Source organism: Paenibacillus macerans (assembly GCF_050565405.1).
Classification (GTDB): Bacteria; Bacillota; Bacilli; order Paenibacillales; family Paenibacillaceae; genus Fontibacillus; species Fontibacillus macerans_B.
In genome coordinates this window covers 1-43,813 of record NZ_JBNYYG010000044.1, presented here as the reverse complement: position 1 = coordinate 43,813, position 43,813 = coordinate 1, and the positions used below count along the sequence as shown (strand labels likewise).

At 56.3% G+C, this 43,813-nt stretch carries 38 protein-coding genes; 12 read left to right on the top strand and 26 right to left on the bottom strand.

The annotated features are described in order from the left end of the window. The 4 genes from ACQ4N8_RS20870 to ACQ4N8_RS20855 all read right to left on the bottom strand — a co-directional run. A partial coding sequence (locus ACQ4N8_RS20870) for an amino acid ABC transporter ATP-binding/permease protein (protein ID WP_430706277.1) occupies nt 1–1,051 on the bottom strand: 1,051 nt, incomplete at its 3' end. Then, nucleotides 1,048–2,784, bottom strand: coding sequence for a thiol reductant ABC exporter subunit CydD (cydD, locus tag ACQ4N8_RS20865; RefSeq protein ID WP_430706276.1), 1,737 nt, complete (start codon nt 2,782–2,784; stop codon nt 1,048–1,050). The genes ACQ4N8_RS20870 and cydD, both read right to left, overlap by 4 nt. Further along, the gene (gene cydB, locus ACQ4N8_RS20860) at nt 2,784–3,800 is read right to left on the bottom strand and encodes a cytochrome d ubiquinol oxidase subunit II (RefSeq protein WP_430706275.1); all 1,017 of its coding nucleotides are present in this window, start codon (nt 3,798–3,800) and stop codon (nt 2,784–2,786) included. Before cydB ends, cydD begins: the two co-directional genes overlap by 1 nt. Continuing rightward, entirely contained in the window at nt 3,787–5,196 is a 1,410-nt protein-coding gene (locus ACQ4N8_RS20855; RefSeq protein WP_430706274.1) for a cytochrome ubiquinol oxidase subunit I, read from the bottom strand. Before ACQ4N8_RS20855 ends, cydB begins: the two co-directional genes overlap by 14 nt. A 306-nt stretch (nt 5,197–5,502) precedes the next feature. On the opposite strand from ACQ4N8_RS20855, the gene ACQ4N8_RS20850 reads away from it, so the two are divergent. After that, entirely contained in the window at nt 5,503–6,525 is a 1,023-nt protein-coding gene (locus ACQ4N8_RS20850; protein ID WP_430706273.1) for an ABC transporter substrate-binding protein, read from the top strand. 24 nt (nt 6,526–6,549) lie between these two features. Here ACQ4N8_RS20850 and ACQ4N8_RS20845 read toward each other — a convergent pair whose 3' ends face one another. The 4 genes from ACQ4N8_RS20845 to ACQ4N8_RS20830 all read right to left on the bottom strand — a co-directional run bounded on the left by ACQ4N8_RS20845 (nt 6,550) and on the right by ACQ4N8_RS20830 (nt 11,000). Then, nucleotides 6,550–6,960, bottom strand: coding sequence for a nitrous oxide-stimulated promoter family protein (locus ACQ4N8_RS20845; RefSeq protein WP_430706272.1), 411 nt, complete (start codon nt 6,958–6,960; stop codon nt 6,550–6,552). Nucleotides 6,961–6,971: 11 nt separating this feature from the next. Continuing rightward, complete coding sequence (locus ACQ4N8_RS20840) at nt 6,972–8,612, bottom strand: hypothetical protein (protein WP_430706271.1); 1,641 nt, start codon at nt 8,610–8,612, stop codon at nt 6,972–6,974. Between the two features lie 2 nt (nt 8,613–8,614). Then, nucleotides 8,615–9,403, bottom strand: coding sequence for an ABC transporter ATP-binding protein (locus tag ACQ4N8_RS20835; protein ID WP_430706278.1), 789 nt, complete (start codon nt 9,401–9,403; stop codon nt 8,615–8,617). Between the two features lie 133 nt (nt 9,404–9,536). After that, nucleotides 9,537–11,000 carry a catalase gene (locus tag ACQ4N8_RS20830; protein WP_430706270.1) on the bottom strand — a complete coding sequence of 488 codons (1,464 nt, stop codon included), beginning with the start codon at nt 10,998–11,000 and terminating at the stop codon, nt 9,537–9,539. Between the two features lie 328 nt (nt 11,001–11,328). On the opposite strand from ACQ4N8_RS20830, the gene ACQ4N8_RS20825 reads away from it, so the two are divergent. Continuing rightward, entirely contained in the window at nt 11,329–12,102 is a 774-nt protein-coding gene (locus ACQ4N8_RS20825; protein WP_430706269.1) for an IclR family transcriptional regulator, read from the top strand. Nucleotides 12,103–12,146: 44 nt separating this feature from the next. Further along, the gene (locus ACQ4N8_RS20820; RefSeq protein ID WP_430706268.1) at nt 12,147–12,971 is read left to right on the top strand and encodes an aldo/keto reductase; all 825 of its coding nucleotides are present in this window, start codon (nt 12,147–12,149) and stop codon (nt 12,969–12,971) included. 974 nt (nt 12,972–13,945) lie between these two features. On the opposite strand, the gene ACQ4N8_RS20815 is transcribed toward ACQ4N8_RS20820, so the two are convergent. Next, nucleotides 13,946–14,953 carry a Gfo/Idh/MocA family protein gene (locus ACQ4N8_RS20815; RefSeq protein ID WP_430706267.1) on the bottom strand — a complete coding sequence of 336 codons (1,008 nt, stop codon included), beginning with the start codon at nt 14,951–14,953 and terminating at the stop codon, nt 13,946–13,948. Between the two features lie 153 nt (nt 14,954–15,106). On the opposite strand from ACQ4N8_RS20815, the gene ACQ4N8_RS20810 reads away from it, so the two are divergent. Further along, entirely contained in the window at nt 15,107–15,235 is a 129-nt protein-coding gene (locus tag ACQ4N8_RS20810; RefSeq protein ID WP_430706266.1) for a DUF4023 family protein, read from the top strand. Between the two features lie 63 nt (nt 15,236–15,298). On the opposite strand, the gene ACQ4N8_RS20805 is transcribed toward ACQ4N8_RS20810, so the two are convergent. Continuing rightward, nucleotides 15,299–15,484, bottom strand: a complete 186-nt coding sequence (locus ACQ4N8_RS20805; protein WP_430706265.1) for a hypothetical protein — start codon at nt 15,482–15,484, stop codon at nt 15,299–15,301. A 210-nt stretch (nt 15,485–15,694) separates the two neighbouring features. Here ACQ4N8_RS20805 and ACQ4N8_RS20800 point away from each other — a divergent pair, with 210 nt between their 5' ends. From ACQ4N8_RS20800 to ACQ4N8_RS20785, 4 genes are all read left to right on the top strand, one after another. Further along, nucleotides 15,695–16,204 carry a hypothetical protein gene (locus tag ACQ4N8_RS20800; protein ID WP_430706264.1) on the top strand — a complete coding sequence of 170 codons (510 nt, stop codon included), beginning with the start codon at nt 15,695–15,697 and terminating at the stop codon, nt 16,202–16,204. Between the two features lie 167 nt (nt 16,205–16,371). Further along, the gene (locus ACQ4N8_RS20795) at nt 16,372–16,905 is read left to right on the top strand and encodes a helix-turn-helix transcriptional regulator (protein WP_430706263.1); all 534 of its coding nucleotides are present in this window, start codon (nt 16,372–16,374) and stop codon (nt 16,903–16,905) included. Between the two features lie 180 nt (nt 16,906–17,085). Continuing rightward, on the top strand, nt 17,086–17,784 hold the full coding sequence (locus ACQ4N8_RS20790) for an ABC transporter ATP-binding protein (RefSeq protein WP_430706262.1): 699 nt from the start codon (nt 17,086–17,088) through the stop codon (nt 17,782–17,784). Between the two features lie 31 nt (nt 17,785–17,815). Next, nucleotides 17,816–18,496 carry an ABC transporter permease gene (locus ACQ4N8_RS20785; RefSeq protein WP_430706261.1) on the top strand — a complete coding sequence of 227 codons (681 nt, stop codon included), beginning with the start codon at nt 17,816–17,818 and terminating at the stop codon, nt 18,494–18,496. Between the two features lie 114 nt (nt 18,497–18,610). On the opposite strand, the gene ACQ4N8_RS20780 is transcribed toward ACQ4N8_RS20785, so the two are convergent. Both ACQ4N8_RS20780 and ACQ4N8_RS20775 read right to left on the bottom strand, forming a co-directional pair. Then, nucleotides 18,611–19,699 carry a Gfo/Idh/MocA family protein gene (locus ACQ4N8_RS20780; protein ID WP_430706260.1) on the bottom strand — a complete coding sequence of 363 codons (1,089 nt, stop codon included), beginning with the start codon at nt 19,697–19,699 and terminating at the stop codon, nt 18,611–18,613. A gap of 77 nt (nt 19,700–19,776) precedes the next feature. Then, entirely contained in the window at nt 19,777–20,724 is a 948-nt protein-coding gene (locus ACQ4N8_RS20775; RefSeq protein ID WP_430706259.1) for a 1,4-dihydroxy-2-naphthoate polyprenyltransferase, read from the bottom strand. A gap of 298 nt (nt 20,725–21,022) precedes the next feature. On the opposite strand from ACQ4N8_RS20775, the gene ACQ4N8_RS20770 reads away from it, so the two are divergent. Both ACQ4N8_RS20770 and ACQ4N8_RS20765 read left to right on the top strand, forming a co-directional pair. Next, the gene (locus ACQ4N8_RS20770) at nt 21,023–23,281 is read left to right on the top strand and encodes a putative bifunctional diguanylate cyclase/phosphodiesterase (protein ID WP_430706258.1); all 2,259 of its coding nucleotides are present in this window, start codon (nt 21,023–21,025) and stop codon (nt 23,279–23,281) included. 87 nt (nt 23,282–23,368) lie between these two features. Beyond that, the gene (locus ACQ4N8_RS20765; protein ID WP_430706257.1) at nt 23,369–23,668 is read left to right on the top strand and encodes a hypothetical protein; all 300 of its coding nucleotides are present in this window, start codon (nt 23,369–23,371) and stop codon (nt 23,666–23,668) included. Nucleotide 23,669: 1 nt separating this feature from the next. Here the strand turns inward: ACQ4N8_RS20765 and ACQ4N8_RS20760 are convergent, their stop codons facing one another. The 14 genes from ACQ4N8_RS20760 to ACQ4N8_RS20695 all read right to left on the bottom strand — a co-directional run bounded on the left by ACQ4N8_RS20760 (nt 23,670) and on the right by ACQ4N8_RS20695 (nt 41,530). Next, complete coding sequence (locus ACQ4N8_RS20760) at nt 23,670–25,067, bottom strand: diguanylate cyclase (protein ID WP_430706256.1); 1,398 nt, start codon at nt 25,065–25,067, stop codon at nt 23,670–23,672. Between the two features lie 213 nt (nt 25,068–25,280). Beyond that, on the bottom strand, nt 25,281–25,835 hold the full coding sequence (locus ACQ4N8_RS20755) for a hypothetical protein (RefSeq protein WP_430706255.1): 555 nt from the start codon (nt 25,833–25,835) through the stop codon (nt 25,281–25,283). A 135-nt stretch (nt 25,836–25,970) separates the two neighbouring features. Next, nucleotides 25,971–27,260: an NCS2 family permease gene (locus ACQ4N8_RS20750; protein ID WP_430706254.1), complete on the bottom strand. Its 1,290-nt coding sequence runs from the start codon at nt 27,258–27,260 to the stop codon at nt 25,971–25,973. A 117-nt stretch (nt 27,261–27,377) separates the two neighbouring features. Then, nucleotides 27,378–28,400 (bottom strand): ferrochelatase, encoded by a 1,023-nt coding sequence (hemH, locus tag ACQ4N8_RS20745; RefSeq protein ID WP_430706253.1) that lies wholly within the window; start codon nt 28,398–28,400, stop codon nt 27,378–27,380. Between the two features lie 215 nt (nt 28,401–28,615). Next, nucleotides 28,616–30,121 carry an MDR family MFS transporter gene (locus ACQ4N8_RS20740; protein ID WP_430706252.1) on the bottom strand — a complete coding sequence of 502 codons (1,506 nt, stop codon included), beginning with the start codon at nt 30,119–30,121 and terminating at the stop codon, nt 28,616–28,618. 242 nt (nt 30,122–30,363) lie between these two features. Next, the gene (locus ACQ4N8_RS20735) at nt 30,364–30,933 is read right to left on the bottom strand and encodes a TetR/AcrR family transcriptional regulator (RefSeq protein ID WP_430706251.1); all 570 of its coding nucleotides are present in this window, start codon (nt 30,931–30,933) and stop codon (nt 30,364–30,366) included. A gap of 86 nt (nt 30,934–31,019) precedes the next feature. After that, nucleotides 31,020–31,877, bottom strand: a complete 858-nt coding sequence (locus ACQ4N8_RS20730; protein WP_430706250.1) for a GNAT family N-acetyltransferase — start codon at nt 31,875–31,877, stop codon at nt 31,020–31,022. A gap of 107 nt (nt 31,878–31,984) precedes the next feature. Beyond that, the gene (locus ACQ4N8_RS20725; RefSeq protein ID WP_430706249.1) at nt 31,985–32,962 is read right to left on the bottom strand and encodes an aldo/keto reductase; all 978 of its coding nucleotides are present in this window, start codon (nt 32,960–32,962) and stop codon (nt 31,985–31,987) included. Between the two features lie 350 nt (nt 32,963–33,312). After that, the gene (locus ACQ4N8_RS20720) at nt 33,313–33,708 is read right to left on the bottom strand and encodes an ArsR/SmtB family transcription factor (protein WP_430706248.1); all 396 of its coding nucleotides are present in this window, start codon (nt 33,706–33,708) and stop codon (nt 33,313–33,315) included. 3 nt (nt 33,709–33,711) lie between these two features. Continuing rightward, entirely contained in the window at nt 33,712–34,140 is a 429-nt protein-coding gene (locus ACQ4N8_RS20715; protein WP_430706247.1) for an SRPBCC family protein, read from the bottom strand. Between the two features lie 251 nt (nt 34,141–34,391). After that, nucleotides 34,392–36,497: a glycoside hydrolase family 36 protein gene (locus ACQ4N8_RS20710; RefSeq protein ID WP_430706246.1), complete on the bottom strand. Its 2,106-nt coding sequence runs from the start codon at nt 36,495–36,497 to the stop codon at nt 34,392–34,394. Between the two features lie 93 nt (nt 36,498–36,590). Then, complete coding sequence (locus tag ACQ4N8_RS20705; protein ID WP_430706245.1) at nt 36,591–37,913, bottom strand: ABC transporter substrate-binding protein; 1,323 nt, start codon at nt 37,911–37,913, stop codon at nt 36,591–36,593. 148 nt (nt 37,914–38,061) lie between these two features. Next, the gene (locus tag ACQ4N8_RS20700) at nt 38,062–39,708 is read right to left on the bottom strand and encodes a response regulator transcription factor (protein ID WP_430706244.1); all 1,647 of its coding nucleotides are present in this window, start codon (nt 39,706–39,708) and stop codon (nt 38,062–38,064) included. Then, nucleotides 39,701–41,530: a cache domain-containing sensor histidine kinase gene (locus tag ACQ4N8_RS20695; RefSeq protein ID WP_430706243.1), complete on the bottom strand. Its 1,830-nt coding sequence runs from the start codon at nt 41,528–41,530 to the stop codon at nt 39,701–39,703. The genes ACQ4N8_RS20700 and ACQ4N8_RS20695 overlap by 8 nt, the downstream gene beginning before the upstream one ends. Nucleotides 41,531–41,714: 184 nt before the next feature. Between ACQ4N8_RS20695 and ACQ4N8_RS20690 the strand changes: the two genes are divergently transcribed. Further along, nucleotides 41,715–42,602 (top strand): carbohydrate ABC transporter permease, encoded by an 888-nt coding sequence (locus ACQ4N8_RS20690; RefSeq protein WP_430706242.1) that lies wholly within the window; start codon nt 41,715–41,717, stop codon nt 42,600–42,602. Then, nucleotides 42,602–43,432, top strand: a complete 831-nt coding sequence (locus tag ACQ4N8_RS20685; RefSeq protein ID WP_430706241.1) for a carbohydrate ABC transporter permease — start codon at nt 42,602–42,604, stop codon at nt 43,430–43,432. Before ACQ4N8_RS20690 ends, ACQ4N8_RS20685 begins: the two co-directional genes overlap by 1 nt. Nucleotides 43,433–43,813: the final 381 nt, after the last annotated feature.

Genomic DNA, 43,813 nt, shown 5'->3' with positions numbered 1-43,813 from the left:
CGCGATTTCCGCCCGGACATTCGCCACCTCCAGCAGCAATCGGCGAATGCTGACGAACCCGTACAGGCGGCCTTCGCGCATCACCCGGCGCCCCCGCCTCGCCGCCCGAGATCCGGGCGAGCCGGTCCAGCGACACGCGGTACTGCGGCGTGCGCTCCACCGCCTCGGACATGGGCAAGAACGCGTCCGACAGCGGGAACACGATCAGCACGAACGCCGCGATCAGCGTAGCGTCGATCCGCCCTGCCGCCGCTTCCCCGCCGGCCCAATACACCATCGAAACCACGACGAGGCCGACGACGAGATGGCCGATGAAGCTCCGCCATCGCGCCCAGGACCGCAGCTTGCGGTCTTTGCGGGCGACGGCGGCCTCATCCTGCTCGTACGCCGCCAGGAATTCCGCCGACCGGCCGCTGATCACCCAATCTCCGATACCCATCACGGCATCGGTCAGCGTCTGGTACAAGCCGTTCCGCTCGCGCTTTACGGCTTCGTTCGTCCGCCGGGTCAGCCGCAGCGAAAGATACGGAAGCACCGCTACCAGCACGAAGATGTACGCCGCCAGCAGCAATGCGAACGTCACTTCGAACATGCCCATGGCGATGACCGCCGCCGCATACAAGATCAACGCAACCACGCTGGGGAATACCGTACGGATATACACGTTCTGCAACTGCTCGATGTCGTCCGCCAGCGCCCCGAGAATGTCGCCCGTCCGATAACGGGAACGGATAACCAGCGCTTGCGGCTCCAGGACGCGATAAAGGCGGACACGCATTTTGGACAGGATCCGCAGAACCGTATCATGGCCGACCAGCCGTTCGACATAGTGAATGACCGCCCGGCTGATCCCGAACGTGCGCACGCCGACGATCGGCACGTATACGAGCAGAATGTTATAAGGCTGCAGCGCCGATTTGGAAATCAGGAAACCGGACGTAAACATCAGCATGCCGGCGGACAGCAGCGTCAGCGTACCCAGGATCAAATAAAGCGCAAACCGGCCGCTGTATAATCGAAAATAAGGTCGAACCCATGGCTCCCGCTTCATACGATCTCCTCCCGCTGCGCCGCTGCCATCCGATAGTAAGTCCCCCGCTTTGCCATCAGCTCAGTGTGGGTGCCCGTCTCCGCCACGCGGCCCTGCTCCATCACGATGATGCGGTCCATCTGCCGCATCCAATGCAGCCGGTGGGTCGCCAAAATCACCAGCTTGCCTTCGAACAAAGGCAGCATCGTCGATTTTAGCTCATATTCCGTCTCGATGTCCAAATGCGCCGTCGGCTCGTCGAGCAAAATGACCGGCCGCTTGCTGAGCAACGCTCTGGCCAACGCCACGCGCTGCTCCTGTCCGCCGCTCAGGGGCCGGCCGCCGCCGCCGATCGGCTCATCGAGCCCGCCCGGCAGGCTACGGACCAGCCCGTCCAGCCCCGCCGCTGCGGCGGCCCGCTCGATTTCCGCCCGCGTTGCCCCCGGCGCGTTAAAGCGGATATTTTCCGCCAAAGTATTGCTGAAAATATAGGGCGATTGCGGGATGTACGTAATCTGCTCCCGCCAGCCCGCCGCAGTCAAATCGCCAAGCTCCGTGCCGTTCAGCTTGAAGCGGCCCGAGGTCGGCCGCAGGAAGCCGCCGACCACGTCGATCAGCGTCGATTTGCCGGCCCCGCTTTCGCCGATGATGCCGATTTTCGCCATTCCGCCCAACGTCAAATTCACGTCCGCCAGCGACGGATTGGCCTCGGCCCCGTGGGTTACGCCAACGTCACCCAAAACCAACGTACTCGATGACGTCCACGCAAACGACGCTCCCGCCGGCACCGGCGCGGCTTTCGCCGCCTCCTCGTCCGCCGCGGCAATGATCTCGTTCATCGCCTCGCCCGCTGCCTTGCCGTCCTGCGTGGCGTGAAAATCCGCGCCGACCATCCGCACGGGCAGGAAATATTCCGGCGCCAAAATCAGCACGATCAATGCCGGGAGCAGCACCATTTCGCCGTTGACCAGCCGCAGCCCCAAACTGACCGCTACTGACGCGACGGACAGCATCGTAAAGAAGTCGAGCGCAAACGAAGACAGGAAAGCTACCCGCAGCGTCCGCATCGTCGCGGACCGGTAGGAGTCGCTGACCCGTTCGATCGAAGCTGCATGCGATTTGCTGCGGCCAAGAAATTTCAGCGTTTCGAGACCACGCAGCGAATCGACGAAATGATTGGATAATGTACGGTACGATTTCAGTTGCCGTTCCGTTTGCTTGCGTGCCGCCAAACCGACCAGGATCATGAAGGCAATCAGGATTGGCATCGTCAGCGTCAGGATGATCCCGGAGGCCAAGTCCAGCTTAAAAACGTAGGCCAAAATCAAGACCGGCGTCAGCCCGGTCGCCAGCATCCGCGGCAGGAACAGCTCCAAATAGTTGCGGTATTTGGTCACGCCCTCCAGCACCAGCGTCACCAGATTCCCGGTGCCCTCGGTGCCGATAAAACGCGGTCCCAGAGCGAACAGCTTCTCCATAACCCGCCCCCGCAGGTCCCGCCCCGTCTCCTCGGCGAACGCGTACGCCGTCTTCTGCTGCGCCATCGCGCATCCTTGCCGCACGATAAAAGCAAGCAGGAACAACCCGGCACCCCCGGCTTGTTCCTGCAGCTTGGCGCCGGCAAACAGGGCGGAGACGACCTCCGCCAGCCATTTTGCCTGCCATATGATTGCAAAGCTCTGAATCAGGGTCAGCAAGGCCATGATCGCCATGACCGGACGGACCCCTTGAATTTTCATTAAGCCGCGTCCCATTAATATTCCAGATGCTCCTTCTCGTGTACGCGTTTATGGAAAACGAAGTAACTCCAAATTTGATACCCAAGCACGAACGGCAGCAGAGTTAACGCCACGATCGTCATCACCTTCAGCGAATAATGGCCGGAGGCCGCGTTGTGGATCGTCAAGGAGAAGGCTTCGCTGATCGAGCTGACCATGACGCGCGGGAAGAGCCCGATGAAGACGCCGGAGATCGAAAGGGCGATTATCGTGCCCGTCATGCCAAACGCCCAGCCGTCTCTTTTCTTGGAAATGAACAGGCCTGCCAGAACGAAAGCAGCCACGCCCAACACGGCCACCAGGCCGATCAGCACGCCGCGCACCTCGAATACGTCGGTTTCGAAAAACGTCAGCGCGCCGAAAATTACGAACAGGGCGGCCAGCGGGATCAGCAGCTTATGGGCCAGCTTGCGGGCCCGCTCCTGCAAGTCGCCGGTCGTCCGCAAGCTCGCGAACAGCAGACCATGCACAAGGCACAACATCACGACGGTAATGCCGCCGACCAAGGTGTAGATATTGACCATATCGAACAGCCCGGCTTTCATTTCCATGTCCTCGCCGATCGGCAGGCCTTTCAGCAAGCCGGAGAACACGACGCCGAGCAGGAACGGCGGTAGCAGGCTGCCGATGAAAATCGCAACGTCCCACGTGCCTTTCCATTTTTCGTTGCCTACCTTGCCGCGAAATTCGAAGGCGACGCCCCGTCCGATCAAAGCGAGCAGCAGCACCACAAGCGGTGTATAATACCCGCTGAACAACGTGGCGTACCAGTTCGGGAAAGCGGCGAACATTGCGCCGCCCGCCGTCAGCAGCCATACTTCGTTCGCGTCCCAGAACGGGCCGATCGAATTGATCAGCACCCGGCGTTCCGTATCATTCTTGGCCAAAAAACGAGTGCTCATTCCAATCCCGAAATCGAAGCCTTCCAAAAAGAAGAAGCCGATAAACAGCACCGCGACCAGGATAAACCATAGCTCATTAAGAGACAGCATGATACCCCTCCTTACCGAATGGATCCGCCGAATGATCGGCACCGCTGCCTTCTTCGTCATTCGGTCCTTTCTTGATCACTTTCACGAACAGGTAGGCCATAACTGCGCCAAGCGCCGCATAGATAGCCGTAAAGGCGATCAGCGAGAACAGGATTTGCCCGCCGGTCACGCTTGGCGATACGCTTTCCTGCGTCTGCATCAGCCCGAAGACCGTCCACGGCTGGCGACCGATTTCCGTCATGATCCAGCCGGAAGTATTGGCGATGAAAGGCAGCGAAATCGACCAGAGCATCGCGCGGAAGAACCATTTGTTCGGTTGGTCGAGTTTCTTGCGCCAAGCCAGGTACGTGCCGTACAAACCGAGCACGATCATCAAGCAGCCGGCGACGATCATGATCCGGAAGCTCCAGAAGGTCGTCCGTACCGGCGGAATGTAGTCCCCGGGGCCATACGTTTGCTCATATTCGGCCTGAAGCTCGTGCATGCCTTTGACCTCGCCGGAGAACTTGCTATAGGACAAGAAGCTTAACAGGTAAGGGATTTTGATTTCGAAATTATTGTTCCCGTCGTCCGAATCGATGTGCGCATAAAGCGTCCATGGCGCGGGATCGCCCGACTTGCCCCAGAGACCTTCGGAAGCGGCCATTTTCATCGGCTGCGTTTTGACCAGATATTGCGCTTGCTGGTGGCCGAACAACGCCGTAGCGAACGAAGCGATCAAGGCGACGATGATGCCGATCGTAAACGATTTTTTGAAGAACGCCGCATCCTGGCGTTTCAGCATTTTATAAGCGCTGATCCCGGCGATCAGAAATGCGCCCGTAGCAAAAGCGCCAAGCACAGTGTGCGGGAATTCCACCCATAGTTGCCCGTTGCCGATCAAGGCGAAAAAGTCGTTCATCTCGGCGCGTCCGTTGTTGATTTCGAAGCCGACCGGACGCTGCATGAAGGAGTTGGCGGCCAGAATCCAGAAAGCCGATACCGTCGTCCCCAAGGCGACCAGCCAAATGCACAGCAGATGCACTTTCTTGGACAACCGGTCCCAACCGAAGATCCACAATCCGATAAACGTCGATTCCATAAAGAAGGCAAACAGCGCCTCCACCGCCAGCGGCGCGCCGAAGACGTCGCCGACGAAGCGCGAGTAATCCGACCAGTTCATGCCGAACTGGAATTCCTGGAGGATCCCCGTCACGACCCCTACCGCGAAATTGATAAGGAACAGTTTTCCCCAGAACTTGGCCATCCGTTTGTATTCTTCTTTCCCCTTCACGACGTACATCGTTTCCATGATCGCGATAAGCAGCACCAGGCCGATGGACAAGGGAACGAAGAAGAAATGGAAAATCGTTGTGACTGCAAACTGAAGGCGTGCAAGCAGAATCGGATCCAGCATTTCTTTTCCCTACTTTCTAATAATTATTATCTAATGTGAATTCTATCACCGGATCATGAAAACGAACGGGGTAAAAATAATAATTTTGTGACAGAAATCACATGAGAAATGTCACATTAGCGAACGAGAGCCGAAAGCCCGCGTCAGATCAACGTTTTTTTGATTTTACCCAATTTTGACATTACTGTGACTAAAGTGATTGGATAGCCATAATGCTAAAATTTGCAAATGAGGGTTGCACCCACGACGGTTTTAAATGATAATAATAATCATTATCAAATTATCCTATCGTGGAGGGAATCGCAAATGTACAGAAACAAAAAATCTTCTTTCACCGCGGTCCTGCTGCTTGGCTTGACCTTGATGTTAGCGGCCTGCGGAGGCGAACAAGGTTCGGCGCCGAACAACGGGGATTCGCAAACTTCGGCCAACAACGCTGCCGAACAACAGAATTCGGGCAATTCTGGCGGGGAGCAGCAGCCTGCCGAACGTCTTCTCACGGACGCCGCAGGCCATGAAGTGACGGTCCCCGCAAATCCGCAACGCATCATCGCATCCTATTTGGAGGATCATTTGGCCGCGCTTGGCGTCAAACCGGTCGCCCAATGGTCCGCGAAAGGCGGCAAATCCGTGCAGGGTTATTTGCAAGACGCTTTAAAGGGCGTTCCCACGATTCCTTCCGAGCTTCCTTATGAAGCCGTGATGAGCTTTCAGCCCGATCTGATCATCCTGGACAGCGCAGAGTTAGCCAGCGGCGACAAATACGCGCAATATGCCAAAATCGCCCCGACCTATGTCGTAGGAACGGCGCAAAACAACGATTGGCGCGAGGAATTGCTTGCCGTAGGCGATGTTCTGAATAAATCGGAAGAAGCGCGCAAGGTGCTGGATGAATACGAAACCAAAGTGAACGAAGCAAAAACAAAAATCCGGCAGGAGATCGGCGAGGCATCGGCGGCCGTACTTTGGGTCACCGCCAAAAGCACCTATGTAGTTCATGAAAAGCTGTCCAGCGGCGACGTGCTTTACCGCGATCTCGGTCTCAATGTGCCTGATCAGGTGAAGGAAATCTCCGCCACCGCCGCCGCCAACTGGAATCCGATCTCCAAGGAGAAACTGGCCGAACTGAACGCGGATTATCTGTTTATCATTAAAAGCACCGCCATCACCAAGGAAGAAATGCAAGCCGATCCGATTTGGTCCGGAATTCCGGCCGTAAAGAACGGTCACGTATACGAATTCGGGGCCGATTCCAGTTGGCTGTATACCGGGATTGTCGCTAACGGAAAAATCATCGATGATGTCTTGGGCAGCATTTTCCCGCAATAGCCAAATCATTCGAATAGCTGGCGCCTAGCCTTTTGCGGCTCGCCTCCCATCCAGCAAGTGCAAAACGGTCAGCAGCGGATGCCGCAGGAGCATGCGGGGTCCGGCGAAAGCCATGACCTTGCGGATATGCTCCCGGGGTTCGGGCGCGTAGCAGTGTACCGGACAAGCCATGCACGTGGACTTGCCTTCGCCAAACCGGCAGCGGTCCAGCCGCTGCCGGGCATAACCCAGCAGCTCGGCGCATTCCGCGCATAAATCCGCTTTCTCCCCGTCCCCCGGCATGCACCGGTTTACCCGCAGCCTGTCCCCATGCCGCTTGCGGCAGTACAGCCTGATCATCAGGGCCACGGTCCGTTGTTCCCGGCGAATCCGCGGTCCTGCCTCTTCTCTCTTCCCGTTCGCCAATGCCGGTTTGTTCGTACCGCCTTTACTCAATGCATCCCCTCCTACAACCGCCCCGCATAGTGAAACGCCTTCCGCCAACCGAGCCATGTCGCAGCGATCATCAGCGCCCCGTAGATCAAACTGCCGAACGGAATTAGCGTCAGCGCCGCCCAGTGCAGCAGCCCAAGCACGCCAAGCAGCAGCATGAGCGGAAGCATCCGCCATCCTTCGCTTTGCTGAGCCGCCTCAAACGGTTCGGAGAAGGGCAGCGCCTTGTGCAAAGAAGCAAAGCAGATAATAGCGTAAAATTGCAGCGCGATCCCGGCTACGATCAGATCCGGAATGGCCGCGGGACCGAACAGCACGGCGAAGATCAGGCCCTCCAGCAGGAACAGGGGCAGGATTAACCGGACCAGGGCGGCCAGCAAGGTCCCCTTGTGGACCTGCACCGGATCGGGAATCGGCAACGTTCGGTAAATCCAGGCGGCTTTGTATTGGCCCGAATACCGCAGCATCATGACGACCGTAGGAATCAGTATGCCGCAGAAATACACGAACAAATAACTCCGGGAACCGGACAAGCCCTCCAGCCCCCGATCCATCCCGCCCGAAAACAAAAAGATAAACGGAAAGATGATCGAAAAGCCCAACGAAGGATAGACCTTCAGCTTGAATTCCCGTTCCGTACCCATCATCGTCCAGGCAAAGCGGAAAAAGACGTTTTCCTGCGGCGTGGAACAGAGCAGGTTGGCGAAACGCCGGACGATCCTCCCCTTGCCTTGGCCGCTTTGGGCGCTGGGTTCGGCCAGCTTTTGCAAATTCCGTTCCAACGCCGGCATCAGCCTCAGGTACAGCAGGAAGGCTGCCAACGGAACGGCGACGGACAAGGCCGCGAGTCCGGCAAAAGACGCCCCGCCCGGCTGCAGCAGCGTTTGAAACGCCGCGCCGGCCCAAACCGGCGGAACCAGATACTGCCACCAGGCAGGCTTGAATACGATATCCATCGCCGTGATATCAAACAGCCGGATCAGCACCTGATAACCGATCGTAATCGTAATCGTCATACCGATCTGCACGTAATTGATCATGTCCTTCAGCTTCTCGCCGTCAAAAAAACGCAGCACGGCCAAATACAGCAACGCGGTCAGTACCACGATCAGCAGATCCATCAAGATCAGCTCCAACAGCAGCATGGCAAAGAATCCGACCCCATGCCGGAACAGCCCCACTGCCAGCGGGATCACGGCAATCGCCCCGGTCAGAAACAACAGATAAATAAAGATATGTACCGTCTTCGCCATGGTCAGGGTCCGGCGGCTCACCGGCTTGGTCGCCAGGATGCTCCGGTCCCGGATATCGAGCAGCACCGAGGAGAAATCGGAGATCATCGACGTCATCACCATAAACATGATAATGCCGAACAATACGCTGACCTGAAACAGAAGATTGTCTCCCATCATCACCAGCGTTGAGCTAAGTCCGCCAAAAAGGACATACAGCCAAAGCGAGCGCAAGAACTGGTTCTGGTCGTCACCCTCATCCTGCTGTTTTTTTCTCGACTTGCCGATGATCGTCGGCACTCTTCTGGCGTCCATCATCAGCTTGACCTGAAGAATCCGCCGCATCATGGGATAATCGACGCCCATGCTTACGAACAGAGCCCGGAACCGGTCAAGCACCCGCAGGGTTCGCATCTCGTTCATCGCTACACCTCTTGCACGATGGACACGAGCCGGGCGGCGATGTCCTGATGCTCATTGAACCCCGTAAGCTGGTTGAAGATTTGCTCCAGCGAGCCTTCCTGGCTGCGTTCCTTTAATTCCTCGAAGCTCCCGTCGGCCGCGATCCGCCCGCCATCGAGCAGGACGATCCGGCTGCTGATCTTCTCCACGACATCCATGATATGCGATGAGTAGAAGATCGCCTTTCCTTGCGATGCCAGCAGCGACAGCATTTCCTTGACCACCATGACACTGTTCGCGTCGAGGCCGCTCAGCGGCTCGTCCAGAAACAGCACATCGGGATTGTGCAGCAGGCTGGACGTCAACAGCACCTTCTGCTTCATGCCTTTGGAGAACGTGGAAATCCGGCTGTTGAATACGTCCTTCAAGCCGAATTCATGGAGCATCCGGCGGGCTCGCATCTCCGCTTCGTCGGCGGATAATCCGTACAGCTCGCCGATGAAAGTCAGGTATTCCCGCGCCGTCAGCGCATCGAAAATCTCGGCGATTTCCGGGACGTAACCGATTCTTTTCTTATATTCGACGCCACCGTCCTTGGGACTTTGCCCGAACACCTGCACCTCGCCCCGGTAGCCCTCGACCAAACCAAGCATAATTTTGACGGTCGTGCTTTTGCCCGCTCCGTTCGGCCCGATATAGCCGATGATTTGCCCGGGATACACCTCGAGATCCACTCCGTTTAATACCTGCTTTCCTCCATAGCTCATGCTGAGATCGACTAACCGAATGACCGGTTCTTCCTTCATTGCCATCGTCACATGTTCAGCTCCTCTCTATCTGCCCCCAGTTTACCATAGTTTTCCTGCATGGAATGGCATCTTTCTCACAAAAAAGACAACTCCCGAATCCCATCGGGAGTTGCCTAGGCACAGTAAGCAACGATGATCAACCCTGCGTATTGGTCGGAATGAACCCGCTTATGTCCACGCCCAGCCCTTGCGCCAGGCGCATGCCGTATTCCTTGTCGGCGCGGAAGAAATTGCAAACGGCGCGCAGTTGGGTTTGTTCCGGAGTCTGGTTCAGGTCATTCACCAGGTTGTTGATCAGGTGATCCTTCTCCTCTGCCGTAAAGCTGCGGTACAATTCGCCGGCTTGCGTGAAATCGTCGGTTTTGGCGATTTTCTCGCGGCCGATGTGGCCGTTCACGGGCACTACGCTATCCCGGTATGCCGGGTCTTCCTTCGGGCTGGCATCGAGGCTGTTCGGCTCATAGTTGACCGGCGAGAGATCCTGGTTCACGTTCATGAAGCCGTCCCGCTGATGGTTGCGCACGGGGGCATATGGGCAGTTGACCGGGATTTGCAAATAGTTGGCGCCCAGCCGGTAACGCTGGGTATCCGGATACGAGAACAAGCGGCCCTGAAGCAGCTTATCCTCGGACGGTTCGATGCCGGGAACGAGTACGCTAGGCGAAAAAGCCGACTGCTCCACTTCCGCGAAGAAATTGCCCGGGTTGCGGTTCAGCGTCATCGTGCCGACCTTAATCAGCGGGTATTTGTCTTCCGGCCAGACCTTTGTCGGATCCAGCGGATCAAAGCCCCAAATCTCAAGATCCTCGACCGGCATCAGCTGCACGTTCAGCTCCCACTGCGGAAAATCCCCCTGCTCGATATGATCGTGCAAATCGCGTGTCGCATGGTTGAAGTCTTGACCTTGGACCTCTCGAGCTTCGTCCGCCGACAGGTTCTTCACGCCCTGCTTCGACCTCCACGTATATTTCACGTACGTGACTTTGCCCTCGGCATTGATCCATTTGAAAGCATGGACGCCGAAGCCGTCCATCTGCCGGTAGTTCGCCGGCGTGCCGTTATCCGAGAACACCCAGGTCATCATATGGGTCGATTCCGCCGACAACGTCATGAAGTCCCAATACCGCGCGGGGTCTTGAATGTTCGTGTCCGGAGCCGGTTTCAGGGAATGCACCATGTCAGGAAATTTGATCGCGTCACGGATGAAAAAGACCGGCAAATGGTTGCCCACCAAGTCGTAGTTGCCCTCCTCCGTATAGAACTTCACCGCAAAGCCTCTAGGATCACGCGCCGTTTCCGGGGAGCCTTGGCCGTGGATGACCGTCGAGAAGCGAACGAATACCGGAGTCTCGCGGCCGGCCTCCTGCAGAAAATGGGCCTTCGTAAACTCGGTCATGCTGCGGTCGGTAACGAATACGCCATGGGCTCCCGCTCCGCGCGCATGCACGACGCGCTCGGGAATCCGCTCCCGGTCGAAATGGCCGAGCTTCTCAAGCAGATGATAGTCCTCCAGCAATGTGGGTCCGCGCTGTCCGGCGGTGCGGGAATTTTGATTATCGCCGACCGGAGCCCCCTGGTTCGTTGTCAACCGATTATTCATCTATATCCATCCCTTCAATTTATTATTGCACTTAGACTTGATCTAAATTCTGAAATAAAGTGTACCATGCCCATGATCCAAGTTGCATGAAGGTTGAATGAGGGCTTGATGAAGAAAAGGCAGCCGCCTTCGTTCCTATAGCCGTTTCCACTATGAGCATATGGGGCCTTGCGCGTTTGTATGTCACTTTCGGCGTGACATACAAACGCTTTTCGCTTGTGATCGATCATCGTTTATCCATTATGGAGAAATTAATTCCCGCGATTGTCCTTATTTGCAAATGAATTCAGGATCATGTTATACTCTCACTGAATTTAAGTGAGTACGCTTGGGTTCCAGGAGGTGGCGCCAAATCAATCGCAATGAAGTTCAAACGTTAAAGAAGGGCCTGGATATCTTCCGGCTTCTGATCGAAGAGCACGGACTGACAACGCAGGATATCATCGAACGGCTGGATCTGAACCAAAGCACGGCCTACCGCATGATCAGCACGCTGGAGCAAAACGGCTTCATCGCCAAGGGAGACGACAACCGTTATGCCGTATCAGAGTCGTTCCTCGCGAAGCTGCCGGGAACCGGCCTGCGCACGCACGACGAATTCATGTGGCGTTCCGTTTCCTTCATGGACCGGCTTAGCCGGGAAACGGGGGAAACGACGTATATCGGGCTGCTGCAGGGAACCGAGATGATGATCGCCCAAGCCGTGTCCGGCAAATATGCCACGCGCACGCACCATGAGATCGGCGATCGCTTGCCGCTGCATGTCGACGCGATCGGCAAATGCCTGCTTGCGTTCCAAACCGAAGCGGAGCGGGAGCGAATCATCGGACAGCTTGCTTTTTCCCGATTGACCGAGCATTCCATCACGGATCCCGGCCTGTTCCGGAATGAACTGGAGCGGATTCGGCAAAACGGTTATTCGCTGGACAATGAAGAGGGCGAAATCGGCGTCAGGTGCATCGGCGCCCCGATCCGCAAAGGAGATCAGGTGCTGGCCGCCATCGCGTTATCCGGCCCGTCCGTCCGCCTGTCCAAAGACAAGGACCCCGAGCATATCGAACTCGTCAAGGCATGCGCCCGGTCGATTTCGGAAACACTTTAGCCGGGGGTGCATTTTACCTTTAAGGATGAAAAGGAGAGATACATATGGACTTGGTGACGTTAAATAACGGATTGCAAATGCCTCAGCTTGGGTTCGGAGTTTGGCAGGTGCCCGATGAAGGAGCAACCGCCGCAGTGGCCAAAGCGCTGGAGGTCGGTTACACGTCGATCGACACCGCGATGATTTACCGAAACGAGGTTGGCGTGGGCAAAGCGATCAAAGAGTCGGGCATCGCCCGCGAGAAGCTGTTCATCACCACTAAAGTGTGGAACAGCGATCAAGGCTACAACAATACCCTGCGCGCTTATGACGAAAGCCTGGCGAGATTGGGACTCGATTATGTCGATCTGTATCTGATCCATTGGCCGACGCCGAAGTATGACCAATACGTGGATACGTACAAAGCGTTGGAGAAACTGTACCGCGACGGCCGCGTCAAAGCGATCGGCGTGTGCAATTTCGAAACCGGGCATCTGGAGCGCTTGATGAACGAAACCGAAATCAAACCGGTGCTGAACCAGGTGGAATGCCACCCGCACTTGGCCCAAACCGAACTTAAAGCGTTCTGCGCCAAACACGATATTTTCGTGGAAGCCTGGAGTCCGCTTGAACAAGGCGGCGAGGTGCTGACCGACCCCGTCATCAAGCGGATCGCCGAAGCGCACGGCAAGACGCCGGCCCAGGCCGTCCTCCGCTGGCACCTGCAAAACAACACGATCGCGATCCCGAAATCGGTCACGCCATCGCGAATCGAAGAGAACTTCAACGTGTTCGACTTCACGCTGACCCGCAGCGAAATGGAGCAAATCAACGGCCTCAACATCAACCGCCGCAAGGGTTCTCATCCGAACGAGATGAACATGCGTTAACATGCTAGCAAAAGTGAATAAGAGGAGTTTCCAGAAATGACATTCTCTCCTTGCAGTAGGCAGGTACAATAACAAAAAACCTGTTACTGTAAGGAGAGATTTTTTTACACAAAAAGAAACATACAGACTCGGAGATGAAGTTAGCAATCTTTCAGGAAATTGGGAGCGGCCGTATTGGCGTCAAAGATGCAACTAAAAAAAGCGGTGTTACCAAAATATCCTTAGAGAAAAAGGGTGACGAAAATCGGTTGTTTGGCTATGAGAGGCTCTCAAAAAGACACTACGTTCAAAATTTCCTTTTAGGGCAACCCTTTTAGGCAAATATAAATAAATTTATGCTTGTGAGCAGATAGCACAGATTGCAGCAGTTACCGCAATATTAGCGGCATTTATCCCCGTTTTACAACTTACTGCTGTTGTCGCTGCATTAGAGGCTGCAGGGCTAACTATGGTGGCCAATTCAATGGGTTAACATAATAACGGGTATGGTGTTACACTAAATCTTCACTGGCTTCCATTTACGTATTATGAAGTGACAGCAAACGGCTAATACTTGGGAGGTGAGAATTAGTTGGAACTTTTGATACTTATGATTTTCTTCCTTATTCCTTTTGCTGTTCTGATTACATTAATTAGTTTGATTTTTAAAAACAATAAAAATAGAACAAGAAATATAATTAGAGTAGTTGTTGTAATATTTATATTAATTGCTTATATTCAGTCCTTCATTTACCAGACATTCACAATACAGAATCACATACTTCTACTTTTACTGACAGCTGCATTAATTTTTTCATTCCAGTTTGATAGAAACCGTAATCGAACATAATTTGATTAATGCGTATCACGAGGGGGATAGCAATTTCCCCATTCACACGCAAAAAGACATCCGTCAGGCCCAGCCTCCAGAGCGGAGTTTTGGACCGGCGGATGCCCTCTATAATTACTTACTAGTTGAGGCATAAACTGCAAAACTACAACACAACCCGTCTTCTCTCCCGCGCCGAAGCCAGGCAGGCTTCAAGCACGGCCATGCCTTTGACGGCATCGGCCGGGGCGAAGCGCTGCGGACGTGCGCCGAACGCGGCGGCGGCGAAATCGTCGAGCTCCGCCACGTACGGATTGGCCGCCTCGGGTTTCTCCACGCGTTTCTCCCCGCGCACGGTAACGGTAAAGGCGGCGTCCTCCACGCCGGCGGTAAAAGCGAGCGGCAGGTCGATCGTCCCTCCCGAGCCGACGATTTCCAGCAGCTGGCGATGCTCGGTCCACATGCCGCAATCGAACGTTAGCCCGATGCCGCCCGGGAATTCCGCCAGCCCGGATGCCATCATGTCGACGCCGCCGTGCCGGTCGGAGAACTGCGCCAGCACGGTGACCGCCTCGGGTTCCGTGCCAAGCAGGAAACGCGCCGCGCTGAGCGGATAGCATCCGACGTCGTACAACGAGCCGCCGCCCCACTCCGGCTTCAGCCGGATGTTGGCCAGATCCTCGGCGTTGTTGAACGTAAACGCCCCGCGGATGGCGCGAAGCTCGCCGATCTCGCCGCTGTCGATGATGGCGCGGATCCGGCTCCAACGCGGATGATGGCGGTACATAAACGCTTCGGCCAGCACCACCCCGGCTTTGGCGGCCGCGGCCGCCATCTCTTCGGCCTCGGCGGCCGTCAGCGCCAGCGGCTTCTCGCACAGGACATGCTTGCCGGCTTCGGCGGCGCGAATGGCCCATTCCTGATGAAGATGGTTTGGCAGCGGAATATATACGGCATCGATGTCCCCGTCCGACAGCAGCTCTTCATAGCTGCCGTAGGCTTTCGGAGCGCCGAACCGGTCCGCGACCTCGCGGCTTTTCTCCAAATTGCGGCTCGCCACCGCGTCCAGCCTGCCCGTCCCCGACTGCCGGATCGCCGGCATGACCGCGTTCACCGCAATCCCCGCACAGCCGACGATTCCCCATCGCAGCTGCCGCTTGATGCTTTGTTCCATTGGCTTTCCCCTCTTTTCCCCTCGTTGTCCCCTTCATTGTACATGTCTTGGAGAATCAAGTATAGGCGGCAATCCAATGATGAAAACCGCGCAATCGGGGCATAGTAACCCGAAGAAACCTTACTACTTTAACCCAAGGAGACGATGGACCTCATGGAAAATCTGCACGAATTCGTCGAAAAGGTACAAGATCAGCAGGAGAAACAGGCCAAAAACAAAAAGCGCGGCCAGGGCAACCCGGCCAGCCGGCTTGCGACAAAGAAGCACGGCACGCAAAAATAATGCCGGCACCTTGAAAAAAGCCGCTCACAGTGCGCTGTGCAGCGGCTTTTGCCATATCGTTCACTAACCCTCGTACTTGTCCTCGCCGGTGATGAATTCGTTGAGCGTTTCGCCGCCCTCCGTCTTATGATTTTTGATTTGGGCCAAGCGGCCGTTTTGCGCTTCCCCGCCGTTGCCGGTCGTCTGATTCTGGGCGTTGCTGCTCCCGTTGCCGGAATTCGGCTTGCGATGTTGCTTGTTGTTCTCCACCTGGGTAACCTCCTAGACGCGTTTCGTGGGATTCGGAAGGCGTAAAGCCCTTCCCTTTCCTTGCGTTAGCGTTTCTTCCCCGTGCGGTTTTTATACTTGCCTCGTGACTGGACTTAGGTCCAGTTCCCGACTTCCCCAGAGACCGAAGCTGCCGCCGGCTTTTTATAGTATGCTGTAGTTAGTTAAGTACATAGGCAAAGGAGATTGGATATGAATCTGAATAAAAAATCATGGATTGGGCCTGCGTTGATCCTGCTCGGGATCTACCTCCTGTTCTTCCGCAAGGAAGCTATCAGCACGGGCACGTTGTTCGGCACCTTCTGGGCTACCCTGTTCATCATCCCGCTCGGGTTGTTCTTCCACTGGATGTACTTCTCGATGACCAGCCGGCGGGCGACGGGGTTGCTGATCCCGGGCGGCATTCTGTTCACCGTCGGGCTCGTCTGCCAGCTCGCGACCTTGTTCGACAGCTGGGAGTACTTATGGCCGGGCTTCATTTTAGCCCCTGCGGTCGGGTTGTTCGAGTTCTATTGGTTCGGCAACCGGAATAAATACCTGCTGATCCCGATCAACATTCTGACCGTACTCTCGCTGTTGTTTTTCGCCGTCTTCTCGCTCGGGACGCTGTACAATCGCCTCATCTTCGGCCAGCCCGTGCTGGCGATCGCCCTGATCGCCATCGGCGCAGGCGTAATGATCGCTCCCAAGAAGCGGATTTAATCGAGGTTCACGGTCCAAAAGCACTTCTCGCACCGGCTATGCGGGAGGTGTTTTTTTGTTATTGCCGTCCGCCTGTTGACACCTCCTTGGGTCGCTGTATATAATGGGGGCATCCAAACAAATATCCAACGTTGGATAAACAAACTTTGTCGAAAAGGAAGATCCCCGTGACCAATCTCATCATTCTCGCCCTGCTGCGCGATCATCCGATGCACGGCTACGAAATTCAACAAATGATCCAGTACAGCCGGATGGACACCTGGGCCAATTTACTGTCGGGTTCGATCTATTACGCGCTGAACAAAATGGAGCAGGACGGGTTGATCGAAACGAAAGCGGAAGAACGCACCGGGGCTCGTCTTCGTAAAATCTACGGGATTACCGAGGCTGGCGAGGCGGCTTTTCAGAAAATGATCCGCGAATCGCTGACGTTAAGCCCCCATTCCGTCAAATCGGATTTCTCCCTCGCGCTGAGCTGGGTCGAGGCGGTTCCCCGCGACGAGGCGCTGCTGCTGCTCCGGCAAAACCTGCGGCAGCAGGAAGAGACGCTGGCCCTGTGGCGAACGGGACGGGAGTTGAAGCAAGAGTACGGACTTAATGCGTTTGCCCAGGCCTCGTTCGATAACGGGATGGCGCTGCTGCAGCTTGACATCGATTACTTGCAGCGCATCATCGGCCTGCTCGAGGGGCAACCGGAATAGCGGTTCGCGAAACGGAATAGAAGAATGCCATCGGGGAACCGCATAGTTGGAGCATCCAGAGGCGCGGACAGCCGCGTCTCCTGCGGGACCGCGAATCGACCGGCGGACCAAACCGCTCATTTTTTTAAGCCAATATCCAACGTTGGATAATAAAGTTTGTCTAAGAGGAGGATGCGAGTCATGCAAGATTTTATTCAAGCAACCGGTCTCGTCAAAACGTACGGCGGACGGCGCATCGTGGACCGTCTCGATTTGGAGGTGCACCAAGGGGAAGTGTTGGCCGTCATCGGACCCAACGGAGCGGGCAAATCGACCACGCTCGATTTACTGCTCGGCCTGCGCCGCCCGGATGAAGGCACGATCCGCTATTGGTGCGCGAATCCGCACCGGCAGATCGGCGTACAGCTGCAAACGACGCCGTTCTTCCCGGGATTCAGCGCGCTGGAAAATATGCGGATATTCGCCGCTTTTTACGGGGTCCGGCTGAAGGACCTGGAGATTGCCGCGCTGTTGGCCCGCTGCGGGCTGGCCGGCTCGGTGCGGACCGATGCCGCGCTCCTGTCCGGCGGACAGCAGAAGCGTCTGGCCATCGCCATGACTCTGGCGCATGACCCGAAGCTGCTATTCCTCGACGAGCCGACGGCGGCGCTCGATCCGCGGGCCCGGCGGGAGGTGCGGGAGCTCATCCGGTCGCTCGCCGAAGCGGGCACGTCCGTCGTGTTCACTTCGCACGACATGGAGGAAGTGCATAAGCTGGCCACGCGGATCGTCTTGATCAGCGGCGGCCGAATGATATCCGCAGGGACGCCCGAGGGCTTATTGCGCGAATACGGCGCAGCCAACCTGGAGGAGCTGTATATTCGGCTGACCGGGGAATGAGATCATAGGACACTGAAGGAGGAATACTGTTATGTTTACGATTTTCAAAACGATGTTGACGGGGATCGTACGGGATGTGCACACCCTGTTTTGGACGATTATGTTTCCGCTTGCCATGCTGATCGGGTTGGGGCTCTACCTGGACAGTCCGGGATATTCGGAGCGGCTGCTGGCCGGCGTGCTGACGATGAACGTCCTGTTCGGCGCCGCCATGGTGACGGCCTTCCAGGTGATGGCGCAACGCAATCGCGGCGTGTATAAGCTGCTGCGGGCCACTCCCTTCTCCACCGCCAAGTTCATTCTGGCGATGACCGGCTCGCGCACCGTGCTGGCGCTGATCGTCAGCGGCTGCATCATCGCCGCAGGCGTGCTGTTGTTAGGCGTCAGCCTCAGTCTGCAAAGCCTGCTCATGATCGCGCTAACCCTGCTGATCGGCTCGGCCTGCTTCACGTCGATCGGGTTTATCGCCGCCAACCTATCGCGGGACGAAAGCAACGTCAACATGATATCCAATCTGATCAGCTTCCCGATGCTGTTCACCAGCGAAGCGTTTTACGGCCTGCACAACGCTCCCGACTGGGTAAGATTCATCGGACGAATCCAGCCGTTTCACTATTTCGTGCAAGCGATGGGTGACGCGGTCGCGCCGGGCGGCGTCTCCCGAGAGATCTGGACCCCCTTGGCGGTCCTCGGCGGCTTCGCCGCGCTGTGACCTCGTCCTGGCCGCGGCCACCTTCCGCTGGGATGCGGAGCGGACGGCCAAACGCCGGTTATCGCATCGAACCGACAGCCCAAATCCGAACTAATGGCGCAACCGCCTATCCCGTTATTCCGCCGTAAGGTCTTCCGCCCAAGGCTGGCGCACGGTCCGCACCGTTTGGCCGCTTTCCGCCGCCTCGCTTAGCTTGAACGACAGGTATTGGTCCTGCGACGCCTCCGCCAGGCTGTAGAAGGAGGGGCCGTCCTGCACATACCGGCCCATCCGCTCCAGGCCGGTCGCGATGGCGATTTCCTCGTCGCTGAGCCGACCCGGCCGGAACGGATTCTCGTACACCCATTCGGAGCCGGCCAACACGCCTTCGTGATAATATCCCTGCAGGCTGCCGTCATGGCCGGCATCCACTCTCCGTAGCTGCACCTCGACCGGCGTGCGGAAATCGCGAAGATAGCGGAGCTCCGTCCCTTCGATTTCGCCCCGAGTCCCGCGCACGAGCACGCGATGCCGACGGATCGGGGAAAAGTACTGATCGTAGGTAAAATCGAACAGCGCCGTACGATCGTTGAACCGGAGCAACGCGATGTCCTGGGACGAGGACGCCATCGCTTCCTCCGCCGGCCAGCCGTTTCGGCCCGGCCCCTGGACGAGCGGGGAGACGATCCGTTCCCCGCGGATCTCCGCTTCTTCGAATCCGATGCCGAGAAGCTGTCGGATCAGGCTGATGCCGTGGTAGCCGTGCCCCGCCGATACCTGTACGTGCGATACCTCGCCGAGCAGCCCGGAGCGAACGACCGCCAGACGGGCCGCATGCATCGGCTGGAACAGGAACTGTTCAGCCACCTGGATCAGGGCCGCCGGACCAACCGCCGCGTATAGCCGCAGCAGCCCGTCCAAATCGGCCGCCGGAGGCGTCTCCGTCAAAACGGGAATCCCCTCGGCGGCCAGCCGGACGAGATAGTCCGGCGTCACGGCGCGCGGCAGGGAGAGCACGACAAAGTCGAAATCGCGCCGCGCCACAACCTCGTCCAACCGCGAAACGGCCGGGACCCCCCAGATTCGGGAGGCCTCCCGGCCTTTTGCTTCATCTCTGATCATGATTTCGCTTACCTCAAACCGCTCCGGGAGCGCCCGGGCGATGCGCAAATAAAATTCCGCGCGCCAGCCGCCGCCGATAATGCCAAACCGAATCTTGTCCATAATCGTGATCCGCCTCCACGTTCGCCATGCCGCCGGTTCGTCGGACGCTCGCCGGCCCGCCGCATCGATAGCCGCAACTAAACCGTCAGGATGGCGGCGATGCCCAGCGCGGCGATCCGCGCCACATTGGTCAGCATGAAATTTTGCACCGCCAAACCGAACGTGAACTGCTTCGTCGGTTGGGCGGTAAACCGCTTGATGTTTTTTCCCACCGGAATGACCGTGCCGAGAACGAGCAGCAGGATAAGCGGGTTTACCTTGAGAATGGCCAGCACGATCAAATCCGCGTACGCCGCGTAATACATCCACTTGAACAGGACGAGCGCCGGCCCTTTGCCGATGTAAACCGGCAGCGTGTAACGCTTGTTCTCGATATCCTCTTCCATATCGCAAATATTGTTCGCGAGCATGATGTTCGCGATGCCGAGGATCGCCGGAACCGAGATCAGGAAGATCAACAGCACCTCGGTCAGTTGAAGCTGAAGCATGACCGTTCCGCCCTGCGCCGTCAGCGCTGCCAGCTTGTCGCCCGCATGAACATAGGCCGATACAAATATAATAACAAATCCCATAAACAAACCGGAGAAAATTTCTCCGAGCGGCATCCGCGAAATCGGGATCGGCCCGAAGGAATATAAAATCCCGACGGCAAACGACAGTCCCCCGAGCACCAGCAGCAACCATCCGGTCTGCAGGAACAGCAGGACGCCCGCCGAGACCGCGATCAGCAGCAGCAGGATAATCAATACCAGCACGGCCGCGGGATTCATGTTGTATTTAACGATGGCGTTATGCGTTTCATAGCCGTAGCCATGCTTGCGGGCCGCTTTTTTATAATCAAAGTAGTTGTTGATCGCCGTCGTTGCCATATCGAAGCTAAGCAGGGAAATCAGCATCAACGCGAAGTGCCAAGCCTGAAAGGTATGGAACCGGTATACTGCATAAATCGTCCCGAACAGCAGCGGAATCATGCTGGCCGCCTTCGTCTGGATCTCCACGAGCTTGAGAAATTTGGTGATAGCCACTCTCCATCATCCTCTTTGTTGTCTAGTCCGAATGGCCCGGAATCGATTGGATTCTCGACTCGCGCCATTTCTTAAAATCAGAGTATCTTACTTTTTAAATACCTGCAGTTGGATATGTCCTTGACAGATTCGAAGAAAGTCGGATTCGCTTTTTTTCTACGCGGCGGACGAGGAGTTCGGCGGGCGATGAAGGAAAATGCTGTCGTCTTGTAGAACAACGTGTAGACAGAAAAATAGGAACTTTGCACTATATCTCCTTTTTCGATCGATGATTTTTCGCATGGGAGGATGTAAACGGATGCTGTTGAGGAGATATCCCCGCGCCTGCAGGTCCCTGCTCTATTTGACCGGATCGGCGCTAGCCTGGGCTGGCGCGACTTTCGCGTTCGACCTGCCGAGCGGATATTCGCTGGCCTTGGCCAATATGATCCTGCTGCTTCTGATTCAGGCTTTTGGGCTTCCGCTCGGCTTTGGTGCGGCTTGTGCCGTATATGCCTTGTCGGCGCTGCCTTCGGGCGGCTCGTGGCTGGACGTTTTAGCGTTGCTGGAGCTGTTGACGGTCGGCTTGGCCCAACGCCGGATGAAACGCGGCAGCCTGATTCAGGCGGACGGCGCCTTTTGGCTGCTGTTGGGACTTCCCTTCCTGTACCTCGGGCAGCAGTACGGCGCGATTTCGCCGGCGGGAAATTTGCGTGTAACGGTGATCGTCAGCGTATTTAACGGCTTGTTCAACGCCATTTGCGCGGATATGCTGTGGAGCTACGCGCCCAGGAAATGGTTCAAGCCAAACGTGGCGGAAGCCAAGAACACCTCGGAGGAACCGGATTTGCTGTCCTTCGGCAAAGTGATTTTTCATATCATCTTTGCGGCGGCCGCCTTGCCGTTTCTGTCCTATCTCGCCGTCTCGCAAATGCAGCGCGAAGCTCCCTATCCCAACCCGGCGTTGCCGCTGGCGTATCTGTTGCTGTTGGCCGTCTTCGCCACCGCGATCGGGCAATGGTTGAACCGCCGTCTGCTGGGCCTGGCCGATCTGGCCGCCATGACCCATGAACTGTCCGGGAAGCTGCCGAACGAGCAGCACGCGAAGTGGCCGAATAGCCGGATTCTCGAAATCCGTATGCTGATCGACAATTTTCGCAATGTGTCGGCTCATCTGCTGCATGTATTCCAGGATTCGGCGAAAAACAACCAAATGCTCATAGAGCAGACGGCCCAACTGCAGATATCCGAACAGAAGCTGCACCATCTCGCCTATTACGACGGTCTGACCGGTCTGCCGAACCGGCTGCATTTCGCTGAATACACCCGCTCGCTGGGCCTGGACAATCCGAAGCAGGCCGCCCCCTTCGCCGTGCTGTTCGGCGATTTGAACCGGTTCAAGCAAGTGAACGATACCCTGGGGCATCGGGCCGGCGACCGGCTGCTGCAGCAGGCGGGAGAGCGGTTCTCCGCCCTGGTCTCCGAGCAGTGCAAGGTATTCCGGATCAGCGGCGACGAATTTCTGTTCGTGCTTCACTACGAAGACATCGCCGACGTGCAGCGGACCGCGCAGGCCATATGCGGAGCGTTGGACGCGCCCTTCGAGGTCGGCGGCCGCATGCTGTATATCTCGCTGAGCCTCGGCATCAGCGTATTCCCCTTCGACGGCAACGATATGGACCGGGTCATGCGAAACGCCGACATCGCGATGTATGTGGCTAAGGAACAGGGGGACGGGAGGTATCATTTCTACGACAGCTTGATTGAAAATCAGCGGACCGAGGAAATGCAGCTGGAGAACGAGTTGAAAAACGCGCTGAAGGAAAGGCAATTCACCGTGCATTACCAGCCGAAAGTCGATCGGGCGACCGGCAGGGTCATCGGCGCCGAAGCGCTGGTCCGCTGGATTCATCCGGAATACGGCCTGGTCTCCCCGGCCAGATTCATCCCGCTGGCGGAGAATACCGGCATCATTCTCGATATCGACGAATGGGTGCTGCGCGAGGCCTGTCGGCAGAACCGGGCATGGCAGCGCGAGGGGTTGCCCGCATTCCCTGTCGCGGTCAATATCTCTGCCCGGCATTTCTACCAGGGCAGCTTGATCCCGATGGTTACCCGCGCGCTGGAGGATACCGGACTGGATGCGAAATACGTCGTGCTGGAAATCACCGAAGGCTCGCTGATCAAAAACGTGGAGTACGGCGTACAAATCATGGCGGATTTACGGACGATGGGGATCCATATCTCCATGGACGATTTCGGAACGGGATATTCATCGCTGAGCCAGCTGGAGCGCCTGCCCATCAGCGAGATGAAGCTGGACCGCTCCTTCATTCAAGGGCTGACCGGCGACAGCAGGAAATCGTCCATCGTTCGGGCGGTTATCGAGCTGGGTCATCATATGGAGCTGAAGGTCGTGGCCGAAGGCATCGAGTCGCCGGACGAGCTGAAATATTTAACCGATCTGCAGTGCGATGAATTCCAGGGCTACTTATTCAGCAAACCGCTGCCGAGCCGCGACTTCGCCTTATTCCTGCAGGATTGGGACGGCCCTGCCGCCTTGTTGCACCGGGCCTGATTCGGCCGGCGGTTTGCAGCCCCGGCCGGCGTACGCTACAATGCTATATGAGTTGTACTACTAAGCGATTGAAGAGAGGTTCGCATATTGACTATGTTCTCCCGGGAAGACCTGATCGGGTCATTGATTTTTTTCCTTGTTTTATGCGTCGTGGCAGTCTGGAATCTGCGAAAGATGAATTCCGGGGCCTACGATTTGAAGGCCTTGCGCAAGCGGGGGCTCATGTGGACCGAGGTGGCCGTTGCCTTGTTCCTCCTGCAAATGCTGCTCCGCAAAGGGGATAACCGCTTTTTGGTTATCCTCGGCATGGTCGTGCTGTTCGCCGCCAGCCAATGGCTGGGCGCCTTGTATTACGAACGGAGAGAGAACAAGAGCGATAAATCGTAACTTAGCTGTGCAGCGGCATGCTCCTTTCCCCAGAGAACCGCAGGGGGCTGCCGCCGCCCCGCTTAACGTCGTACATGGTCGCGTCAGCCAAACGAAGCATTTCCTCCAGACTGTCGTTGCCGTCCGGCGACATACTGATCCCGATGCTGGCGGAAATCGCTATCCACTTCCCTTTAAAGTCGAAGCCTTCGGTCAGGCTGGCCCGAATACGCTCCGCGACCTTCATCACTTCATCCTCCGACAACCCGACGAGCAGGATGACAAATTCATCTCCGCCCAAACGGCATACCATGTCATGACCTCGCACCAAAGAGGAAAGCCGACCGGCAATATGCCGCAGCAAATAATCCCCGGCCTCGTGGCCAAGAGTATCGTTCACTTCCTTAAAGTTGTCCAAATCGAGAAACATCAATGCCAGGGATGTGTTCCCACGGGCAGCGTAATCGGCGAATGTCTCGGCAAACTGCGTCCGGTTCGGCAGCCCGGTCAATTCGTCATGGTATGCCAGATGTTGAAACGACTCCTCCAACTGCTTCCGCTCGGTGATTTCAATGATGACCCCTTCCAGACGTACCAGATGACCCAGCGAGTTGAAGTAAGGCCGCCCCCGGTTTTGAATCCATTTGATTTCGCCGTCCGGCCGAATGATCCGGCATTCCTTCACCGAGCTTGTCCTTCCAAAAATCAACTCCTGTTGCACTTCCTGGAGGAACTGATGATCCTCCGGATGAATGAAGTCGAACAGGCGGGTTACGTCATCCTCAAGCAGTCGGCCCGGATAACCGGTTAGCCTTTCAAAGCCTTCGGATACCACCATTTTCATGGAACTGAAGTCATACGTCCAAATTCCTACCGAGACGCTTTCAAGTATATCGCTTAACCGCTGTTCGCTATACTCGACGCGTTGGGACAACCTTATCGTCGTTAAGGTATAGATCAAGCAAAACGATAGAATAAACAAGCCGTAGACCAGAAAATATCCGGCGTCGGAACGATTGGCCACGCCGGCGAAGATCGTTTGCCCGTAGGCCAAAAAGAAATACAGTCCCGACACGGTATAGAGAACTCCCGCCAAAGCTATGGCGGCGTAATTTTGATAGAATAGGCTAAGGAGCGGCAGCAGACCCAAAAAGATATAGCTGATTACGGTCAAATCCGTCACCACGATCGTGCTCAAATAAATGCACAGCATGACAATGGTAAGCATCATTGTGAAACGCGGCCAACGCCGGCTTTCGACAAAGCCGTACAATACTACCAGCATAGCGATACCCAGCATCGGCTGCTCGATAGTTATATTTCGGGCGAAGAGTATATGGGAAATACTGGCAATGGCAAAAAAGCTCGCAAGCAGCCTTAGCATCCAAACGTTTTTCTGATGAAGCAGATTGGCATCCATTCGCATTGCTACCACCTTTTCGCTTTCAGTTAGCCATAGATCGTCCTTATTGGAAAATATTAGGTATAAAGAACTATATCTAAAGAAATATTATACTACAATTGTGAGAATGTGCTAGACGTTTTTATGCCAGAGTCCCATTAACTTCAGCGGCGGCAAAACATAAAGAGCCGGAGCGCCCTCCGACTCTTTGAGCTTCATTCTTGCGGCGGGTTACGGAACATATTGCTGCACGATTCGAGTCACTTGCCCGCCCTCTATGGTTAAATGATACGGAAATTGGCTGAGATCGATCAGGTCCGTATCCTGAAACAACTTGCTGAAGTTTTGCAAGGTCACGGCCTCGTTCCAGTTCACGCCGATATCCTCCAGCCGCCCGGTTCGGTCATAAATCTGCATCAGCACTTCGGCATCCGGGGCTACCGCATAGCCGACCTGTTTCTCCTCGTCGTTCACGATGTAATAATCGTCCGGAGGGCCGTCGAGCCCCGAATCGGGTTCACGCTCGGCAAAAACGGCCGCCGCCTGCTTCCCTTCATACCAATCTATCGGGTCGCCGGTCAAAGTGGCGCCATTCGGCCCGAAATGAACCTTGTTCAGATACACGGTTACGGTTTCCGGCTCCCTCACGGCAGCCAACCCCGCTGCCGCGGTTTTCGTTACGGCCGCTTGCTGCAGCAACGATGCTTTCTCCGGCGCAGAGGCGTCGAACGAGGGAACCACGACGATCAACAATAGAGGAAGTACCGCCACAAACCAATTTTTCATGTCAGGTCCGCCTTTCCATGTCAGCACAATTAAGCATTCAGACTTAAAAATATGCTTCCCGGCTTCATTATATGACGGACCGGCGCGAAAAGGGTCTCACCGAGGTTAAAACGGGTTACAAAATCTTCTTCACTATTAATGCGCCGGGAAAAACGCCAGCTGAATGACGAAGATAACGCCGAAAATGTACAGCAGCGGATGAACCTCGCGCCCTTTGCCGCTGACCAGCTTCATCACGGGATAGGTGATGAAGCCGACGGCAATTCCCGTGGCGATGCTCGCCGTGAGCGGCATCATCAACAGGATGGCGAAGGCCGGAAACGCTTCGTCGAACGACTTCCATTGAATCCGCGCCAGCCCCTCCATCATGAAACAGCCTACGATGATCAGCGCCGGGGCCGTGATCGCCGGTAGCCCGGAGATCGAGCCGACCAGCGGCGAGATGAACATCGACAGCAGGAACAGGACAGCCACGACCAGCGAAGTCAGCCCGGTGCGGCCGCCCGCAGCCACGCCGGTCGTCGATTCGATGAAGGCGGTCGTCGGGCTCGTCCCGAACATCGAGCCGACCGTGGTCGCCGTCGCGTCGGCAAGCAGGGCGGCTTTGGCCCGCGGGAGCTCGCCGTGCTTCATCGCGCCGGTCTGCTCGGCGACGCCGATGAGCGTGCCCGTCGTGTCGAACAGCGTCACGAGCAGGAACGCAAACACGGTGGTATACAGTCCCTGGCTGAATACCCCGGCCAAATCCAGGTCGAAGAAGACGGGCGCCGGCGGCGTCGATACGACGCCGGTAATTTTCAGTTGGCCGGTGAAATAGCCGAGGATCGCGGTCAGCGCCATGCCGATGAACAGCGCGCCGGGAATTCGGCGGGCCATCAGCACCAGCGTCACGAATACGCCGAAGAGGGTCAGCAGCGTCACCGAGCGGTGCAAATCGCCGAAGGTGACCAAATTGTCGGGGTTGGCCACGACGATCCCGGACATTTTCAGGCCGAGGAACGCGATGAACAGGCCGATCCCCGCGGTGATGCCGAATTTAAGCGAGTCGGGAATCGCCCGGATCAACGCCTCCCGCAGCTTGGTCAAGCTGAGCAGCAGGAACAGCACCCCGGCAAAAAACACCGTGCCGAGCACGGTCTGGTAAGACAAGCCGGTCGTCGCGACCACGCTCGTAAAGTACGCATTCAGCCCCATCCCCGGGGCGATGGCGATCGGATGTCCGGCGAACAGCGCCATGAACAGCGTGCCGGTCACCGCCGCGATTACCGTGGCCATAAACACCTGGTCGAACGGAACGCCGGCGGCGCTCAGCACCGCGGGATTGACCACCAGAATGTAAGCCATCGCCAAAAACGTGGTCAGTCCGGCGAGCAGCTCCGTTTTGACGGTTGTACCCTGTTCTTTCAATTTGAAGAAACGTTCCATAATAAGACATACCCCTTCCTTATGTACACCCTTGCTGTTAGTATGGCCATTCCAGGAACGCGCCTTTCCCGTAAGGTCCAATAAAACCAAGATTTATCCAGTCCCTGCGTTGACCGTTTACCGTTCTCCGTCCCAGCCCCGGGCGTTCTCCCGGACGAAATCGGCCAGAAAATTCAGCCATTCGGGATGATCGTTCAAGCAAGGCGCGAGCGTGAAGCTTTCGGCGGCACCGCCGTTCCGGGCAAAGCCGTGGCGGGCTTCGATCCCAAGCTCGTACAACGTCTCCAGGCAGTCCGCGGCAAAGCCGGGCGCGAACACAAACGGCCGTTTCGCCCCGCTTTCGGCGAAGGAGCGCAGCGTTTCCTCCGTGGAGGGACCGATCCAGGACTCCGGTCCGAAGCGGGATTGGAAAGCAACCGACCATTCAGCCTCCGGCCACCCCATCGCTTCGGCCAATACCCGGGCGGTTGCCCTGCATTGCTCCGGATAAGGATCGCCGGTATCGGCGTAGCGCTGCGGGATGCCATGAAAGCTGAGCAGGAAGCGGTCCGGCGGTTGGGGCAGGCGCCGCAGCTGCTCGGACAGATGCGCCCGCATCGCGCCGATATAGCCGGGATGATCGAAAAACGCGCCCGTCAACCGCAGCGCCGGGACGAAGCGCTTCCCGGCGGGGCCGTTCAGCCGGCTTTTGCCGAGGGCGGCAAAGCTGGCCGCATCGTACATGGAAGCAGTCGTCGTTGAAGAATACTGCGGGAATAAGGGCAGCACGAGGATGCGTTCCGCTCCCGCCGCTTCCAGGCGACCCATCGCCTGGCGAATGTCCGGTTCGCCGTAGGCAAGGCCCAGCTCTATCTTGTACTTGCCTCCAAGCCGCTCTTGCAGACCGGCCTGCTGGCGAAGTGAATGGGCAAGCAGAGGCGAACCCTCCTCGCCCCAGATGCTTCGGTAGAGCTTGGCTGACCGCCGGGGGCGCACGGACAGAATGATGCCGTGCAGCAGCGGCTGCCACAGCAGCGGCGAATAATCGATGACGCGCCGGTCGGATAGAAAACGGCGCAAATACGGCCGAACGGACCGCGCCGTCGGCTCGGACGGCGTACCGATCTGCGCCAGCAGCACGCCGATCACGCTGGATGTCAACGCAGGTTCCCCCTTTTGCATGGAATGCGAAAAGCTCCATCTGCTATCATCGTCTCTTGCCGAGCGGGGTTCAACTCATTTCGCGTAATTCTTTGAAAATGTTCACAATTACCGTTCGTGTTTCCGCGGCATGCCAAAGGGGGAGCACGATCGTGCTCCCCCTGATTCCTTCTCCCGTCTTCCTATTCTTCGCGCATTTCAGCAATTCGGGAGCGTTACGCTTCCGGTTTGACCTCCGGCTTGAATTCATGCATGCCCTCAGCTTCCTGAACCTCGACCGGCGCCTGGGTACGGCGCAGGAACAACCCGATGAGCAGCGCGACTACGCCGACGAACGTTGAGATCGTAAACGCGTTCTGCAGGCCGGCTACCAGCGCATGCCCAAGCTCGGCCGGGTCCTGCGGGTTGGCCGAACCGGTCAGATAACGCGACTGGCCATGTGAGAAAATGCTGATGAACAACGCGGTCCCGATGGCGCCGGACACCTGCTGCAGCGTATTCATGATCGCCGTGCCGTGCGGGTACAGGTGGCGCGGCAGCTGGTTAAGCCCCGTCGTTTGCCCCGGCATCATCACGAGGGAGATCCCGACGAGCAGCGCGATATGCAGCCCGATCACCGTGCCGGTAGGCGTCGTCGTCTCCAACCCGCGCATGAACCAAAGCGTGACGATAATGATCAGCAGCCCGGGGGTGATCAAGGCCCGCGGGCCGAATTTGTCGAACAGTCTCCCCGCGACCGGCGACATCAACCCGTTGATGACGCCGCCCGGGAGCAACACGAGGCCAGCCACGAACGGCGTAAGCAGCAACGCCCCCTGCAAATACATCGGCAGGATGATCAGCGTGGAGAACAGCGTCATCATCATGGCCATCAATAACGCCGCGGACAACGTGAACATGGGGAATTTAAACACGCGGACATCCAACGTAGGCTCGGATACCTTGAGCTGCCGCCAAACGAACAAAGCCAAAGCGATGAACCCGACAATCAGGCAGGTGTAGACGACCGGGCTGGACCACCCTTCCCCTTCGCCCGCGTGGCTGAAGCCATAAACGATGCCGCCGAAGCCGACGGAAGACAGCAGGATCGACACCAGGTCAACCTTCGGTCTGGTGATTTCGGATACGTTCCGCAAATACATCGCGCCGAAGAAGATGGAGAAGGCCGCAAGCGGTACGACCAGAAAAAACAACCAGCGCCAATCCAAAGCATCGAGGATCAAGCCGGAAAGCGTGGGTCCGATCGCCGGGCCAAACATGATCACCAGGCCGATCGTACCCATGGCGGCCCCTCTTTTATCCGGGGGATAGATGGTCAGAATCGTATTCATCATCACCGGCAGCAGCAACCCTGTGCCGATCGCCTGAATGACCCGGCCGACCAGCAGTACGGCGAAGGAAGGAGCCAGCCCGCAAACCGCGGTACCGATTAAAAACAAAATCATGGCCGATAAAAACATCTGTCTCGTCGTAAACCATTGGATCAACAGGGCCGTAATCGGTACGAGAATCCCGATCACCAGCATGTATGAAGTAGATAGCCATTGTATCGTCGAAGCTCCCACTCTTAGCTCTTGCATCAAGTCGGTATAGGCTACATTAAGCAAAGTTTCGTTTAAAATGGACACAAACGCGCCGATGACCAAAGCGATCGTGATCGGAAGGCGCCTGATCCCTTCTACGCCGGCCCCTTGGGCCGCGGTTAATGTTGCCGTATTCATGGTAAGGTACCTCCAGACTCCTGATTAGTTGTTTCTCTTCTCTATTTTCGCTATATATGAACAAGGCAAGCCTTCAGGCATGAATTTCGAACCAGGGCCTGCCTTGGGGTTTGAGTTGCGCCACCCCTAATTAGACCATTCTATATATAAAATTTTAAGTATATGCCGGCAAAGAGGCCTTCCGACCCGTCTTCCTCATACTTTCGTTTGAAAAAAAGACGCCACCCGTGCCTAACGTTCCCTCAAGAGGGAAACAAACGCGGGATCAGCTTGGCTGCCGTGCGCAGCGGTCCGCTGTCCTTCCGGGTCAGGCACATGATGATCGAGCCCTCCACGATTCCGTTGATGACGACGGCCAGGTCCGCTGCTTCCTCGGGCGCATAGCCGCCGGCGATAAACTTCTTCTCGAACTCGGACGTCCACGCGTTATACACGCCGCAGCAAGCCTGGCGGATATTCTCGTTGTTGCGCGCCGTTTCGTGGGCGATGATGCCGATCGGAACGCCCAGGTCCGCATCCTCCCGGTCATAATTGTCAGCGATCGAGGTAAGCAGATCCTGCACGGCCAAGACCGCATCGGGCGAAGCGTCCAACACCGAACGCAAGCTAGCCAGCGTCACATTTTTCGTATAACCGACGGCTTCGCAAGCGAGCTGTTCTTTGCCCTCGGGGAAATGGTAATATAGCGACCCTTTTGGAGCCCCGCTGATTTGGGTGATTTGATTCAATCCCGTCGCGTTATAACCTTGGTTCTGCAACAGTTTGGCCGTCGTTTCGATGAGCAGCTGCCGGGTTGGGTTTGGGTTGGGCATGCGATCCTGCACCTCCTTGTAGGATTAGACCAATCGGTCTACACGATGATATACGATAACCAAGTTCGATGTCAACCCAAGCCGCGTTACAGCCTTTGAACCATTTCATGCAGGCTCAGTTCGTCCCGGACAAATCCGTTCCGCTCCAAAAAGCCTTCCAGCAGCGCATTATTCGGGGCCGATGCGGTAAATTTGGCGATGCCCAGCTCGTCGCGGGCAGTCGCCAGCATTTGGGTGGAGATGCCTTTTCCGCGATGGCGGTTGCCGACGATCAGCATGTTGATTTTTCCGAAAGGGGTGATGCTGAGCGCTCCGGCCGGCTCGCCGTTCAGGCGGAATCCGAAATAGGCGTTGGACGGGCTGAGCTGCTGATATTCCAGGTCGTTTTGCCAGTTGACGTGGAAGTATTTCCAAGGGGAGACGATCCCGGCAAATTCATCGAAACCGATGCGGGCAACCGCGCCTCCCTCGGGGACCTCTGCCGGCCGCTCCAGCCGGGCAGCTTCGGCTAACGTATAGAAAAAGACGTCATACGTTTGGCGATACCCCCGTTTGCGGTAAAAAGAAATCGCTCTGTCGTTTCCGGCGATCACCTCAAGAAACAGCTGCTTGCATCCGGCGAGGAGCGCTTCCTCCCGATGCAGATCCATCAGCTTTGCGCTTACGCCCTTCCCTCGGTACTCCGGGCTGACGGCCAGGGCTCCGCAGCGCATCGTTTTGATCGATTCATAGTCCTTGATGCCGCCCAATACCATCCCCACGGGTTCATCCTCATCGATCGCGACGAAGGAAGATGTTCTTTGATTTCCTTCCGGTCCGAAAAACCGGTTCGCAAATTCCGCTTCCGTCAACTTGAACTGAATCATATAATCCGCAAAACCGCGTTGAAAAGCGGAGTACAGCGTTTCCGTGGCCGCTTCCGTGCCGCGTACGTATCGAATCATCGTCTACCTCCATAGGGTTAGTATAGAAAAGAGAGCAGCCGATGCTGCGCGGTCGGCTGCTCTGGGTTGCGAAGTTTAGTGTGGCCGCGATCGTGCCGCCTAATGTCTTACCAGGCGTACGCTTTAGGCGCGTCCCCGCCCGGACCCGGGAAGATCTCGTCGATCGCCTTAAGGGTCTCCTCGTTCAGCTCGACCTCGACCACCCGCAGCGATTCTTCGAACTGCTGCAGCGTACGCGGTCCGATGATCGGAGCGGTTACCGCCGGATGGGCCAGCGTCCAGGCCAAGGCCACCGTGGCCTCCGATTCTCCCAACTCCTTGCACAGCTTGCCGAACCGTTCCAGTTGCGGGCGCAATTTCTCGACGCGCTCGGCCTGTTTGGCCGTTCTGGATCCCGGCTGCGGGTTCAGGTTGCCGCCGAGCACGCCGCCGTCTAGCGGGCTCCACGGGATGACGCCCAGCCCCAAATCCTCGGCCGCCGGCAACACCTCCAGCTCCGGCAAGCGGCAGAGGAGGCTGTATTTATGCTGCTCGGACACGAGTCCGAGCGTTCCGTGCGCTTTCGCCTCATATTGTGCCTTGACCAAATCTCTGCCGGCGAAGTTGCTTGAGCCGACATAACCGATTTTGCCTTGCTGCCGCGCAACGTCAAATGCATTCCACAGTTCGTCCCAAGTCACGTTCCGGTCGACATGATGCATTTGGTACAGTTCGATATGATCGGTGCCAAGCCGCCGCAGCGAATCTTCCAGATGGCGGCGGATTTTAAAAGCCGACAGGCCGGCTCCGCCATTGGGGTCTACCGCCGGGTCGCCCATGCCGCCGTAAACCTTCGTCGCCAGCACGACCTTCTCTCTCCGTCCGCCGCCCTGCGCGAACCAACGGCCGATGATCTCCTCGGTCCAGCCGCGGTGCGGCGTTCCGCCATACACGTTGGCCGTGTCAAAAAAATTCACGCCGGCGTCGATCGCCGCATCCATGATTTTGAACGCTTCCTTCTCCTCCGTCGTCGGTCCGAAATTCATCGTGCCCAAACATAGACGGCTGACCTTCAATCCGGTTCTTCCCAAACTAACGTACTTCATGACTACAACCTCCTCAACGTTTTGGTAGGATGAGTGCTGTTTGGACCCGTTCGTTTAAGCGTACCGGGATGCATGAAGCCTACAAAGTCCACACCCATTATATACCAGAACGGGGCAGGGCAAAAGCCATCCGAGGGACGAATCGACAATTGAACGGCGAATCGGCGACCAAGTAAAATGGGCAAGCTGCTCCAGGTAAGTTGCACAAAATGCAATAATAACTCCACATCCAGCAAACATTTCTTAAAAATATTGTAGAAAATACAACATTCTCGCCCTATGAGTTGGAAAAGCCGGTCAAGCTCAGGAAACTTATAAAGCCCAAACAGCGCAAAAAGAGTCCCCAGCCATTATTGGCCCGGGGATCTTTCTTTGCCGCCGGACGGCGGAGCCGGGACGGGGCGGAGCCCCTCCGGTTCCGTGCCCGGTTCGGTTTCGACGTAATGCTTGAGCATGGACAGCTTGTTCTCCCAGAAACGCTCGTAATAATCGAGCCAGCGTTTCAATTGGAGCAGCGGGTCGGCGTCCAGGCGGTAGCGCGTTTCCCGGCCGACTCTCCGCTCCTGCACGAGGCCGGCTTCCGCCAACACGCGCAGATGCTTGGAGACGGCCGTGCGGCTCATCGGGAACCGGCCGCTGATCTCCTTCAGCGGCAGCTCCCGGTCGCCGAGCAGTTGCAGCAGTTCCCGCCGCGTCGGATCGGCGATCGCCTGGAAGACGTCATGCTTCGCGGAGGCAGCCGACATGGCCTAGACTCCGACGTAGTCGGCGAGCTTCCCGACCAGACCGGCCCAGCCTTCATCCATCCGGTCGCGGACTAGCTCATGCGTTTCGCCGAATTCGGTGACTTGATCGACAGTCCATCCGCCGTGGATGAGCGTGAATTCGGTCTGGCCGCCCTTCTCCTCCAACTCGAACGTCAGCGTCCAGTCCTTTCCCCAGTTGAACGATAACCGGCGAGGCGGATCCAGCAACGTGACCTTGCACGGGGATTCGCCGAACGGCCCGGCATTCAAGGTGAACTCATACCCATCGATGGGTTGGAAATTATTCGGCATAAACCAGGCCGCAATCCCCTCCGAGGTGGCTACCGCATCCCATACCCGGGATACCGGGGCATTCAACAAAATCGTATGCCGAATATCCGACAGCTTGCCCGTTATATTGTTTTGATCCATCTTCCTGTTCCTCTCTTCGATCAATTCTACTACTGCTGCTTCCTTTTATGAAACCAAAAGGTTTCCTAACAAAATTCATTATATGACACCATTTGGTTTCTTGTTAATCGCAGCATCCAAGCCTTTTTGAGAAGGTCCGCCACTGTCTTTATCATCGCCTCAGCCCGTCCGAAACATGCTTTTCTAAAGAAAAGACCCGCAACCGCTGCGGGGATGCAGCAGATGCGGGTTGTCCTCCCTATACGAACGCGTTACTGTTTGCGGCGAATTTCAAACAATCGGGCGGACTTCGCCGCAGGCAGCGTGACGGTAAGCTCGCCGGACGCGCGATCCCAGGCATGCTCGCCGTCGAAGCCCTGCGGATAGGCGCAGCGGATCGCAAGCGTCTCTCCTTGCAGCGCCGGGAGCGGCAGCACATGCGACAAAGCGTCTCCGCCGGTCCGCCAGACGGCCAGGTAGATCGCGTCGCCATCGGCGCGCCGCAGGCCCAGGCTGATCCAGTCGTCCTGCTGCTTCGGTAGGCCCAGCGGCCAGAACGGCAACGCCTTGGGAATGTCCTTGCGTATCGTCTTGTAGTAATCCAGCGCTTCTTTTACGAGCTCCCGCCGGCGCGGGCTCAGTTCGGCCAGGTGGCCGCTCTGGTGCACCCGCAGCAGCAGCGCGTTGACCATGTTGAAGACGACCTCCTCGTCATCGCCTTCCCGCAGCGGATACGACCAGATGGCCGATTGCTCCGGCGTCAGCGCCGACGGGGACGCGGCGGCGATCGCCGCATAGTTCACGTAGTTCTCCTGGTCGCTGGTCGATTGGATGCTATGCCGGCTCAGCATGGCGTAATCCATGCGCATCCCGCCGCTGGAACAGTTCTCGATCACCAGTTCCGGATAGCGGGCGAAAATACCGTCCAGCCACGAAAGGTAGGCACGGTTATGCTGAAGCAAACCGTCCCCGAAGCTGTCCGCATCCGTTTCCGTTCCGATGCCGGCGTTGATGTTGTAATCCATCTTGATGTAGCCTACTCCATAGTCTTCCACCAGACGGCGGATCACCTCATCGGCATGGGCGACCACCTGCGGGTTCCGGTAATCGAGCTGATAGCGGCTGCGGTCCATGACCCGTTTGCCATGCCGCATGAAAAACCAGCCGTCGTCGGTTTCCGCCAGCTTCGGGCTATTGATGCCCATGACCTCCAGCTCCAGCCACAGCCCAGGCACCATGCCTTTGCCGCGGATGTAATCGAGCACGAATTTGATGCCCTCGGGGAAACGCTCCGGCGACGGCAGCCACTCGCCCACGCCGTCCCACCATTCGCCCGGCGCGTACCAGCCGGCATCGATGCAGAAGTATTCGCAGCCCGTCTCCGCGGCCGCATCGATCAGCGGCAGCAGCTTTTCCGTCGTCGGAGAGCCCCAGAGGCAATTCATGTAGTCGTTGAAAATGATCCGCAGATCCCGATTATCCGCATTCGGCCGGCGAATTCGGCGGCGATAGGCGGTCAGTTGCCCGATCGCTGCCTCGAAGCCCCCGGATACCGCCCCGACCGCAACCGGCACGCTGACGAACGTTTCGCCGGGCTCGAGCGATACCCACCAGTGATTGTCATGCTCGGTCGGGCCGCTGATCAGCAGCGTCAAGTGGTCGTTCTGGTCGATGATCTCCCAATGCCAGGAGCCGTTGTGCTCAATCTGCCAGAACAAGCTGCGGCCCGTTTCCCGGTTCTCCAGCACCGCCATCGGAATATGCTCGGCGGCCGACCAAGAGCCCGTGTTGCTGCAGGAAACCCGTTTGGAGGTACGGTCGGTCAAGTGGGACAAGCCCAGCTCCGGCAAGCTGTAAGAGCGCCACTGCAGCTCGCTTTGCCATCCGGTGTGCGGGATGAACACCTTCATTTTCTCGTCGCGATCCTGCTTGCCTTCCTTATCCAACCCGGTCAAAGCAAAGGAAGATACATATTCGACGCCCAAACCTTCGGAACCCCCGTTGCGTAGCTCTACCCAGGCGCGAACCGTCTGCACCCCGTCATAAAATTGCACATGCTGCACGGCCTCCAGCGCGGTCTTCGGATCGCGCAGCATGACCTCCAGCTTGCGCCCCAGCCCGTTGCGAACATCGTCATGGCCCGCATAAACCAGGCGCAGCCCCGGGTAAGTCGCCCGGTGGGTCCGGCCGTGGTACTCGGCCCGGTCCTCCCCGGTCAACTGCAGCTCCATCAATCGAAATCCGGGTTTTTGCTCTTCCCCGATTTGTCCTTCCTCTAGCGCCTCGGCGCCGAAATGGAGCAGCCGCACATCCTGCTCCGGCGTCACCTCCAGCACGAGATGCAGGCCGTTTTCCTGGAATTCAATTCTTTGGGACATCGTCGTTACCCCCTTAGCAAGTCTTTGAAAAAAATGAACCCAGCACCGCGAGGTGCTGAGTTCATCACGTTAGAACAATCGATTCTAGATGGTTTATTGAGCCGAACCCAGCTGTACCCAGGATTGTTCGATTTCGGTCACGGCTTGATCCTTCGTTTTGCTGCCGCCGATGTAAGCTTGCATGATTTCGCCGAATTTTTGGTGGAACGTATCCAGCGAGTAGTTGATGGCCAAATCGCCCGACGGCTCGGATTCCAGGATTTCGTTCATTTGCTTCGGCATGTCCAATTCCGGAAGCGGAGCGTCCTTGATTGGAGGGATAACCTTCGCTACGCTGGAGAACCAGTTTTTGCCGTAATCCGAAGTGTACAGCCAGTTGAAGAATTCCACGGTTTCGTTCACGACGGCGGAGTCCTTGTTGATGCGCAAGGCTTGGTCCGCGCCTGTGATGATCGTAGCTTGTTCCGCTTTGTCGCTGACCGGGTAGCCGGCGATGCCGATTTGAATGTCCGGCGTGATCTTTTTGATCGCTTCTTCGTCCCATGCGCCTTTACCGATCATGATCGCCGCTTTGCCGGATGCAAAGTCGCTGACTTGCGCATTGCTGTCGCGTTCCAACGGTTTGTCGGTGCCATGTTTCACCGTCGTATCGACGAAGCTGAAGAAGTTGTTGTAAAGTACAGGGTAATCCTTGATTTTGACGTCTCCCGCGATAAAGCTGTTCACCAGCTCCTGCGTCGTCACGCCGGCATCTTGAGCTGCGGCATTCACGAAATGCTGGAATACGTGTTTCCATACCCACCACTCTTTGTACGCGATGGCAAACGGCGTAATGCCTTTGGCTTCCAGCTTGGCGATGGCGTCGTCCAATTCGGCCGTCGTCTTAGGGAAAGTCGTTACCCCTGCTTCTTCCAGCAGTTTCTTGTTGTAAATGATGGAGAACAGGTTGCCTTTGACCGGAAGACCGAGCACTTTCCCATCGGTGGAAGTCATATTGGCGCGAACGGCGTCGGTCATGGCGGCTGCAAGCGGTTCGTTCGTCAAATCCGCGCTGTATTCGGCAAAGGTGTCGATATCGCCGCCCGCGGTCGTTTGGAATACGTCCGGCGTGCTGCCTGCCGCGATTCTCGACTTCAGGACCGTGTTATAGTCGGCCTGCATGATTTCCAAATTGATCGTTACGTTCGGCTTCACTTTCTTGTATTCTTCGATGTAGGCGTTAAATGCATCGGTGTATTCCGGCGAAGCCGTAAACATGTTGATCGTAACCGGCTTGGTATCATTAGCAGCGCCGCCATTGCCTGCGTTGGCACCGTTCGCTCCGTTATCCGCTGCATTATTGTTGCCTCCGCATGCGGACAGTAGACCCATAATCAGCACCAGGCTGAACGACAGGGCCAGGATTTTCTTTTTCATTCGTTACGCCCCCACTTTCTTATAGTTGTTGATTTCCTTTAGCGGTACTTGCTACCTGCTATGCTCCTTATTCTAAAGAAAAGGCCGCGCCGAAAAAATGCAGTTATGTGGTGATTTAAGGGTAAAAAAGTGGAGTGATCCCGCAAGTTCACTTTTTGCCCCCTTCCTGCTGAAGGCGGTATTCGGACGGCGACAGGGAATAGTAGTTCCGGAACGCTTTGCTGAAGTAGTTCTTGTCCTTATAGCCCAGCATCTCGGAAATCTCCTGAATTTTGAGCGACGAATCGTCGAGCAGCTCTTTGGCCTTGTCCATGCGGACCTTCTGCATATATTCGTGAATACCGTAGCCATACTGCTGCTTAAACAGCTTCATCAAATATTCGCGGCTTAGAAAATATTTCTCGGTGAACATGGAGATTTTGATCTCTTCAAAATAATGGTCATCGATGTACTCCTTGATATCCTCCGCGCTAAACGGCCGATGGGACGCTACCGAACGGCGGATCTGCTCGTTATAATATTCCGTCAGCCGCAGCAGCAGCGTTTCATACTGCTCGAACGTCGCGTAATCCGCCTGCAATCCCAGCGCATGAAGCGCTCGTTCCCCCCCGGACGGCGGCAGCTTGCCCGCCGGAACCCCAAGCTCCGATGCCGCATCGTTCAAAAGCACGACGATTTCCCGCAGCGTCCGCTCGGCGGCGCCGAAGCTGAACGACTCGGAAGCCTTGATCTTCTTGGCGAAATCGCCCATCACCGATTTGGCGTGGCTCGCATTGCTGGCCTCGAGCGCGCTGCGCAGAATCGGCATTCGGCTGGTAAAGGAGAACGTATCCTTGGATGCAAGCATACCCGCATTCCCGATGACGGCGTTCCCCTTCAGCTTCAGCAGATCGATCGATTGAATCATGGTTGCCGCCGTCTCGTAGGAGGCGGCCAAATCCAGCACATCCTCGCAGGAATGCCCGATGCCTCCGGCCGCCAGCACGCCGAACAAGTCGCTTAACGTAGAAACGACTTTCCTCATCAGCTTCTCGGCCCGGAAGGCGATCTCTTCCGGGTAGCCGCCATGTGCCGTATAAACCGCGATGATCTCCCGCTCCTGCTTCGGATTGGCAAAGCTGAAGCATAACAGGCGGTCTCCGGCCACGTCGTTGATCACGTTCGCCACGGCGAAATACAACAGCTCCGTATCGCGGTTGAACCGGCTGTCCCTCACGGCTTCCATATTCATGATCCGCAGCACGAGCACCCCGAAGCGGTTCTCGGGATCGTCCGCACCGATCAACGGCAGGAACGCCCGGTTGCTTTGTTTCTTGAAGCCGCGGTCGATGATGGATAAGTATATTTTTTCTTTGAGCTTCGGCAGGGACATATTGAAGGCGATATTTCGGGTAATGGATTCGCTTTGCAACTGCCGTTTGGCATCCAGCACATCGATCGCTTTGCGAAGCGCCTTGTTCAGGTCATGCCGGTTGACCGGCTTCAGCAGATAATCCACCACTTTGGCATGAATCGCCTGGCGGGTAAACTCGAAATCATTGTACCCGCTAATGACGATCGTGAGCAGCTCCGGGTATTCCTGCTCCACGATCTTCAAAAACTCGACCCCGTTCAGCTCGGGCATCTTCATATCGACCATGACCAGGTCGGGCTTATGCTGCTCCAGCATCGCCAGCCCCGCCTTCCCGTCGGTCGCCTCCAGCACCTCGTCGACTTCGAGGCCTTGCCAGTTACCCAAAATCCGAATCGCTTCGCGGAGCGGTTCTTCATCGTCGATGATCAACACTTTATACATGACTGCTGCCCCCTCGCGGTATCAACATGCGCATTTCCGTACCGCGCTCATCGCTGCGGATCTCCAGATCGGCGAATTCCCCGTAAAGGAGCTTCAGGCGGGTGTACAGATTTTTGAGCCCGATGTTCTCCGTCCCCTGCTCTTCCCATTCAGTCAGGAATGACCGCTCGATTAACTCCATGCGATCGGGGGAAATGCCGGGGCCGTTATCCTGAACCGAGATCACGGCGTGCGACGCGTCCAGTTCCGCGCGAATGACGATGGCAATGCCGCTCGATACTTTCTCCAAACCATGCTTGATGGAATTTTCCACCAAGGATTGGATGGACAGCTTGGGAATTTGCAGTTCCTTGAGCGATTCTTCCCACTCGACCGTTACTTGCAAACGGCTGCCGAATCTTGCTTTTTGCAGCGCCAAATAATGTTCGATGTGCCTCAGCTCGTCCCTAGCGTTTACGATATCTTTTCCGCTTATGCAATATCTTAGCGTTAAGGCCAGCGCATTCACCATGTCGGCCACCTCGTCGTCCCCGCTTTTCAGCGCCTTGGTCGAGATGGCCTGCAGCGCGTTGTAGAGAAAATGCGGATTGATCTCCGCCTCCAGCGCTTTCAGGATGGCGCTTTTCTCCACCAGCTTCATTTTGTAACGTTCATTGATCAGGTCGTTCGTCCGCCGCACCATCCGGTTAAAATGCCGGGACAGGTAGGCAATTTCGTCGCGGCCTTTTACCGGAATCTCCGCATCGAAGGTGCCTTCGCTGAATCGGCGCATCTGTAGGGACAGGTCTTTCAGCGGACTCGTGATTTTATTGGAAATCAGCGTTACCAAAATGACGGCGATCAGCAGGAAAACAAGCCCGATCAAATATCCCAAATTCCGCGTCGCCGTAGCCGCCGCGTAAATATTGCTATAGGGCATCGGCTTGACCAGCTTCCAGCCGTCGTTTGCCTCGACGTTGTACACAATGAGATATTTGTTCCCTGTCTCGCCGGTCCAGGTGAGCGGCTTCATCGCCGCGTCCTCGCCAAGCCGGGAAAACCAGGGCGCTTGCTGAACCTGCTGCAAAAATGCGGGCTCGTCCGCATGAAAAGGCATGTTGTCGGGGTCAAGGTACAACAGGTGTTCGCCGTCCTCAAACGGAATATCCTTCAGAATTTGGTCTTTGACGGTCGGCTTCAAATAGAAAGATACGACCGCCTTCGGGTCGCGGGTGACCAGAGAGCGCAACACGCGATGGTATCCCATGAAGCTGGGCTCCTCGCTCATGGCGTACCCGGATTTGGCCCCCGGTACGATAAACGACTGATAGGATCGGTTGTGCGGGCTATCCATGGCCTGCTTGTACCACGGCTGATCGGGAATCCCCTCTTGATAGCTTACCCGAACCGTAATGTTATAGGCCTCACGCGTAATAGAGTAATATTTTTGCTGATCGATCAGATACAGATAAATGCTCTCCAGGTCGTTGCGGGAATAGAACAACTCGCGCAGATAATCCTCTAGGTACATTTTCGACGAATAATCGGTTTCTTCGTTGACGACCGCCTGCAGGATTTCTTCATAGCGGATTTGCGGCAGGGACAGCTGCTCGATGCCGTTCAAATAATCTTCAAGCTTCTGGTTCACCAGCTTCAGGTTATTTGTCGTACTGGCGATGCTATGGCTCACCGACTCCCGCTGAATCATCTGATAGGAGATGACGGTGAGCAGGCCGACGACGAGAATAATTATTGTCGTAAACAGCAAAATAAGCTTATTGACCAGCCTGCGCGATATCCAGTCATTAAGCATGATGAACATGCGTTTTATCCGGTTGAACATGATGCCCTCATTTCTATGAACATGGCGATTTTAGCCAGTTCACCTTTTTACCCTTAACTGTTTTCTTAAATCCATTTTGGCGGCAAAACCGCTGATTTATAATCATTATAGCCGAAAAAGGTGATGTGTGTAGGGAAGCAAGATCACCCGATTTTAAACTATCGTAACGAAAAAGAGGTGCTTTATGTTAAAACTAGGGAGAAAACGGGCCGAGAAACTGGAGTTTGGCGTCTTCACGCTGCCGATTCTGATTTCCATCATCGCAGTCTTCTACTATCCGTTCATCATGACGATTCGCTATTCCCTGACCAAATGGAACGGGATTTCCAAGCATCCGAAATTTGTCGGGCTCGACAACTTCAAACAGATTTTCATGGGGGACGCGAACTTCTCGCACGCCGCCTGGTTTACGATTAAATATGCCATCCTGTATATCGTGCTGATCAACGTGCTGGCGATTTTGCTGGCCTTGGTGCTCGATATGAAGCTGAAAACGACGAACTGGCTCAGAGCCGCTTTCTTCATTCCTTACATCCTCAGCTTGGTTATCGTCGGCTTTATCTGGAAGTTCATCTTCATGCAAGGCTTTGAATCGCTGGGAGCAAGCACGGGGTGGGGGATCTTCGATCTAAGCTGGCTCGGCGAACCCGGACTGGCCTTCGTGTCGATCTTGTTCGTCTCCATCTGGCAGTCGATCGGATTCTATTTGGTCATCTACATCGCCGGCTTGCAATCGGTTCCGGACGATTTGAAGGAAGCGGCCACAGTGGACGGCGCCGGCCCGATCCGCAGATTCTTTAACGTAACGCTGCCGCTGCTGGCTCCATCGATCACGATTTCCGTGTTCATGGCGCTGACCAACTCGATCAAAGTATTCGACGTGATTCTGTCGCTGACCGGCGGCGGTCCCGGCGGAACCACCTACAGCGTTGCGTACGACATCTACCGCGATACGTTCCAGAACAACCTGTACGGCTACGGTACGGCCAAAGCGCTGATCCTGTTCGTGGCGGTGCTGATTATCACGGTCATCCAGCTCACCATCTTCAAACGCAGGGAGGTTGAGGCATAATGAAAAAGACTAATGTAGGCGGCATCGCCCTGGAAATCGTGATGGTGCTGCTCTCGATCCTGTTCCTGTATCCGTTGTTCCTGACCATCATCAACTCGCTGAAAAGCTTCTCCGAGGTCATGACCGACGTGATCGCTTTGCCTAAGAAACTCGCTTTCGAAAACTACAGCTACGTTTGGGAGTTCATCAACTACCCGCGGCTGTTCCTGAATAACACGGTCGTTACCGTGCTCGGCCTGGCCGGGATCGTGCTGATCTCCTCCATCGCCGCGTACAAACTGGCCCGCACAAAGTCCAAATTCAGCTCGATCATCTATTTTCTGTGTATCATGCCGATGCTCATTCCGTTCCAGTCGATCATGCTGACGGTGCTGCAGATGGCGAAAAACTTCAATCTCTCCGACAGTACCTGGGGACTGGGCATTCTATACTGGGGCTTCGGCGCTCCGCTGGCCTTGTTCATCTACCACGGCTTCGTGAAAGGGATCCCGAAGGAGATCGACGAAAGCGCCACGATCGACGGCGCCTCCGGCTTCCGGCTGTTCTTCAGCGTGATCTTCCCGCTGCTGAAATCCGTGACCACGACGATCATCATCATCGACGTGATGTGGATCTGGAACGACTTCCTGCTCCCGCTCTTGATGGTCAACGGCTCGCCGGCAACCAAGACGCTGACGCTGGCCGCGTACACCTTCGTCGGGCAATACACCTCCGACTGGCAATATGCAATGACCGCCATGGTCATGGCCGTGCTGCCGTCGATCATCGTGTTCATCTTCCTGCAAAAATACATCGTCAAAGGCGTCGTCGCCGGCGCGGTGAAAGGCTGATATCTGATAGAAGCAGCCCCTGGTCTTCGGACCGGGGGCTTTTTCGGCGACTTGTTCCCATTGCGCTTCAACGGGGAGGGGAGCAGGCAGGCAAGCAAAGTGCGAATAACTGCAAAAATACAGGTTTTCGGGGCCAATACGACCCAAAAAAGAAAATACCTGCAATAGCGCAGGTATTTAGTCCAAAATCGTCTAATTCGAAAGAACCCGCTTCAAATAACTGTATTTTCGCAGGTATTTTACATGAAACGGCACTAGCGTTGCATTGAATCTACAAGGTACCGGCCAGGCGTTAAAATTGTATTCGATTTTTCATACAGATTCTCGGCTTCCGTCTTCCTGAGGCCCAATTAAGTATGAAATTTCATATACATTCTGCCG

What these genes read in the sequence shown, in the direction of transcription:
- cydD (WP_430706276.1), bottom strand. Translation starts at nt 2,784, where the DNA reads ATGGGACGCGGCTTAATGAAAATTCAAGGGGTCCGTCCGGTCATGGCG.
- cydB (WP_430706275.1), bottom strand. Translation starts at nt 3,800, where the DNA reads ATGCTGTCTCTTAATGAGCTATGGTTTATCCTGGTCGCGGTGCTGTTT.
- ACQ4N8_RS20855 (WP_430706274.1), bottom strand. Translation starts at nt 5,196, where the DNA reads ATGCTGGATCCGATTCTGCTTGCACGCCTTCAGTTTGCAGTCACAACG.
- ACQ4N8_RS20850 (WP_430706273.1), top strand. Translation starts at nt 5,503, where the DNA reads ATGTACAGAAACAAAAAATCTTCTTTCACCGCGGTCCTGCTGCTTGGC.
- ACQ4N8_RS20840 (WP_430706271.1), bottom strand. Translation starts at nt 8,612, where the DNA reads ATGAACGAGATGCGAACCCTGCGGGTGCTTGACCGGTTCCGGGCTCTG.
- ACQ4N8_RS20835 (WP_430706278.1), bottom strand. Translation starts at nt 9,403, where the DNA reads ATGGCAATGAAGGAAGAACCGGTCATTCGGTTAGTCGATCTCAGCATG.
- ACQ4N8_RS20830 (WP_430706270.1), bottom strand. Translation starts at nt 11,000, where the DNA reads ATGAATAATCGGTTGACAACGAACCAGGGGGCTCCGGTCGGCGATAAT.
- ACQ4N8_RS20820 (WP_430706268.1), top strand. Translation starts at nt 12,147, where the DNA reads ATGGACTTGGTGACGTTAAATAACGGATTGCAAATGCCTCAGCTTGGG.
- ACQ4N8_RS20815 (WP_430706267.1), bottom strand. Translation starts at nt 14,953, where the DNA reads ATGGAACAAAGCATCAAGCGGCAGCTGCGATGGGGAATCGTCGGCTGT.
- ACQ4N8_RS20810 (WP_430706266.1), top strand. Translation starts at nt 15,107, where the DNA reads ATGGAAAATCTGCACGAATTCGTCGAAAAGGTACAAGATCAGCAGGAG.
- ACQ4N8_RS20800 (WP_430706264.1), top strand. Translation starts at nt 15,695, where the DNA reads ATGAATCTGAATAAAAAATCATGGATTGGGCCTGCGTTGATCCTGCTC.
- ACQ4N8_RS20790 (WP_430706262.1), top strand. Translation starts at nt 17,086, where the DNA reads ATGCAAGATTTTATTCAAGCAACCGGTCTCGTCAAAACGTACGGCGGA.
- ACQ4N8_RS20785 (WP_430706261.1), top strand. Translation starts at nt 17,816, where the DNA reads ATGTTTACGATTTTCAAAACGATGTTGACGGGGATCGTACGGGATGTG.
- ACQ4N8_RS20780 (WP_430706260.1), bottom strand. Translation starts at nt 19,699, where the DNA reads ATGGACAAGATTCGGTTTGGCATTATCGGCGGCGGCTGGCGCGCGGAA.
- ACQ4N8_RS20770 (WP_430706258.1), top strand. Translation starts at nt 21,023, where the DNA reads ATGCTGTTGAGGAGATATCCCCGCGCCTGCAGGTCCCTGCTCTATTTG.
- ACQ4N8_RS20760 (WP_430706256.1), bottom strand. Translation starts at nt 25,067, where the DNA reads ATGGATGCCAATCTGCTTCATCAGAAAAACGTTTGGATGCTAAGGCTG.
- ACQ4N8_RS20755 (WP_430706255.1), bottom strand. Translation starts at nt 25,835, where the DNA reads ATGAAAAATTGGTTTGTGGCGGTACTTCCTCTATTGTTGATCGTCGTG.
- ACQ4N8_RS20750 (WP_430706254.1), bottom strand. Translation starts at nt 27,260, where the DNA reads ATGGAACGTTTCTTCAAATTGAAAGAACAGGGTACAACCGTCAAAACG.
- ACQ4N8_RS20740 (WP_430706252.1), bottom strand. Translation starts at nt 30,121, where the DNA reads ATGAATACGGCAACATTAACCGCGGCCCAAGGGGCCGGCGTAGAAGGG.
- ACQ4N8_RS20735 (WP_430706251.1), bottom strand. Translation starts at nt 30,933, where the DNA reads ATGCCCAACCCAAACCCAACCCGGCAGCTGCTCATCGAAACGACGGCC.
- ACQ4N8_RS20730 (WP_430706250.1), bottom strand. Translation starts at nt 31,877, where the DNA reads ATGATTCGATACGTACGCGGCACGGAAGCGGCCACGGAAACGCTGTAC.
- ACQ4N8_RS20725 (WP_430706249.1), bottom strand. Translation starts at nt 32,962, where the DNA reads ATGAAGTACGTTAGTTTGGGAAGAACCGGATTGAAGGTCAGCCGTCTA.
- ACQ4N8_RS20720 (WP_430706248.1), bottom strand. Translation starts at nt 33,708, where the DNA reads ATGTCGGCTGCCTCCGCGAAGCATGACGTCTTCCAGGCGATCGCCGAT.
- ACQ4N8_RS20715 (WP_430706247.1), bottom strand. Translation starts at nt 34,140, where the DNA reads ATGGATCAAAACAATATAACGGGCAAGCTGTCGGATATTCGGCATACG.
- ACQ4N8_RS20710 (WP_430706246.1), bottom strand. Translation starts at nt 36,497, where the DNA reads ATGTCCCAAAGAATTGAATTCCAGGAAAACGGCCTGCATCTCGTGCTG.
- ACQ4N8_RS20705 (WP_430706245.1), bottom strand. Translation starts at nt 37,913, where the DNA reads ATGAAAAAGAAAATCCTGGCCCTGTCGTTCAGCCTGGTGCTGATTATG.
- ACQ4N8_RS20700 (WP_430706244.1), bottom strand. Translation starts at nt 39,708, where the DNA reads ATGTATAAAGTGTTGATCATCGACGATGAAGAACCGCTCCGCGAAGCG.
- ACQ4N8_RS20695 (WP_430706243.1), bottom strand. Translation starts at nt 41,530, where the DNA reads ATGTTCAACCGGATAAAACGCATGTTCATCATGCTTAATGACTGGATA.
- ACQ4N8_RS20690 (WP_430706242.1), top strand. Translation starts at nt 41,715, where the DNA reads ATGTTAAAACTAGGGAGAAAACGGGCCGAGAAACTGGAGTTTGGCGTC.
- ACQ4N8_RS20685 (WP_430706241.1), top strand. Translation starts at nt 42,602, where the DNA reads ATGAAAAAGACTAATGTAGGCGGCATCGCCCTGGAAATCGTGATGGTG.